The 56,689-nt window shown below is 69.4% G+C and carries 48 protein-coding genes and 1 pseudogene (1 of these 49 cut by a window edge); 31 read left to right on the top strand and 18 right to left on the bottom strand.

The window, feature by feature from the left end; all coding sequences use genetic code 11:
* Both ACOEQ2_RS02960 and dgoD read left to right on the top strand, forming a co-directional pair.
* A protein-coding gene (locus ACOEQ2_RS02960) for a 2-dehydro-3-deoxy-6-phosphogalactonate aldolase (protein ID WP_419729898.1) crosses the window boundary here: on the top strand, positions 1–383 show its 3' portion. It extends 244 nt beyond the left edge of the window; only the last 383 of its 627 coding nucleotides appear in the window; its start codon lies off the left edge, out of view; its stop codon occupies positions 381–383.
* Between the two features lie 18 nt (positions 384–401).
* The gene (dgoD, locus tag ACOEQ2_RS02955) at positions 402–1,550 is read left to right on the top strand and encodes a galactonate dehydratase (protein ID WP_419729897.1); all 1,149 of its coding nucleotides are present in this window, start codon (positions 402–404) and stop codon (positions 1,548–1,550) included.
* 19 nt (positions 1,551–1,569) lie between these two features.
* On the opposite strand, the gene ACOEQ2_RS02950 is transcribed toward dgoD, so the two are convergent.
* The 3 genes from ACOEQ2_RS02950 to ACOEQ2_RS02940 form a co-directional block, all read right to left on the bottom strand.
* A complete protein-coding gene (locus tag ACOEQ2_RS02950) occupies positions 1,570–2,028 on the bottom strand; it encodes a GNAT family N-acetyltransferase (protein ID WP_419729896.1) in 459 nt (152 codons plus the stop codon).
* Positions 2,019–2,798, bottom strand: coding sequence for an SDR family oxidoreductase (locus tag ACOEQ2_RS02945; protein WP_419729895.1), 780 nt, complete (start codon positions 2,796–2,798; stop codon positions 2,019–2,021). Before ACOEQ2_RS02945 ends, ACOEQ2_RS02950 begins: the two co-directional genes overlap by 10 nt.
* 166 nt (positions 2,799–2,964) lie before the next feature.
* Entirely contained in the window at positions 2,965–3,840 is an 876-nt protein-coding gene (locus tag ACOEQ2_RS02940; RefSeq protein WP_419729894.1) for a LysR family transcriptional regulator, read from the bottom strand.
* 97 nt (positions 3,841–3,937) lie between these two features.
* Here ACOEQ2_RS02940 and ACOEQ2_RS02935 point away from each other — a divergent pair, with 97 nt between their 5' ends.
* The gene (locus ACOEQ2_RS02935) at positions 3,938–5,011 is read left to right on the top strand and encodes a YeiH family protein (protein WP_419729893.1); all 1,074 of its coding nucleotides are present in this window, start codon (positions 3,938–3,940) and stop codon (positions 5,009–5,011) included.
* A 24-nt stretch (positions 5,012–5,035) separates the two neighbouring features.
* Here ACOEQ2_RS02935 and ACOEQ2_RS02930 read toward each other — a convergent pair whose 3' ends face one another.
* Entirely contained in the window at positions 5,036–6,991 is a 1,956-nt protein-coding gene (locus tag ACOEQ2_RS02930; protein WP_419729892.1) for a M61 family metallopeptidase, read from the bottom strand.
* 179 nt (positions 6,992–7,170) lie between these two features.
* Between ACOEQ2_RS02930 and ACOEQ2_RS02925 the strand changes: the two genes are divergently transcribed.
* The 8 genes from ACOEQ2_RS02925 (at position 7,171) to ACOEQ2_RS02890 (ending at position 15,706) form a co-directional block, all read left to right on the top strand.
* Positions 7,171–7,884 carry a 2Fe-2S iron-sulfur cluster-binding protein gene (locus ACOEQ2_RS02925; protein ID WP_419729891.1) on the top strand — a complete coding sequence of 238 codons (714 nt, stop codon included), beginning with the start codon at positions 7,171–7,173 and terminating at the stop codon, positions 7,882–7,884.
* Positions 7,881–8,873 carry an FAD binding domain-containing protein gene (locus tag ACOEQ2_RS02920; RefSeq protein ID WP_419729890.1) on the top strand — a complete coding sequence of 331 codons (993 nt, stop codon included), beginning with the start codon at positions 7,881–7,883 and terminating at the stop codon, positions 8,871–8,873. Before ACOEQ2_RS02925 ends, ACOEQ2_RS02920 begins: the two co-directional genes overlap by 4 nt.
* The gene (locus ACOEQ2_RS02915; protein WP_419729889.1) at positions 8,866–11,154 is read left to right on the top strand and encodes a xanthine dehydrogenase family protein molybdopterin-binding subunit; all 2,289 of its coding nucleotides are present in this window, start codon (positions 8,866–8,868) and stop codon (positions 11,152–11,154) included. Before ACOEQ2_RS02920 ends, ACOEQ2_RS02915 begins: the two co-directional genes overlap by 8 nt.
* Before the next feature lie 78 nt (positions 11,155–11,232).
* Positions 11,233–11,850: a hypothetical protein gene (locus ACOEQ2_RS02910; protein WP_419729888.1), complete on the top strand. Its 618-nt coding sequence runs from the start codon at positions 11,233–11,235 to the stop codon at positions 11,848–11,850.
* Between the two features lie 31 nt (positions 11,851–11,881).
* Complete coding sequence (locus tag ACOEQ2_RS02905) at positions 11,882–13,219, top strand: AAA family ATPase (RefSeq protein ID WP_419729887.1); 1,338 nt, start codon at positions 11,882–11,884, stop codon at positions 13,217–13,219.
* A gap of 12 nt (positions 13,220–13,231) precedes the next feature.
* Positions 13,232–14,056 carry a hypothetical protein gene (locus tag ACOEQ2_RS02900; protein WP_419729886.1) on the top strand — a complete coding sequence of 275 codons (825 nt, stop codon included), beginning with the start codon at positions 13,232–13,234 and terminating at the stop codon, positions 14,054–14,056.
* A gap of 2 nt (positions 14,057–14,058) precedes the next feature.
* Positions 14,059–15,297: a M48 family metallopeptidase gene (locus tag ACOEQ2_RS02895; RefSeq protein WP_419729885.1), complete on the top strand. Its 1,239-nt coding sequence runs from the start codon at positions 14,059–14,061 to the stop codon at positions 15,295–15,297.
* A gap of 46 nt (positions 15,298–15,343) precedes the next feature.
* Positions 15,344–15,706: an FKBP-type peptidyl-prolyl cis-trans isomerase gene (locus tag ACOEQ2_RS02890; RefSeq protein ID WP_419729884.1), complete on the top strand. Its 363-nt coding sequence runs from the start codon at positions 15,344–15,346 to the stop codon at positions 15,704–15,706.
* A 9-nt stretch (positions 15,707–15,715) separates the two neighbouring features.
* Here ACOEQ2_RS02890 and ACOEQ2_RS02885 read toward each other — a convergent pair whose 3' ends face one another.
* Both ACOEQ2_RS02885 and ACOEQ2_RS02880 read right to left on the bottom strand, forming a co-directional pair.
* Positions 15,716–19,333: a hydantoinase B/oxoprolinase family protein gene (locus tag ACOEQ2_RS02885; RefSeq protein ID WP_419729883.1), complete on the bottom strand. Its 3,618-nt coding sequence runs from the start codon at positions 19,331–19,333 to the stop codon at positions 15,716–15,718.
* Between the two features lie 121 nt (positions 19,334–19,454).
* On the bottom strand, positions 19,455–20,537 hold the full coding sequence (locus tag ACOEQ2_RS02880) for a glycosyltransferase family 4 protein (protein WP_419729882.1): 1,083 nt from the start codon (positions 20,535–20,537) through the stop codon (positions 19,455–19,457).
* A gap of 165 nt (positions 20,538–20,702) precedes the next feature.
* Between ACOEQ2_RS02880 and ACOEQ2_RS02875 the strand changes: the two genes are divergently transcribed.
* Together ACOEQ2_RS02875 and ACOEQ2_RS02870 are read left to right on the top strand one after the other, a co-directional pair.
* Entirely contained in the window at positions 20,703–22,532 is a 1,830-nt protein-coding gene (locus ACOEQ2_RS02875) for an ABC transporter ATP-binding protein (protein WP_419729881.1), read from the top strand.
* 236 nt (positions 22,533–22,768) lie between these two features.
* The gene (locus ACOEQ2_RS02870; protein WP_419729880.1) at positions 22,769–23,632 is read left to right on the top strand and encodes a GntR family transcriptional regulator; all 864 of its coding nucleotides are present in this window, start codon (positions 22,769–22,771) and stop codon (positions 23,630–23,632) included.
* A gap of 259 nt (positions 23,633–23,891) precedes the next feature.
* Here ACOEQ2_RS02870 and minE read toward each other — a convergent pair.
* The 3 genes and pseudogenes from minE to minC form a co-directional block, all read right to left on the bottom strand.
* Positions 23,892–24,197, bottom strand: a pseudogene (gene minE / locus ACOEQ2_RS02865) (cell division topological specificity factor MinE); the annotation flags it as partial.
* Positions 24,194–25,009 carry a septum site-determining protein MinD gene (gene minD, locus ACOEQ2_RS02860; protein ID WP_419729879.1) on the bottom strand — a complete coding sequence of 272 codons (816 nt, stop codon included), beginning with the start codon at positions 25,007–25,009 and terminating at the stop codon, positions 24,194–24,196. The gene minD and the pseudogene minE, both read right to left, overlap by 4 nt.
* A 57-nt stretch (positions 25,010–25,066) precedes the next feature.
* Positions 25,067–25,717, bottom strand: coding sequence for a septum site-determining protein MinC (gene minC, locus ACOEQ2_RS02855; protein WP_419731121.1), 651 nt, complete (start codon positions 25,715–25,717; stop codon positions 25,067–25,069).
* A gap of 203 nt (positions 25,718–25,920) precedes the next feature.
* Here minC and ACOEQ2_RS02850 point away from each other — a divergent pair, with 203 nt between their 5' ends.
* Both ACOEQ2_RS02850 and ACOEQ2_RS02845 read left to right on the top strand, forming a co-directional pair.
* On the top strand, positions 25,921–26,589 hold the full coding sequence (locus tag ACOEQ2_RS02850; protein WP_419729878.1) for a glutathione S-transferase family protein: 669 nt from the start codon (positions 25,921–25,923) through the stop codon (positions 26,587–26,589).
* Positions 26,590–26,602: 13 nt separating this feature from the next.
* A complete protein-coding gene (locus tag ACOEQ2_RS02845; RefSeq protein WP_419729877.1) occupies positions 26,603–27,829 on the top strand; it encodes an NAD(P)/FAD-dependent oxidoreductase in 1,227 nt (408 codons plus the stop codon).
* A gap of 2 nt (positions 27,830–27,831) precedes the next feature.
* Here the strand turns inward: ACOEQ2_RS02845 and ACOEQ2_RS02840 are convergent, their stop codons facing one another.
* On the bottom strand, positions 27,832–28,761 hold the full coding sequence (locus tag ACOEQ2_RS02840; protein ID WP_419729876.1) for an acyl-CoA thioesterase: 930 nt from the start codon (positions 28,759–28,761) through the stop codon (positions 27,832–27,834).
* A complete protein-coding gene (locus tag ACOEQ2_RS02835; RefSeq protein ID WP_419729875.1) occupies positions 28,758–29,630 on the bottom strand; it encodes a tetratricopeptide repeat protein in 873 nt (290 codons plus the stop codon). The genes ACOEQ2_RS02840 and ACOEQ2_RS02835 overlap by 4 nt, the downstream gene beginning before the upstream one ends.
* Before the next feature lie 119 nt (positions 29,631–29,749).
* On the opposite strand from ACOEQ2_RS02835, the gene ACOEQ2_RS02830 reads away from it, so the two are divergent.
* A complete protein-coding gene (locus tag ACOEQ2_RS02830; protein ID WP_419729874.1) occupies positions 29,750–30,625 on the top strand; it encodes an SDR family NAD(P)-dependent oxidoreductase in 876 nt (291 codons plus the stop codon).
* Between the two features lie 7 nt (positions 30,626–30,632).
* On the opposite strand, the gene ACOEQ2_RS02825 is transcribed toward ACOEQ2_RS02830, so the two are convergent.
* Both ACOEQ2_RS02825 and ACOEQ2_RS02820 read right to left on the bottom strand, forming a co-directional pair.
* Positions 30,633–31,391: an alpha/beta hydrolase gene (locus ACOEQ2_RS02825; protein ID WP_419729873.1), complete on the bottom strand. Its 759-nt coding sequence runs from the start codon at positions 31,389–31,391 to the stop codon at positions 30,633–30,635.
* Between the two features lie 30 nt (positions 31,392–31,421).
* Complete coding sequence (locus ACOEQ2_RS02820; protein ID WP_419729872.1) at positions 31,422–31,934, bottom strand: hypothetical protein; 513 nt, start codon at positions 31,932–31,934, stop codon at positions 31,422–31,424.
* A 137-nt stretch (positions 31,935–32,071) separates the two neighbouring features.
* On the opposite strand from ACOEQ2_RS02820, the gene ACOEQ2_RS02815 reads away from it, so the two are divergent.
* The 8 genes from ACOEQ2_RS02815 to ACOEQ2_RS02780 all read left to right on the top strand — a co-directional run bounded on the left by ACOEQ2_RS02815 (position 32,072) and on the right by ACOEQ2_RS02780 (position 40,525).
* Positions 32,072–33,298, top strand: coding sequence for a glycosyltransferase family 4 protein (locus ACOEQ2_RS02815; protein ID WP_419729871.1), 1,227 nt, complete (start codon positions 32,072–32,074; stop codon positions 33,296–33,298).
* On the top strand, positions 33,295–34,221 hold the full coding sequence (locus tag ACOEQ2_RS02810; RefSeq protein WP_419729870.1) for a glycosyltransferase family 9 protein: 927 nt from the start codon (positions 33,295–33,297) through the stop codon (positions 34,219–34,221). Before ACOEQ2_RS02815 ends, ACOEQ2_RS02810 begins: the two co-directional genes overlap by 4 nt.
* Positions 34,222–34,263: 42 nt before the next feature.
* A complete protein-coding gene (gene thrS, locus ACOEQ2_RS02805) occupies positions 34,264–36,213 on the top strand; it encodes a threonine--tRNA ligase (RefSeq protein WP_419729869.1) in 1,950 nt (649 codons plus the stop codon).
* 199 nt (positions 36,214–36,412) lie between these two features.
* Positions 36,413–36,934 carry a translation initiation factor IF-3 gene (gene infC, locus ACOEQ2_RS02800; RefSeq protein ID WP_419729868.1) on the top strand — a complete coding sequence of 174 codons (522 nt, stop codon included), beginning with the start codon at positions 36,413–36,415 and terminating at the stop codon, positions 36,932–36,934.
* A gap of 186 nt (positions 36,935–37,120) precedes the next feature.
* Positions 37,121–38,188 (top strand): type III polyketide synthase, encoded by a 1,068-nt coding sequence (locus ACOEQ2_RS02795; RefSeq protein WP_419729867.1) that lies wholly within the window; start codon positions 37,121–37,123, stop codon positions 38,186–38,188.
* Positions 38,189–38,923 carry a methyltransferase domain-containing protein gene (locus ACOEQ2_RS02790; protein WP_419729866.1) on the top strand — a complete coding sequence of 245 codons (735 nt, stop codon included), beginning with the start codon at positions 38,189–38,191 and terminating at the stop codon, positions 38,921–38,923.
* Positions 38,920–40,098 carry an NAD(P)/FAD-dependent oxidoreductase gene (locus ACOEQ2_RS02785; RefSeq protein ID WP_419729865.1) on the top strand — a complete coding sequence of 393 codons (1,179 nt, stop codon included), beginning with the start codon at positions 38,920–38,922 and terminating at the stop codon, positions 40,096–40,098. The genes ACOEQ2_RS02790 and ACOEQ2_RS02785 overlap by 4 nt, the downstream gene beginning before the upstream one ends.
* Before the next feature lie 70 nt (positions 40,099–40,168).
* The gene (locus tag ACOEQ2_RS02780; protein WP_419729864.1) at positions 40,169–40,525 is read left to right on the top strand and encodes a response regulator; all 357 of its coding nucleotides are present in this window, start codon (positions 40,169–40,171) and stop codon (positions 40,523–40,525) included.
* Between the two features lie 118 nt (positions 40,526–40,643).
* Here the strand turns inward: ACOEQ2_RS02780 and glyS are convergent, their stop codons facing one another.
* Together glyS and ACOEQ2_RS02770 are read right to left on the bottom strand one after the other, a co-directional pair.
* Positions 40,644–42,722, bottom strand: coding sequence for a glycine--tRNA ligase subunit beta (gene glyS, locus ACOEQ2_RS02775; protein ID WP_419729863.1), 2,079 nt, complete (start codon positions 42,720–42,722; stop codon positions 40,644–40,646).
* A 4-nt stretch (positions 42,723–42,726) separates the two neighbouring features.
* Positions 42,727–43,629 carry a glycine--tRNA ligase subunit alpha gene (locus ACOEQ2_RS02770; protein ID WP_419729862.1) on the bottom strand — a complete coding sequence of 301 codons (903 nt, stop codon included), beginning with the start codon at positions 43,627–43,629 and terminating at the stop codon, positions 42,727–42,729.
* Positions 43,630–43,761: 132 nt separating this feature from the next.
* On the opposite strand from ACOEQ2_RS02770, the gene ACOEQ2_RS02765 reads away from it, so the two are divergent.
* On the top strand, positions 43,762–44,184 hold the full coding sequence (locus tag ACOEQ2_RS02765) for a CoA-binding protein (RefSeq protein WP_419729861.1): 423 nt from the start codon (positions 43,762–43,764) through the stop codon (positions 44,182–44,184).
* A gap of 72 nt (positions 44,185–44,256) precedes the next feature.
* Positions 44,257–45,114 (top strand): DUF2076 domain-containing protein, encoded by an 858-nt coding sequence (locus tag ACOEQ2_RS02760; RefSeq protein ID WP_419729860.1) that lies wholly within the window; start codon positions 44,257–44,259, stop codon positions 45,112–45,114.
* Between the two features lie 23 nt (positions 45,115–45,137).
* On the opposite strand, the gene ACOEQ2_RS02755 is transcribed toward ACOEQ2_RS02760, so the two are convergent.
* Together ACOEQ2_RS02755 and ACOEQ2_RS02750 are read right to left on the bottom strand one after the other, a co-directional pair.
* Entirely contained in the window at positions 45,138–46,028 is an 891-nt protein-coding gene (locus tag ACOEQ2_RS02755; RefSeq protein WP_419729859.1) for an endonuclease/exonuclease/phosphatase family protein, read from the bottom strand.
* A complete protein-coding gene (locus ACOEQ2_RS02750) occupies positions 46,025–46,714 on the bottom strand; it encodes a carbonic anhydrase (protein ID WP_419729858.1) in 690 nt (229 codons plus the stop codon). Before ACOEQ2_RS02750 ends, ACOEQ2_RS02755 begins: the two co-directional genes overlap by 4 nt.
* A gap of 314 nt (positions 46,715–47,028) precedes the next feature.
* Here ACOEQ2_RS02750 and ACOEQ2_RS02745 point away from each other — a divergent pair, with 314 nt between their 5' ends.
* The 5 genes from ACOEQ2_RS02745 to ACOEQ2_RS02725 all read left to right on the top strand — a co-directional run bounded on the left by ACOEQ2_RS02745 (position 47,029) and on the right by ACOEQ2_RS02725 (position 54,680).
* Entirely contained in the window at positions 47,029–49,656 is a 2,628-nt protein-coding gene (locus ACOEQ2_RS02745) for an ATP-binding protein (RefSeq protein ID WP_419729857.1), read from the top strand.
* Complete coding sequence (locus ACOEQ2_RS02740; protein WP_419729856.1) at positions 49,649–50,296, top strand: response regulator; 648 nt, start codon at positions 49,649–49,651, stop codon at positions 50,294–50,296. The genes ACOEQ2_RS02745 and ACOEQ2_RS02740 overlap by 8 nt, the downstream gene beginning before the upstream one ends.
* Positions 50,289–51,542, top strand: a complete 1,254-nt coding sequence (locus ACOEQ2_RS02735) for a sensor histidine kinase (RefSeq protein ID WP_419729855.1) — start codon at positions 50,289–50,291, stop codon at positions 51,540–51,542. The genes ACOEQ2_RS02740 and ACOEQ2_RS02735 overlap by 8 nt, the downstream gene beginning before the upstream one ends.
* An 80-nt stretch (positions 51,543–51,622) precedes the next feature.
* Positions 51,623–52,453, top strand: coding sequence for an NUDIX hydrolase (locus tag ACOEQ2_RS02730; RefSeq protein WP_419731120.1), 831 nt, complete (start codon positions 51,623–51,625; stop codon positions 52,451–52,453).
* A 13-nt stretch (positions 52,454–52,466) separates the two neighbouring features.
* Positions 52,467–54,680 carry a penicillin acylase family protein gene (locus tag ACOEQ2_RS02725; RefSeq protein WP_419729854.1) on the top strand — a complete coding sequence of 738 codons (2,214 nt, stop codon included), beginning with the start codon at positions 52,467–52,469 and terminating at the stop codon, positions 54,678–54,680.
* Positions 54,681–54,683: 3 nt separating this feature from the next.
* On the opposite strand, the gene ACOEQ2_RS02720 is transcribed toward ACOEQ2_RS02725, so the two are convergent.
* Complete coding sequence (locus ACOEQ2_RS02720) at positions 54,684–56,609, bottom strand: prolyl oligopeptidase family serine peptidase (protein WP_419729853.1); 1,926 nt, start codon at positions 56,607–56,609, stop codon at positions 54,684–54,686.
* Positions 56,610–56,689 lie beyond the last annotated feature (80 nt).

The raw sequence follows: 56,689 nt of genomic DNA, 5'->3' as shown, positions 1-56,689 counted from the left end.
ACGCAGGCGGCCGGCTGATCGTGATGCCGCACAGCGATGCCGCGGTGATCCGCGCGGCCAAGGCGGCCGGCCTCGCCTGCACGCCGGGCATCTCGACGCCGACGGAAGGATTTGCCGCGCTGGCCAGCGGTGCGGACGCGCTCAAGCTGTTTCCGGCCGAGGTGATCACCCCCGGGGTGCTGAAGGCGATGCGCAGCGTGTTCCCGACCAGCACGTGTTTCCTGCCGGTCGGCGGCATCACGCCGGACACCATGGAGCCATTCATCAAGGCGGGTGCTGCAGGATTCGGATTGGGCTCGGCCTTGTACACCGCCGGCAAGAGTGCGGCCGATGTCGGCAAGGACGGGCGTGCGTTCGTCGAGGCATGGCACCGCTTTTCCTGATCGCAGAGGATCCTGCCCGTGAAGATCACCAAGCTCACCACCTATGTCGTGCCGCCGCGCTGGCTGTTCCTGAAGATCGAGACCGACGAGGGCGTCGTCGGCTGGGGCGAGCCGGTGGTCGAGGGTCGCGCCGAGACGGTGGCGGCCAACGTCGCCGAGCTCGCGGACTACCTGGTCGGCCGCGATCCCGCCTTCATCGAGGATCATTGGACGGTCATGTATCGCGGCGGTTTCTACCGCGGTGGTGCGGTGCATATGAGCGCCATCGCCGGCATCGACCAGGCGCTGTGGGACATCAAGGGCAAGGTGCTCGGGCAGCCGGTGCATGCGCTGCTGGGCGGCAAGGTGCGTGACCGGATCAGGGTGTATTCGTGGATCGGCGGCGATCGCCCGGCCGACACCGCGCGCGCCGCCCGTGAGGTTGCGGATCGCGGCTTCACGGCGATCAAGATGAACGGCACCGAGGAAATGCAGTTCGTCGACAGCCACGCCAAGGTCGATGCGGTGCTGGCGCGGGTGGCCGCGATCCGCGACGAGATGGGCCCGGATTTCGGCATCGGCGTCGATTTCCACGGCCGCGTCCACAAGCCGATGGCGAAAGTTCTGGTCAAGGAGCTAGAACCGTTCCATTTGATGTTCATCGAGGAGCCGATCCTCAGCGAGAACTACGAATCGTTGCCGGAAATCACCAAGCACGGATCGACGCCGATCGCGCTCGGCGAGCGGCTGTTCTCGCGCTGGGACTTCAAGCGCATCCTCGAGCAGGGCTGCGTCGACATCATCCAGCCGGATCCATCGCATTCGGGCGGCATCACCGAAACGCGCAAGATTGCCGCCATGGCCGAGGCCTACGACGTGGCGTTGGCGCTGCATTGTCCGCTCGGACCGATCGCGCTCGCCGCCAACCTGCAGCTCGACGCGGTGTGCTACAACGCCTTCATCCAGGAGCAGAGCCTGGGCATCCATTACAACAAGGGCAACGACCTGCTGGATTACCTGTCCGACCGTTCGGTGTTCGATTACGAGAACGGCTTCGTGCAGATCCCGAACGGTCCCGGCCTCGGCATCGAGATCAACGAGGCGGCGGTCGAGCGGATGGCGGAAATCGGACATCGCTGGCGCAACCCGGTCTGGCGCCATGCGGATGGTTCGTTCGCCGAATGGTAGGCGCCGGTGCGCCTGGCCGTCACAGCTGCAGGTGCAGGAACTGGTTGAACGGGCTTCGTTCATAGGTCGAGAACGGTTCTCCATCGACGAAGCCACGGCGGCGATACAGCGAAACCGCAGCCTCGAAGCCGGGCCCGCTTCCGGTCTCGAGACTGAGGCGAACAAGGCCCCGTCTGCCGGCTTCGCCGATCAGGTGATCGAGCAGCGACGCCGCGACCCCCCTTCTTGTATGGTCCGGATGGGTCCGCATCGATTTCACCTCGCCGACCCCGTGCCCGAGTTCACGCAACGCGCCCACGCCGACGATCATGTCGCCGTCCCACACCGTCCAGACCGTGATGTCCGTCGTCTGCAGCGCCGAGACGTCGAGCGCGAACACGCTGCCCGGCGGCGAGCTCGCATGCATCCCGGCAAGGTGCAGGGCGAGCAGCGCGCGTGTCGCCTCGCCCGACAGATCATCCTCGCGGATCACGAACATGCCGGCCCCGCAGGAACGGTGAACGCACCCTGGATCCCGCCATCGAGGGGGAACACCGACGCGGTGACGAAACCCGAATCGTCGCTGGCGAGATAGGCGATCGTGCCAGCCAGCTCCTGCAATGTTCCGAACCGGCCGAGCGGCATGTGCTGGTATCGGCGCTCGCGTTCGTCGCTGCCGATCCGGGCGAACATCGCATCGAGTTGGGGCGTGGCGATCGGACCGAGCGCCAGCGCGTTCACGCGAATACCCCGTCGGGCCAACTGCGTGCCGAGGTCGCGGCTCAGTTGCGCGACCGCAGCCTTGGCGGCGTTGTAGGCCATCTGCGCGCTTGCGGACCCCATTCCGGCCAGGAACGAACTGGTGTTGATGATCGAGCCGTTCACCGGCACGGTCTTGAAAATGTACGGGATGGCGTGCTTGCAGCAGAGCCACGTCGTGCGGAAATTCGCCGCGAAGATGAGGTCGAGTGTCTCGCTGCTCGTTTCCAGGGCCGACCGGTCATCCGGCGAGATCAGGCCGGCATTGTTGTACAGCACGTCGATGCGGCCGGTCTGGTCGTGGATGCGTGCGAACACGTCCTGCACCTCCTCCTCGACGCAAAGATCGGCTTTCAGGCTGATGCAGCCGACCGCGTGATTCTGCCGATCAATCCCGATGACCATGCCGCCCTCCTGCTCCAGCCGCGCCGCGACGGCCAGGCCGATCACGCTCGCTGCTCCCGCAATGACGCAGACCTTTCCGTCGAGCCGTTTCTCCATGGATGGCATGCGGATCTCCCTGCCGGTTCTGGTCGCATTCCGCCCGTGTCACGTGAGAAGGCAGCACAATGCCCTGGCATGATCGCATGATATCGATCCAGCCGGCCCGGCTTGGAGAGGCTGCGTCGCCGCTGGAGTTCGCTCTCCTCTCGACAGCATGCGCGACCTACCTGTGTCAGCCCAGTTCCGCCACGAACGCGTCGGCGGCCTTGCTGCGATAGCGTGCTTCGTGACGCAGCAGCCGGAAACTCCGCTCGGGCAGATCGAAACCTGCCCTGGCCAGCCGTCCGGCAGCAAGGGCCGCCACCACCACACTCTCGGACAACGCGGTCGCACCGGCGCCGGCCTCCGCTGCTGCCAGCACCGCCTCGTTGGAGGGCAGCGTCATCGCCACCTGCAGATCTCCCGCGGCCACACCTGCCGCACGCAGAGCTGCCTCCAGGCTCGAGCGCGTCCCCGAGCCACGTTCCCGAAGCACCCAGGTCAGTGCGCGCAACTCCGCCACCGACAGCACGGCTTTTCCCGCCAGCGGATGGTCGGGCGGCAGCAGCAGGAGCAGCCGGTCGACGCCGATCACCGAGCGCTCCAATCCCGGCGCGTCGATCTCGCCCTCGACGAAGCCGAGTTCGGCGGCACCCTCCAGCACCGCTGCGGCTGCCTCGCGGGTGTTGCCGATCGCCACGTCGAGCGCGATGCCGGGATAGCGCAGATGGAACGCCGCCAGCCGACGCGGCAGCCAGTAGCCGGCGATGGTCTGGCTGGCGAAGATCGCGAGCCGCCCGCGTCGCAGCCCGCCCATGTCGGCGAGTGCCGCTTCGGCAGCCTGCGCCCGGGCCAGCACGCCGCGCGCCTCGCCCAGGAAGCTGCGTCCGGTCGCGTTCAGCACGATCCCGCGTCCGACGCGGTCGAACAGTCGCACGGCATGGCGTTCCTCCAGCGCCGCGATCGCGTTGCTGATCGCCGACTGGGTGAGGTTCAGCGCACGCGCAGCCTCGGTCACATGCTCCCGCTCGGCCACCGCGACGAAGATCCGCAACTGCTCGAGCGTCATGACCGATCTCCCTGGCGGATCAATCCCATCATGACAATCCGTTGGAGCCTCGTCGAGAGAAGGCGCAGATCTCGCCGGGTCAGCTCCAGGGTGTCCCATGGCGATCACCGCGTCCGTTCCCGTCCGACCGATCCAGCTCGCCATCATCGACCGCGCGACGCGCCTGTTCCCCGGGATCGCGCTGTGCCTGCTGGTGACGCTGGCCGCCGCGATGCTGCAGGAGATCGAGCGTCGGCTGCTCGGTGCGGCGTGGCTCGAGAGCCTGGTGCTGGCGATCCTGGTCGGCGCCACCATCCGGACCTGCTGGACGCCACACGCGCGCTTCCACGACGGCATCCATTTCAGCGCCCACACCCTGCTCGAGGTCGCGGTGGTGCTGCTCGGCGCCTCGGTGAGTGCCACAACCGTGCTGAAGGCCGGCCCCGGGCTGCTGTTCGGCATCGCCGCGGTGGTGCTGCTGGCGATCGTCGCGAGCTACGGGATCGGCCGGCTGCTACGCCTGTCGCACCGGATGGCGCTGCTGGTGGCGTGCGGCAACTCGATCTGCGGCAACTCGGCGATCGCTGCCGTGGCCCCGATCATCGGCGCGGATGGCAAGGACGTCGCCGCCTCGATTGCCTTCACCGCGGTGTTCGGCGTCATCCTGGTGCTCGGACTGCCGCTGGCGGTTCCGCTGCTGCATCTGAGCGGGCTGCAATACGGCGCGCTGGCCGGGCTCACGGTCTATGCGGTGCCGCAGGTGCTGGCGGCGACGGCACCGATCGGCGCGGTCGCGGTGCAGATCGGCACGCTGGTCAAGCTGGTGCGCGTGCTGATGCTCGGCCCGGTGGTGCTCTGCCTGTCGCTTCTGACCCACCGGCTGGACCGGCCGTTCGGTAACAGCCGGCCGGCGCAGAAGCTCCCGATCCACACGCTGGTGCCGTGGTTCATCCTCGGCTTCCTGGGTCTCGCCGCCGCCCGTTCCTGTGGCCTGGTCCCGACCGCGCTGCTGCATCCGGTGGCGAGCCTGGCCACCATGCTGACGGTGATCTCGATGGCCGCGCTCGGGCTCGGCACCGATCTCCGGCTGGCCGCCCGTGCAGGTGGTCGTGTCACCTGCACGGTCGTGCTGTCGCTGCTGATCCTGGGCGGGATCAGCTACGGTTTGATCCGGCTGCTGGGCCTGACCTGACCCGGCAATTCCGGACGCGTGCGATTACGGTCCGGGCTTCGCGGCCAGGATCGCATCGAGGGTGGCGGGCGTGCTGCCGGTCCGCTGCAGATGCGGGTAGCGCAGGCCGCCATGGTAGTCGACGCTGACGGTCCGGTAGTGGTTGTCCGCCTTCAGCAGCAGCTGCAGCGCATTCTGGTTCGAGGGCGACTCTTTCAGCGTCTGCTTGAACTGGTCGACGTCGTACGCAAGCCCGTCCACCGCGACGATCTGGGTGCCGACGACGATCCCCGCCTTGAAGGCCGGGCTGCCCCAGATCACGTGCCGCACCGTGCCGTCATCCTTCAGCGCGACGCCGAGCGAGAACGAGAAGTCCGCCATCTTGCGGACGGCTTCCACACTCTTGATGAACGGCGTCTCGGTGTCGGTATAGACCAGCTGGTAGCCGCCGCGGCTGAAGCCGTCGAGCGGCGCGTTGCCACCGGTCGCATAGAGCCGCGCCTTGAGCAGCCCGGCCCAGTCGAACGGGACCACGCCGTTCAGCGTCTTCACGACGTCATCGAACACGTAGGTCTGCGTGATGATGCTGCCGTCATCGATGCCGAAAAAGGCGTGCGCGAAATCGTCCAGCGACTTGGTGCCGTGCGAGAGCTCGCGGATCTTGGTGTCGATATCGAGCCAGACCAGCACGCCCTCGTCGTAGTAATCCTCCGAGCGCTGCCAGGTGCTCCACGGGATCGGCCGGCGCGTGGCGATGACCGGATCGTTGGTGGTGTCCTCGAGATCGCGCCAGCTGCGGCCGACACCGTTCGAATACACCGCCGCCATGTAGGCCAGCCCGTCGAGCGAGTCCTGCCGCGGGCTCAGACCCGACCGGGCAGCCAGCACCTTGCCCCAGTATTCGGTCTGGCCCTCATAGACCCAGAGCAGGCTGTCGCGCTCGGGGGTGTTGAAGTTCGGCTGCCAAAGATCGGCCGGGCGGCGGAACTTGCCGTTCCAGCTATGGGTATATTCGTGCGGCAGCAGGTCGTGGTCGGCGACGCCCTTGTCCCATTCGGTGAAATAATCCTGGCCGACGCCATCCTCCGACGAGCTGTGATGCTCGAGCCCGATCTCGCCGAGTTCGTCCGACAGCGACAGCAGGAAGTCGTAATGCGCGTAATGGTGCGACTGGTACAGCCGGCTTGCCTGAGTAATCAGCGCGCGATGGAATGCGAGCTCCTCCGGAGTGATCGCGAGATCCTCGGGCCGGTCGGCGACGATATCGAGATACACCGGCGGGCCGGAATTCGCCCCCGGGTTCGGGTTCAGGTCCTCGCGGCGGAAATACTTGCCGGCGAGCATCGGATTATCGACCAGCGTATTCAGCGGCGTCGGCTTGAAATGGGTGACGGCGCCGGCTGTCGAGGCGACATCGAGGCCGCTGCCGAACTTCCAGCCATCGGGCAGGGTGACGGACGCGTCGACGGTGATGCCGCGCGAGAAATAGCCCGCCGGATACAGCAGCATGTTGTTCCACTGCAGGCTGAGCATCGCCGACGTCATCACCACGCGGCCCTGGCTCTCGGCGGTCGGCGACAGGAACTGGAAGTCGAGGTCGAGCGACGTGGCGCCGCGCGGCACCGGCACGTGGAACGCGTAAACATCGACGGTATCGCGGGTCCAGGCCACCTGCGTGCCGTCGCTATGGATCACCAGGCTGGCGAACTTGTCGAGCTCGCCGGTCGCCGAATGATCGCCGGGCAGCCATTTGGGGAACAGCAGCACCAGGTCGCCGCCATTGGCCGCGAGCGCCTGCGGGACAGGCACGGTTTCGTGACCGGTGAAGATGTGCCGGTCCAGGTCGGTCGCGTTGATCTGCAGCGCGATGCTGCCGGGATAGGCGACGTCCTGCGGCGTCGGGATCGGCGCGACCGGCGGTGCGGGTTGCGGCTGGGCGGGGTCGGCAGCGATCGCCGCATTGCCGAGGAACAGCACCGCGACGCCGAGGACCGCGGGCACATGACGAAGGGTTGAACGTCGGAGACGAGAGGCACGCGTTGGATAGTCGAATACCACGATATGAACCGCCAGACTGTGTTGCGTTATAACGACCTACGAGGCGTCGGTCTTGCAATGCCTGGACCATGCATCACCTGTCCACCGCCAAGCGCCGAGCATCCGACCCGGAGAACCCGAAAATGCCTGACCATCCAGACCAGGGGAAAGCTGCGACGGCGCCGGTTTCGCGCCGTGGCGTGTTGCAGGGTGGTGCCGCGATCGGTGCCGGCCTGGCCGTCGGCCTGCCGAGCGCGGCCGACGCCGGTGCGCCCGAGGCCGTGCCACCCGCTCCGGTGAGCCCGCCCGCGAACACGCTTTCGCCGGTGGTGATGCAGCAGGTGAGCTTCACCATAAACGGCCAGCACCAGACGCTGACGCTGGATGCCCGCACCACGCTGCTCGACATGCTGCGCGAGCATCTGCACCTGACCGGCTCCAAGAAGGGCTGCGATCACGGCCAGTGCGGCGCCTGCACGGTGCTGTCCGACGGCCAACGCATCAATTCCTGCCTCAGCCTGGCGGTGATGCATGACGGCGGCGAGGTCACCACGATCGAGGGGCTGGCGCAGCCTGGTCCGGAGGGCGCGTTGCACCCGATGCAGGCAGCCTTCCTCGAGCATGACGGTTTCCAGTGCGGCTACTGCACGCCCGGGCAGATCTGCTCGGCGATCGGGATGGTCGAGGAGCATCGCAAGGGCTGGCCGAGCTGGGTGACCGCGGACCTCACCGACGCCCATCCGTCGCTCACCGACCTCGAGCTGCGGGAGCGCATGAGCGGCAACATCTGCCGCTGCAGCGCGTACCCGAACATCGTCGCGGCCATTCGTGACGCCGAAGGGAAGATGCCGGCATGAGGAGCTTCACCTACGAACGCGCCATCGACCCTGCGTCGGCGGCACGGGCGGCAAGCGTCGCCGGCGGGAGCTTCATCGCCGGCGGCACCAACCTGCTCGACATGATGAAGCTGGAGGTGGAGACGCCGAGCCACCTGGTGGATCTCGGCCGGCTGCCACCGGGCGGCGTCATCCAGACGGCGGACGGTGGCGTCAGCATCGGTGCCGGGCTGAGCAACAGCGCGCTGGCGGCCGATCCGATCATCCGGGACCGCTATCCGGTGCTGTCGCAGGCGCTGCTGGCCGGCGCCTCGCCGCAGCTCCGCAACAAGGCCACCACCGCGGGCAACCTGCTGCAGCGTACCCGCTGCGTCTATTTCTTCGACACCGCCAAGGCCTGCAACAAGCGCCAGCCCGGTACCGGCTGCGATGCGCTGGCCGGCTACAACCGAATGAATGCCGTGGTCGGCGTCAGCAACGACTGCATCGCCGCCCACCCCTCCGACATGGCGGTGGCGATGATGGTGCTCGACGCCACGATCGAGACGGTATCGCCCGGTGGCGCCACCCGCCGCATCCCGATCGCGCAGTTCTACCGGCTGCCGGGCAACACCCCCCACCTGGACACGGTGCTGGCGCCGGGCGAGCTCATCACCGGAGTGACATTGCCGCCGCCGCCGCCCGGCATCCAGGGCTACCGCAAGATCCGCGACCGTGCGTCGTACGCCTTCGCACTGGTGTCGATCGCCTCGGTGGTCGACGGCTCCGGTGGCCAGGTCCGGCAGGCGCGCTTCGCCTGTGGCGGGATCGGACCGCATCCATGGCGGGTGACCGCAGCCGAGACGGCCCTGACCAACACCCCGGCCAACGCCGCATCCCTCGACCATGCCGCCGACCTGCTGCTGGCAGGGGCTGCCGGCCATGGCGCCAACGATTTCAAGATACCCATGACCCGACGGCTGCTGGCTCAGGTGGTCTCAACCGCCGTCGAGGGGACGAACCATGGCTGATGGCGATCCGAAGGGCCTGCACGAACCCCAACTGGCCCCGATCGGGCCTGGTATCGATCGCGTCGACGGCCGGCTGAAGGTCACCGGGCACGCGACATATGCCTACGAATACGGCAGCGACGAGTATCACGGCCCGGAGCCGCTGGTCGGCTTCATCGTGCCGGCGACCATCGCGCGTGGCCGCATCGTCTCGATCGACAGCCATGCCGCCGAGACCGCACCCGGCGTGCGCCTGGTGCTGACCCACGCCAATGCCCCGCCACAGGCCCCCTGGGGACCGCTCGACGCCGAGGACCGCTTTGCCCGCGCCCAGCCGGTGCTCGGCAACGACCTCGTGCGCGAGTACGGCGATCCGGTGGCGTTCGTCGTGGCCGACACGTTCGAGCAGGCGCGCGCCGCGGCGTTGTCGATCGCGGTGACCTACGACCGCGAGCCGATCGAGGTCGACCTGCCGCCATCGGTCTCCGACGCCAAGCTGCTGGGCAAGATGGATGGCGGCGAGAAGCCGCAGAGCGCGGTGGGCGACGCGGCCGCGGCATTCGCGCGGGCGCCGGTGCGCATCGACGTGCGCTACGACACGCCATACCAGAACCACGCCCAGATGGAGCCGCATGCCAGTCTGGCAGTATGGGACGGCCCGCGTGTCACCATCTGGTGCTCGTCGCAGATGGTCGACAGCCATCGTGCCGGCGTTGCGGCCACGCTGCAGATGTCGAAGAGCAACGTGCGCACGGTCAGCCGCTATATCGGTGGCGGGTTCGGCGGCAAGCTGCCGTACTTCTCCGACCAGATCCTGGCCGCACTTGCCGCGAAGCAGCTCGGCAAGCCCGTGAAGGTGGCGCTGACCCGGCAGCAGATGTTCCACCTCACCACGCACCGCACGCAGACCTTCCAGCATCTGCAGGTCGGTGCCGCCCGGGACGGCGCGCTGCAGTCGCTGTCGCACGACGCCTTCGTGCAGACCGCGCGCTACGACAACTTCGTCGAGAACGTCGCCCAGCCGACCCGCGGGCTGTACGCGTGCCCCAACATCTCGACCCTGCACAAGGTGGTGAAGCTCGATCTGCCGCGCTCGGACTCGATGCGCGCACCGGGCGATGCGGTCGGCTCGATTGGCCTGGAATGCGCCCTGGACGAGCTGGCCGCCGCGATCGACATGGATCCGGTCAAGTTGCGGTTGCGCAACGACACCATGGTCGATCCGACCCGCCACGAGCCCTACACCAGCCGCAAGCTGGCCGAGTGCCTGACCGAGGGCGCCGCCCGCTTCGGCTGGGACAAGCGCCCGACCCGGCCCGGCACCTTGCGCGAGGGCGAGTGGCTGACCGGCTACGGCATGGCCTCGGCGTTCCGCGGCAACATGCTGCGCAACGCGTCGGCGCAGATCACGCTGGCGCCGGACGGCCACCTGACCGTGCGCCTGGCGATGACCGATATCGGCACCGGCAGCTACACCATCCTGACGCAGATCGCCGCCGAGAGCATGGGCGTGGACCCCTCCCAGGTGACCGTATTGATGGGCGACACCGACTTCCCGCCGACCGCGGGCTCCGGTGGCTCGTTCGGTGCCGAGACGTCGGGTTCGGCTGTGTTCCGGGCATGTGAGTCGCTGCGTGCGGCGCTGGCCCAGGCAGCGGTCGCGGACAGCGCGTCACCTCTGCACGGGGCCGCGATCGAGACGATCTCGTTCGAGGGTGGCCGCATCGTTGCCGGCGGGCAGGGCGAGATGCTGGGCGCGCTGGCCGGTCGGATGTCGCCGGGTGGCGTGGTCGCGAAGGGCCAGGTCAGCAAGACCGAGGCGCCCAAGGGCAAGACCGAGGCGTCGTTCGGCGCGCACTTCGCCGAGGTGGCGGTCAACGCGATCACCGGCGAGGTCAGGATGCGTCGCATGCTGGGGGTGTTCGCGGTCGGCCGGGTGTTGAACGCCAAGACCCTCTCGTCGCAGCTGATGGGCGGCATGATCTGGGGCCTGTCGAGTGCGCTCACGGAAGAGAACGTCGTCGATACCCGCTTCGGTGACTTCGCCAACCACGACCTGGCGAACTACCACGTGCCGATCCAGGCCGATGTCGGCAGCGTCGAGGTGCATTTCCTGCAGGAGCAGGACCCGGAGGTGAACCCGATCGGCGTCAAGGGCGGCGGCGAATTGGGGATCTGCGGCTCGGCGGCCGCGATCGGCAACGCGGTGTACAACGCGACCGGGATCCGCGTCCGCAGCTTCCCGATCAGCCCGGACAAGCTGCTGCCGCATCTGCCGGCGCTGTCGTTTGTGCGGGTTTGACCAACCTGGACAACACTTTACCCTTCGAGACGCATTCCGGCGTTGCAGCGACAGGGGTGGTCTGGTCTGACTGACGGCATGGACAGGCTGAGCCCGATCGCCGCTTCCGGAGAGGCCCTCCCGCAATCGTCGGGCTCGAGCCTCCTGCGCAACACCGCCTATACGCTGCTGGCGGTGATGCTCGCAGCCGGTGGCTGGGTCAGGTTCAACGACCAGATCGCCCGCGTCGCGCCATCGATCGCGGCGCCCGCAGCGGGTGTCGCGCAGACGCATCGGGCAGCTGCCACCGGTGGCGTGCTGGGCCTGGTCGAGCTGGAGCTGCTGCCGCGTTCCGACTCCGCGCAGGCGGTGGCGGCGATGGGATTGCCGAGCAAGCAGGAAGGCGCACTGCTCGCCGACATCCGACGCGACCGGCTTCGGCTGGTGCGGATGCCGCTGTTCGATGCAGGCCCGGCAGCGACCGACGGGATAGCCGGTGCTTCCGTCATGGTGAGCTCCGGAGGCTACAGCCGGATGGTCCGGCTCGGGCGCCAGCCGACGCTGGTGACGCTGCCGATCGACAGGGTCGGCACGGTCGCGTTCCGGGTCGCCGGTGGTGATCCGGTCGGCATCGGTGCGCTGACGATCTCCGGCCCGGTCTCGCTGCCGCCACTCGCCTCCGGCCAGGAGCTGGATGTCGGGGTGGTGGCACAGTGACGGGATCCCACGGCATGAAGGTCTCGGTGCGATGAAGGGCCTGCTGCCGATGGCGACGCGGCTGATGCCGCTGATGATGCTGGCGTTCCTGACGCTGGCGATCACGCAGATCGTCATGCAGCTGCATCTGTCGCCGACCCACATGCTGCAGGTCGTGCTAGCCTGGCTGACCGAGATCGGACCGATCTATGTCACGGCGGCGGCCTTGTGCTGGACGCTGGTGATCGGTGGCATCGGCTATGAGTGGCGTGCCGGCATTGCCGATCGTCGCTCGCGGGAGGCTGGGCGGACTGTGCGGATCGACGCGATGACGCGCCGCCGGAAACAGGGCCGCAAACGGGGATGGATGATGGATGTTCTGGCCCGGCTGACCAACCGCACCGCCCTCGAGGAGATGCTCTCGAAGCAGGAGAAGGCGATCGTCATCGATGCGGTGGCCCTGTCATCGACGCTCCGCCAGCAGGTCATCGGCCAGGACCAGGTCTGCGAGGACATCGCCCAGCAGCTTCGCCGACGCCTGGCCCTGCAGGTGCGTGGCAAGCCGGTCGGCATCTTCCTGTTGGCGGGTCCTCCCGGCACCGGCAAGACCTACCTCGCCAAGCGCCTGGCTGCGGCACTCAACCGCAAGCTGCTGCATTTCGACATGACGCAGATGAGCAGCCCGCACGCGGCGACGCAGCTGTTCGGTTCGCCAAAGGGCTATGTCGGCTCCGACAGCTACGGCAAGCTGACCGGCGGCCTGAAGGACACCCCGGACAGCGTCGTGCTGCTCGACGAGATCGAGAAGGCGCATCCCGACGTTTTCAAGAAGTTCCTGAGCGCCTGGAACGACGGCCACGTCACCGAAGCGTCGGTCGGCACCCAGGTCTCCACCACCCGCGCGATCTTCGTGCTGACCTCGAACATCGCAACCGAGGTGCTGGGCGAGATCGCCGACCGCTACGCCGAGGATCCGGAGGCGATGCGGCAGGCCTCGGTGGATGCACTCCGCTCGGCCGGGTTCGCGCCCGAGGTGCTGAACCGGCTCGACCGCATCTTCGTGTTCCGTTCACTGAACGGCCTGGACGTGGCCCGCGTCGCCGCCCTCGAGATCGAGGCGATGATCGCCAGCTACGGGCTCGACATCGCAGCCGGCGGCATCGATCCGGCGCTGCTGTTCGAGGTGATGCAGAAGCAGGACCGGCTGGGGCAGGGCGCCAGTGCCCGCGACCTGGTGCGCTCGATCGAGGAGATGGTCAGCGACGGGCTGATCGAGGCGCGGCAGCAGGGTGCGCACCGCGTCACCCTGGAGAAGGGCGAGAATGGCATCATCACCCGCATCGCCGACCTGAAGGCGCCGGCCCCGGAGGTGACCCTTGCACGCCCCTGATCCGGGCCGCCGATGCCGGTGATCGGTCCGCTCTGGCGTCGGGCACCCGCCTGGCGGCTGTGCCTCGTGAGTGCCGTGGCCTTCACCGGGCTCGCCGCGATGTTCCCGCCGGCGATCCCGCACTGGCAGTTCCTGCACCAAGGCGCCCGCACCACCGACCCCAGCGCGCACTACGCGGCGTTGCCCGCACGTGCGACGGGCGATACCGGAATGTTGCGGCTGCCGCCAATGGATGCAGGTCGCCAGGGTATCGTTCCGGCAGCCGGTCGGTTGCTGCCGTTGCCGACCGGGACCTGGCATGAGCTGGCACTTGCCCGGGAGCCGGGTCCGGAAACCGTCCAGATCACGGTCCTGGACCGGATCGACGGCAACCACCTGACCGGCCTCATCATCAGCACCGCGCCGATCCCGCAGAGCCCGAGCGCCGGCTTGGTGGGCGAGCCGCCGTCGTGCAGCAACCCCGACCGGATCGCCGGCCACATCATGCAGGCCCAGCCCGGCGACAGCCCGCTGACGCATGAATGCTGGAGCCTGACGCTTGCCGACATGCACCGGCTGGCGAACGACAAGCGGGCCAGCGAGCTGACTCAGGCTGTCGTCAGCCAGTTGGGCTCGATGAACATCGCCATGCCCGTCAACATGCTGGTGGTGGCCACCATGAGCTCCGACGATAATGGCTGGATGCTGAACCGGATCTTCCTGCCCTCCGAGCGCCCCGGTGCCGCCAAGCGCGTGCAGGACTGGGCGGTGAAGTTCTTCCCGGCGATCCAGAAGGGGTTCGCGCGCACCCTGACCGCCGCCGACCTGCCACCCTCCGTGACGCGGGACCCGGCCTGATCATGACACCGCTGCCGAACCTGCTGCTGGCCTACCTCGCCTGGACGATCGCCTGGCAAGGCTTCGAGCTGTATCTGGCCCGTCGCCAGGCAGCCTCGGTGCGCGACCATCGGAGCGCCGTCCCGCCCGCCTTCGCCGACAGCGTGACCCTGGACGACCATCGCAAGGCTGCCGATTACAGCCTCGCGCGGCTGCGGTTCGGCGAATTCGCGGGTGCCGTCGATTTCGGCGTGGCGCTGCTCGCCCTGCTCTGGGGTTTCGGCTTCGTGGCCAGGTTGGCATCCGGCTGGATGGCGCCGTCGATCGGCCGCAGCCTGCTCATCCTCGGCGTGCTGTGGTTCTGCGGCTTCCTGGTCGGGCTGCCGTTGAAGGCCTGGCGGGACCTGGTGCTGGAGCAGCGCCACGGCTTCAACCGCAAGAGCCCGGCGCTGTTCGCCCGCGACACCCTGACCGGGCTGGCCCTGACCGCGGCGATCGGTGGGCCGCTGGTCGCCGGCATCCTGTGGGCGATGCGCGACCTCGACAGCTTCTGGTGGGTGTGGGTGTGGGCCGCCCTCACGCTGGTGATGTTCGCCGCACCCACGATCCATGTCCGGCTGGTGGCGCCGATGTTCAACCGCTTCACGCCGCTGCAGGGCGAGTTGGCGACGCGGATCGAGGCGCTGCTCGACCGCTGCGGCTTCCGCTCCGGCGGCCTGTTCGAGATGGATGCCTCGAAGCGCTCCAGCCGCGGCAATGCCTATTTCATCGGGTTCGGCCCGACCAAGCGCATCGTGCTGTTCGACACGCTGCTGCAGAATCACGGGCCCGACGAGATCGAGGCGGTGGTGGCGCACGAGCTCGGCCATTTCCGTCACCACCACACCGTGTTCGGCATGGTGCGCGGCGTCGTCGGGCTGTTCGTGATGCTGGGCGTGGTGGGCTGGCTCGCACGGCAGCCCTGGTTGCTGCCCGGCTTCGACATCCACCAGGCCGACCCGGCGCTCTCGCTCCTGCTGGCGGTGCTGCTGGCCTCCGCGGTGTCGCCGCTACTCGGGCTGGCCGGCAACGCTCTGTCCCGCCGGCACGAGTTCCAGGCCGACGATTTCGCCCGCCGCACCGTCGGCGCCGCGCCGATGGTGTCGGCGCTGACCCGCCTGGCCCGCGACAATGCCAGCACGCTGACCCCGGACCGGCTGTTCTCGCTGGTCCATGACAGCCATCCGCCGGTACCTGTGCGCGTGGCGCGTCTGGTGGCTTGAACGCTCGCTGCGCTATGGTCGCCGCCGCACATCCGGAGCCCCGTCCATGGAAGCCGACTACACCACCCTGCCGTCCGGCATACGCTACCGCGACGAGCTCATCGGGGACGGCGCGCAGCCGGCCCAGGGCCAGACCGTTACCGTCCACTACACCGGCTGGCTCGACAAGGACGGCACCCAGGGCAAGAAGTTCGACAGCTCGCGCGATCGGGGCACGCCGTTCCGCTTCACGCTGGGCGTGCAGGAAGTGATTTCCGGATGGGACATCGGCGTGGCGACGATGCGCGTCGGCGGCCGTCGCACCCTGCTGCTGCCGCCCGAGCACGGTTACGGCGCGCGCGGAGCCGGCGGCGCGATCCCGCCGAACGCCACGCTGATCTTCGACGTGGAGCTGCTCGGCGTCGGCTGAACCTGCCAGCTACCGGGGCGGCGGTCCGTAGCCGCCGCCGCCGGGCGTGGCGATCACCAGCACATCGCCTGCTGCCACGCTCGCTTGCGCCACGCCCGCGAGCACCTCGCGGGTGCCGTCGGCGCGTTCGATCCACTGCTCCCCGACGGCGCCGGGCGCACCTCCGGCCAGGCCGAACGGGGCCACCGATCGGCGCGACGACACCAGCATGACGGTCATCGGCTGCAGGAATCGCAGCCGGCGCACCAGCCCGTCGCCACCACGATGCGCCCCCGCACCTCCGGATCCGGCGCGGACCCCGAACTCCTCCACCCGGACCGGATGGCGCAGCTCCAGCACCTCCGGGTCGGTCATCCGGGTGTTGGTCATGTGGCTCTGCACGCCGTCCGCGCCGTCGAATGCCGGACCGGCGCCGGTGCCGCCGCCGATGGTCTCGTAGTACTGCCGGCCGGCATCGCCAAAAGTCAGGTTGTTCATCGTGCCTTGCGCCGATGCGCATGCGCCGAGTGCTCCGAGCAGCGCATTCGCCACCGCCTGCGACAGCTCGGTATTGCCTGAAACCACCGCCGCACCCGGATGCGGATCGAGAAAGCTGCCGGACGGCACGATGATCTCGATCGGCCGCAGGCAGCCGTCATTGAGCGGGATGTCGTCATCGACCAGGCAGCGCAGCACGTACAGGATCGAGGCGCGCACCACCGCCGGCGGCGCGTTGAAGTTGCCGGGCCGCTGCGTGTCGGTGCCGGTGAAGTCGATGCGCGCCGTGCGGGAAGCGTGGTCCACCGTAACTGCCAGCCTGAGCACCGCACCATCATCGAGCGGATAATCGCGTGCGCCGTCGCCCAGCCGGTCCAGCAGGCGGCGTACCGACCGCTCGGCATTATCCATGACATGGCCTGCGTAATCATGGATCACGCGCCAGCCGTGCCGTGCCGCAACGCGCGCGAGGCCGGCGGCTCCGGCTGCGTTGGCGGCGATCTGCGCCTTGATGTCGGCGACGTTCATGTCCGGATTGCGGGCCGGGTACCTGGCTCCGGCCAGTAGCTCGCGGAACGCCTGCTCGCGGAATACGCCAGCCTCCAGCAGGAGGAAGTCGTCGATCACCACGCCCTCCTGCTCCAGCGTGGTCGAGAACGGCGGCACCGAACCCGGCGTGATGCCGCCGATATCGGCATGATGCCCACGGCTGCCGACGAACAGCAGCGGGCCGACACCGTCTGCGTCGAACACCGGCGTGATCAGCGTGATGTCGGGAAGATGCGTGCCGCCGGCATACGGATCGTTGAGCGCCACCGCATCACCCGGCCGCAGCGTCGTGCCCCGCGACGCGATCACCCGCCGCACGCTCTCGCCCATGGCGCCAAGATGCACCGGCACGTGCGGCGCATTGGCGATCAGCCGGCCGGCGTAGTCGAAAACCGCGCAGGAGAAATCCAGCCGTTCGCGGATGTTGACGCTGAGGGCGGTGCCGGCGAGCACGGTGCCCATCTGCTCGGCGACGCTCATGAAGATGTTGTTGAACAGTGCCAGCCGGATCGGATCCGGGCGTGCACTGTCCCGGGCGGGCGTATCTCGCGTGACCGCCCGTGCCGCGTGACGCTGCAGCACCAGCGCCTGCACCGTCGCTTCCGCCTGCCAGCCTGCATCGACCAGGATCGTGGCGTTGGCCTCGACGATCAGCGCCGGGCCGCTGATCCGGTCACCCGGCCGCAGCGCCGCCCCGACAAACACCGGCGTCGCACGCATGTCGCCACCGATCCAGACCGGCGCGTGCCGCTCGGGGGTCGGGTTGCCCGCACGCGCTGCAGGCTCGGGCACAACAAGCTCTGGCACAACAAGCTCTGGCACAACAAGCTCGGGCACAACAGGCTCGGGCAGCCCGGCTAGCGGCTCGCCGGGCGCGATCGCCTCGGCCTCGATCGCCTGCACGATCAGCGTCCGCTCCGGCGTCGCGAAGCCGAAGCGGGTGCGGTGCGCGTCGGTGAAGGTGCGGGTCATCTGCTCGAAGCTGCCGAGCGGCACCGACAGCCAGCTTTCGGTCGCGTCGTAGCGCAGCCGGACCGTGTGCCGGACGACGATCCGCCCGGCCAGGTTGCCGTCATCGACCAGCGCCTGCACCGCCGCCTGCGCGAGCCGGTCCGCCAGCCGCTGCAGCTCCGGCATCGTCGGCGCGGCGAGCGGAGCTTCAACCGCCTGTTCGCGCAGGCTCGACTGGTCCGCCAGCCCCATGCCGTAGGCCGACAGCAGGCCGGATTTCGCGTGGATGAAGATCCGCTCCAGGCCGAGCTCGTCCGCCACCTGGCAGGCATGCTGGCCACCGGCGCCGCCGAAACACACCAGGGTGAACCCGGCGAGATCGCGGCCGCGCTCGAGCGAGATGCGCCGGATCGCGCCGGCCATCTGCTGCACGGCGATCTCGATGGCGCCGGCGGCGATCTCGTGCGGCGACAGGGCGATCCCGGCCTCGTCGAGCCTTTCCGCCAGCTCCGCGAAACCCGCTTGCACGGCACCGGTGTCGAGCGGTTGCGTGCCGTCCGGTCCGAACAGATGAGGGAACCGCTCCGGCCTGATCCGGCCCAGCAGGATGTTGGCGTCGGTGATGGTCAGCGGGCCGCCGCGGCGATACGCAGCCGGTCCGGGATCGGCGCCGGCACTTTCCGGCCCGACCCGAAGCCGCTCGCCATCGAACCGGACGACCGAGCCACCGCCCGCGGCGACCGTATGGATCGCCAGCATCGGCGCCCGGATCGCAACCCCCGCGACCACCGCCTCGTCCATCCGCTCGACCTGCGCGCCCCCGCTCTCATGCCCCCCGCCGTCATGAAGCGAGACGTCGGTCGAGGTCCCGCCCATGTCGAACCCGACGATGCGATCGAACCCGGACGCCTGCGCCGTGCGGATCGCGCCGACCACGCCGCCGGCCGGTCCGGACAGGATCGCGTCCTTGGCCATGAACTGCGCCGCACCCACCAGGCCACCGTGGCTCTGCATGAAATGCAGCCGCACGCCCGGCAGTGCCCGGGCAAGTCGCTCGACATGGCGCGCGAGCACCGGCCCGAGATAGGCATCGACCACGGTGGTGCCGGCGCGCGGCACCAGCCTCAGGCTCGGATCGATGCGGTGACCGAGGCTGACATGGGTGAAGCCGGCCTCGGTGGCGAGCACGCCCAGGCGCCGCTCATGCGCAGGATGCGCCCAGCCATGGATCAGGGCGATGGCGCAACTCTCGAGCCCGTCGCGCCGTGCCTGCTGCAGCGCCGCACGCGCTGCCGGCTCGTCGAGCGGCTCGATCTCTGCGCCGTCCGCTGCCAACCGGCCGCCGATGGCCGCAACACGCTCGGCGAGCGGTGGCGTCCGTCGCACGTCGAGTGCGAAGAGGTGCGGGCGGGACTGGTTGCCGATGGTCAGCAGGTCGGCGAAACCGTGCGTCACCAGCAGCAGCGTTCGCGCACCACGCCGCTCGAGCAGCGCATTGGTGGCGACCGTCGTGCCCATCCGCACGATCTCGATGACACCGGGTGGGGGCGTCTCGTCCGCGCGAAGCCCAAGGAAGCCGAGTATGCCGGCGAGGGCGGCGTCCTCATAGACGGACGGGTTGTCGCTCAGCAGCTTGGTGTCGAGCAGCACCCCGTCAGGACGCCGCGCGACGATATCGGTAAAGGTGCCGCCGCGGTCGATCCAGAACTGCCAGCCGGGCTGGATCGCTCCAGTCCCAACCGACGTCGTGATCGCCCGCGGCGGCAGACGCTCAGGCCCGGACCGGCTTATCGCCCGAGATCAGCCGCAGCGACGGATGGTGCAGCGTGTCGAGCTGGCGGTAGATCGACAGGTAGTCCTCGGCCATCCGGCGTGCGGTGAAGCGGGTCTCGAAGCGGCGACGGATCGCTTGCGGCTTCAACGTGTCGAGGCGGGCGATGGCGCCGATTGCGCTGGTCTCGTCCTCGACGATCAGCCCGGTCAGGCCGTCCTCGATCACTTCCGGCACCGAGCCACGGTTGAACGCGATCACCGGCGTGCCGCAGGCCATGGCCTCGATCATCACCAGGCCGAACGGCTCCGGCCAGTCGATCGGCATCAGCAGGCCGCGGGCACCGGACAGGAATCCGGCCTTCTGGCTGTCGTTGATCTCGCCGATCAGCTCGACGCCGTTGCCCAGCATCGGCCGGATGACGTGCTCGAAATACTCGACATCGACCTTGTCGACCTTCGCCGCGATCTTCAGCGGGATGCCGACCGCGCGCGCCACCCGGATCGCCTTGTCGACGCCCTTCTCCGGGCAGATGCGCCCGAGGAACGCGAGATAGCTGCGGTCGCTGCCATCCGGATTGCCCTGCGGCGTCAGCAGCTTCTCGGGTAGGCCGTGATGCACCGTGCGCACGAAGTTGGCCTGCGGCAGCGGCCGGCGCTGGCTGTCCGAGATTGAGACCACCGGCGCCTTGGAGAAGCAGTCGAACACCGGCTGCAGCTCGGGCAGGTCGAGGCGTCCGTGCATGGTGGTGACGAACGGGATCGACTGGCGGCTGAAATGGGTGAACGGCCAGTAGTCCATGTGGAAGTGCAGCACGTCGAACTGGTCGAGCCGCTGGGCGACATGCTCCATCATCAGCATGTGCGGCGCGATCGGATCGCGGATCGCCGGATCCAGGCGCAGCGCGCGCGGCCAGGACGGGTGCAGGTTCGCGGAGGTGACGCTGTCGCCGCTGGCAAACAGCGTGACCTCGTGGCCGAGATTGACCAGCTCCTCGGTCAGGAACGATACCACCCGCTCGGTTCCGCCATACAGCTTGGGCGGTACAGCCTCGTGGAGTGGGGCAATCTGGGCAATACGCATGAAAGCTCCTACCTGGCGTCTCGGTGTCCATCAACACGACGAACGAGGCGATTTGTTGGCAATGGGCGCTTATTGTCGGATGGAAGAGAGCAATGCCTGCCGACCGGCGGCAAGATCCAGGATCGCCGCTACCATGTCCGTCATCCCCGGCCGAGAAGGTTTCGCATGAGGTCGACGGAACGCCGCCCGCGTCATAACGCCTCGGACGAGGCTGTGACCATCACCGACGATGATTTGATCAGGCTGGCCCCGAAGCCGCTTGCCTTCATGTTCCGCTACGTCCTGCATCACAAGGTGCAGCACCTGCTGATCCTGGGCTCGGTGGTGCTGGCGGTGGCGGCGGTGGTCGGCTCGTCGTACGCCGTGCATTTCCTGGTCGACACCCTGACCGGCTACCAGGGCGGCTCGATGAACCAGGTCTGGTTCGCCGTCGCCCTGCTCGGCATCCTGATCGCCATCGACAACCTGGCCTGGCGCATCGGCGGGTGGTTCTCGACCTATGCCTTCGTGCGGGTGACCGGCGACCTGCGGCGCGACCTGTTCCGCCACCTGACCGGCCACGCACCCTCGTACTTTGCCGACCGCATGCCCGGCACGCTCGCCGGCCGCATCACCGCCACCTCCAACGCCATGTTCACGCTGGAGAATCTCGCCACCTGGAACGTTTTGCCGCCGATCCTGAACGTCGCCTTCTCGATCGTGCTGATGATCACCGTGAGCCCGCTGATGGCGCTGGTGCTGGTGCTGCTGGCGGCGGTGATCTCGATGCTGATGTTCCGCCTCGCCGCCGGTGGCAGGCCGCTGCACCACCGCTACGCCGCCGACGCCGCACGGGTGGACGGCGAACTGCTCGACATCATCAACAACATGCCGCTGGTGCGCGCCTTCGGGGCCACCAGGCGGGAGCGGGTGCGGTTCAGCCAGCGCATGGAGGGCGAGATGTCGTCGCGCAGCCGGTCGCTGCGCTACCTGGAGAAGCTGCGGCTGATCCATGCCGTGCTGACCGCGATCCTGACCGGCGGCCTGCTGGTCTGGGCGGTGCTGCTCTGGCACCACCACATGGCCAGCGTCGGCGACGTCGTGATGGTGGTGACGCTCGGCTTCATGATCCTGCACGGCACCCGTGATCTTGCCGTGGCGCTGGTCGAAACCATCCAGCACGTCGCCCGGCTGGCGGAGGCCTTGTCGACGCTGCTGCTGCCGCACGACATGCCGGACGCCGCCGACGCCGGTGGTTTCCACGGCCAGCCGAAGGGCGAGATCGTGTTCGACCACGTGACCTACGCCTATCCCGGCGGCGGCCCGGTGCTCATCGACTTCAACCTGCGCGTCAATGCCGGCACCCGCATCGGCCTCGTCGGTCGTTCCGGTTCCGGCAAGACCACGGTGCTCGCCCTCTTGCAGCGCATGCGGTACGTGCAGAGCGGCCGCATCCTGATCGATGGCAAGGAGCTGCTCAGCCTCACCGACGAGGCGCTGCGCTCGGTGATGTCGGTGGTGCCGCAGGACGTTTCGCTGTTCCACCGCTCGGTGCTCGAGAACATCCGCTACGGCAAGCCGGAGGCTACCGACGAGGAGGTCCGCGCCGCCGCCGAAGCTGCCGGTTGCCGCGAGTTCATCGAGGCGATGCCGGAGGGCTTCAAGACCGAAGTCGGCGACCGCGGCGTCAAGCTGTCCGGCGGCCAGCGGCAGCGCCTGGCGATCGCGCGTGCGTTCCTGCGCAACACGCCGATATTGCTGCTCGACGAAGCCACCAGCGCGCTCGACAGCGAGAGCGAGCAGAAGGTGCAGGAAGCGCTCGACCGGCTGATGGTCGGACGCACCGTCGTTGCGGTGGCGCACCGGCTTTCGACGCTGCGCGACTTCGACCGGATCGTGGTGATGCAGTCGGGTGCAGTGCTGCAGGATGGCGCGCCGTCGGATCTGGAACGCAGCGAGGGCGCGTATCGCGACCTGCTGTCTCGGCAGGCGATGAGCATGGAGGAGATTGTCTGACGCGGCGTTTACCGATGCGCGACGGGGCGCATGACACACGCCATCGTTACGGCAACCGGACGTGCGGCTCGGCACAAATTGTTGCTAGCGTGACAAACGTGATGAGCCACGTGGCACCGTAGCGTTTGCCATGGTGGTATCCAGGGTGCGAGTTGAACGCGGGATGTCGTTGCATTCCTGCATGGCGTGGCAGAAGGGGTCGGCGGTAACTTCAAATGACGGATATCTCACCGCACATGGCTCTGCTCGAGCAGCAGCCCGCGAGCCCGATAGCCACTCCGGCACCCGTCGTGCCGCAGCGTCATGACGCCGGGCAGTCACTCACCGCCGCCCGCGTGGTGGCGCCCGACATCGTGTACGAGGCGGCGACGCACAGCGCCTCAGAACCGCTGCACGACACCATCAGCGACCTTCCGCCCCCGCTGGTCGGCGAGCTCACGCTGGAGACCGACCAGTTCCGCGGCAGCCTGTGCCAGCGCGCGTATGTGCAGATCCGCAAGTCGCTGATCACGAGCACGATCCGGCCCGGCCACAAGCTGATCCTGCGGCCGCTGGCAGCCGAGCTCGGGCTGAGCCCAACGCCGGTCCGCGAGGCGCTGCTCCGCCTGGTCTCGGAACACGCGCTGGAACTCGACGAGCGCGGCTCCGCGGTGGTCCCGGTGATGACGCTGAGCGGCTTCCGCGAGCTCATCGAGATCCGCGGCGACCTCGAGGCGCGCGCTGCCGAACGGGCGGTGCAGCATGCGAGCATGGAGCAGATCGACCAGCTCGAACGCATCAACGATCGCTGCGTCGACTTCTACGAGCGTAACGATCATGCCGACATGCTCGACGCCAATGCCTCCTTCCATCGCGGCATCTGCAAGGCCGCCGACGCGCCGCTGCTGTTGCGCATGCTCGAGGGGCTGTGGACGCGGATCGGACCGCTCTATGCGATGGGCTTCGACAAGAAACTGCCGCCGCTCGGACCGGCCGGGCATCCGCACAGGGGGCTGATCGACGCGCTGCGCCGCCGTGACGTCGAGGCCGCCCGGCAGGCCGCCCTGGTCGATGTCGAGTACGGCAACCAGATCCTGGAAGCTACGCTGCTCCGGAGCTGACGCCGCCGCGGAACCAGGCCGGTCCCGGGCAGCGTCGGAGCCATCAGGGACCGGTCGGCAGCGACCGGGTGCCGCTTGCCGGATCGAGCTTGGCGTCACCAGCCTTGGTGTTGCCGGCCTTGGTGTCAGCCGGCTTCGCATCGGCCGGCCTGATGTCGCCGGATTTCGATTCGCCAACTTTCGGATCGCCAGCCTTCGGATCGCCAGCCTTCGGATCACCGGCCTTGGTGGCGCCGACCTTTTCGCTGGCGAGGTTCTTCGCCCCCGGGCTGTCCGTGCCGTTGCGTGACGCCTTGTCCTTGAGCGCCTGCTCCTTGAGGCCGGGCACCTCGATGTCGATCTCCAGCGTCGAGACGGCGGCGCCGCGATCGAGCTTGATCTGCACCTTGTCGCGGTCGATCGGCACATGCCGGGCGATCACCTCGAGGATCTCCTCGCGAAGCTTGGCGATCAGCTCGGAATGGCCTTCGCCACCGGAGCGCTCGTGCGCCAGCAGGATCTGCAGCCGGTCGCGGGCGATCGGCGCCGAGCTGCGCTTGGCAAAGAACTGGGCGAGAAAGCTCATGCCGCCCTCCATTTGAACCACTTGCCGAGCAGGCTCTTGCGGTCGCTCGGCACGCTCATCTCGAGGCTCTCGCCCTGCAGCCGGCGAACGGCGTCCATGTAGGCCCGCGCCGGCGCGCTTTCCGGATTGCTCAGGGTCACCGGCGAGCCGAGGTTCGACGCCCGCAGCACGTCCTCGCTCTCGGGGATGATGCCGATCAGCGGGATGCGCAGGATCTCCAGCACGTCCTCGGTGCGCAGCATCTCGCCGCGGGCGGCGCGCGCCTGGTCGTAGCGTGTCAGCAGCAGGTGCTTGACGATCTTCTCGCCCGCCTTCGCCTTCGCCGTCGTGCTGTCCAGCATGCCGATGATACGGTCGCTGTCGCGCACCGACGACACTTCCGGGTTGGTCACGACCACCGCCTCGTCGGCATGGTACATCGCCAGCTGGGCGCCCTTCTCGATGCCGGCGGGGCTGTCGCAGATCACCCAGTCGAACTTCTCGCGCAGCTCGTCGATCACCCGTGCGACACCGTCCGGGGTGAGGGCGTCCTTGTCGCGGGTCTGGCTGGCGGGGAGGATCGACAGCGTCTCGACGCGACGGTCGCGGATCAGCGCCTGGCTCAGCTTGGCGTCGCCCTGCACCACGTTGATCAGGTCGAACACGACGCGCCGCTCGGCCCCCATCACCAGGTCGAGGTTGCGCAGGCCGACATCGAAATCGACCACCACCACGTTCTGTCCGGTCTGCGCGAGGGCAGCGCCGAGTGCGGCGGTCGACGTCGTCTTGCCTACGCCACCCTTGCCTGACGTGACGACCAGCACTTTCGCCATGGGCGGGAAACCTTCCTTGCAGAGAGAATCGAGAGGCGAACTGCCGACTGCTCTACATCAATCGATCGGCAACAGCACCAGCGACTCGCCATCGAGTCTGGCCTGGGTCGAGTGTCCCACACGCTCTGCCGGCATGTCGTCGGCGGTCATGTAGAAGCCGTCGATGGCGATCAGCTCGGCACACATCCGCCGGCACATGATGCGCGCCGCACGGTTGCCGCCGACCCCCGCCAGCGCCCGACCGCGCAGCGTTCCGTACACGTGGATCGAGCCGCCCGCCGACACTTCCGCACCGGACGCCACCGAGCCCATGATGATCACGTCGCCATCCGCGAACGACACCGCCTGCCCGGACCGCACCGGCTCGTCGACCACCAGCGAGGCGAGGGACGGATCCGGCGGTGGTGGCGGGGCCTCCTCGGGGATCTCCACCGCACCGATCGCGCGGCCGCCCGAGAAGCCGCGCGGCCACGTCCAGTCCGCAGTGGCCGGCCACTCCGGATCCGCACCCTCGATCTCGATCAGCCGGATGCCGCGATCGAGCAGCGCCGGCACCAGCTCGGCCAGGCCGTGCTCGTCCTCGGTCAGCAGGCCGCAATCGAGCACCACGGGCTTGGCGTCGAAGAACGCGGCCGACTTGGCGATCTGCGCGTCGAGGGCCGCCATCCAGTCGCCAAGCGGCGGTTCCGGCGACAGCACCAGCGCCATGAACGACCGGCCGCGCGCCCTGATCTGCGGCAGGGGGGAGGCCGACCGGCTGGAATCGTCTTGAGAGTTCGGATCGGACAAGTCGGGCAAGCCTCGGGGAACGGGATCGTTGTCAGCATGCACGGCCAGGGCGGCTTCATCAAACCGGCCGGGCCCTCGGCAAGGCTGGCAAGCGCCCGGCGGATGAAATACGGTCCGCCGTCATGCGAATCCTGCACCACATTCCGCTCTCGCCCTACTCGCGCAAGGTCCGCCTGGTGCTGTCCGAGAAGCGGCTGCCGTTCGAGCTGAAAATCGAGAAGGTCTGGGAGCGGCGGCCGGAGTTTCTCGACCTGAACCCTGCCGGCACGGTGCCGATGCTGGTCGAGGAGAACGGCCTCTCGATCCCGGACAGCACGGTGATCTGCGAGTATCTGGAGGAGGCCTATCCGGACACCCCGCTGCTCGGCCGCACGCTCGCCGAACGGGTCGAGGTGCGCCGGCTTGCCGCCTGGTTCGACGGCAAGTTCCACCAGGAAGTCACGCGCAACCTGCTCGGCGAGAAATACATGAAGCGTCTGGTCGGGCGCGGCAATCCGGACGCCACCGCGCTCCGCGCCGGCTACGCCAACATCCGCTACCACCTGGACTATATCGGCTGGCTGGCGGAGACGCGGAAATGGCTGGCCGGGCCCAACCTGTCGCTGGCCGACTTCGCCGCCGCCGCCCAGCTCTCCTCGCTGGATTATATCGGCGACCTCGATTGGAGCCTCAGCCCGCCCACCAAGGACTGGTACGCCCGCGTCAAGTCGCGCCCCTGCTTCCGCGCGGTGCTGAACGACCGCGTCACCGGCATGAACCCGCCCGAGCATTACGGCGACCTCGATTTCTGACCGCGTGCATGCCGTGAGCGCGTTCGACGTCTGCGTCCTGGGTGCTGGTGCTGCGGGGCTGATGGCGGCGATCGCGGCCGGGCGGCGCGGACGCAGCGTGCTGGTGCTCGACCACGCGTCCGAGCCCGGTGCCAAGATCGTGATTTCCGGCGGTGGCCGCTGCAACTTCACCAACCGCGACTGCCGTCCGGATCGTTTCCTGTCGCAGAACCCTGCCTTCTGCCGCTCGGCACTTGCCCGCTACACCGCCGCCGACTTCCTGCAGCTGGTCGAGTCGCACGGTATCGCCTGGCACGAAAAAACCCTCGGCCAGCTGTTCTGCGACGGCTCCGCACGCCAGATCGTCGCCATGCTGCTGGCCGAATGCGACCGCCACGGGGTCGTGCTGCGGCTGGGCCAGCGCATCACCGGGCTGTCCCGCGCCGACCGCTTCGACATCCAGACCGACCAGGCTGCCTTCACCGCCGAGAGCCTGATCGTCGCCACCGGCGGCCTGTCGATCCCGAAGCTCGGCGCCACCGGCTTCGCCTACGAGATCGCCCGCAGCTTCGGCGTCCCGGTCATTCCCACCGGGCCGGCACTGGTGCCGTTCACCTTCAGCGATACGGCAATCGGCGGCCAGTCCGCGATGCGGGTCCTGGCCGGCATCTCGCTCGACGTGCTGGCGCAGGCGGCTTCCGGGGCCGGCCATGCGCTGGGCACGCGCGCAGCACGGGCGCCGGCGTCGTTCCGGGAGGCGATGCTGTTCACCCATCGCGGCCTGTCCGGTCCGGCGCTGCTGCAGGTCTCGTCGTACTGGCACGAGGGCGAGGAGATCCGCATCGACCTCCTGCCGGACCATGACCTGCCGGCGCTGTTCCGGCAGCGGCGCCAGACCCGCGGCAAGGCCGAGCTCGGCACCATCCTCGGCGAACTGATGCCGCAGCGGCTGGCCCACGCGGTGGCGCTCGAGGCCGGTGCTGCGGGTCCGTTCGGCGGCCTCGACCAGGCGACGCTGAACGTGGTCATCGACCGGCTGAAGAACTGGCGGCTGAACCCGTCCGGCACCGAGGGCTACGCCAAGGCCGAGGTGACGCGCGGCGGCATCGACACCGACGCGCTGTCCTCGAAGACCATGGCGGTGAAGGCGGTCCCGGGCCTGTTCTTCATCGGCGAGGCGGTCGACGTGACCGGCTGGCTCGGCGGCTACAACTTCCAGTGGGCCTGGTCGAGCGGGTGGGCCGCGGGCAGCGCCGCCTGAACTCAGCCGCTCCGGCCGACGATCTGCCGCTGCAGGGACTCCTGCGATACGGTGGCCACCAGCCGTCCGGCGCGGTCGTGGATCAGCCCGCGGGAGAGGCCGATGGCGCCCGACGCCGACGGGCTTTCGGTCTCGAACAGCAGCCATTCGTCGGTGCGCACTGGCCGGTGGAACCACATCGCATGGTCGATGCTCGCGAGCTGGACGTGCGGGCCGGCGAGGGGAGTCGTGTGCATCACCAGCGCCGCTCCGCTGATCGAGAAGTCCGACATCCACGCCAGGATCCGCAGATGCAGCGCCGGATCGTCGTGGCCGCTCGCACTTGGCACCCGGAACCAGGCTCGGCGCCGGCTCTGCGGCTGCTGCAGGTAAGCCTCCCCGGCCGCGATCGGCCGCGTCTGCACCGACTGCCAGGCAGCAATCCGCCGGATCACGTCTGGATCGAGTGCCGGCCGGGCCGCCCGCAGCACATCCACGAGGTCCGGCAGGTCCTCGGGCGCGGGCACGTCGGGCATCGGCGCCTGGTGCTCCCAACCCGGCTCCTCGGCGTGGAACGAGCATTCCATCTGGAAGATCGTCTCCCGCCTGAGCGTGCCCGACCGGCTGTCCGATTGCGTGCCGATCACCCGTCGCGTGGTGAAGGAGCGGCCGTCGCGGGTGCGCTCCACCGCATATTCGACCGGCACGTCGGGCGCGCCCGGGCGCAGGAAATAGCCGTGCATCGAGTGCAGTGCGCGGCGCTCGACGGTGGCGGCGGCCGCGGCGAGGGATTGTCCGAGCACCTGGCCACCGAACAGGCTGCGGTAGAAATTGGCCTGGTTGAAGCAACCGACGAAGCGGTCCGGGGCGGTGCGCACGACCGTCAGCAGGGCAGCGACGTCGATCCCGTCCCAGTCGCCGACACGAGCCGCCGCATCATCGGAGCCGGTCAACGCGCTTCCGGTCCGGCCTCGAGCAGGGCGAGGTCCTGCTGCGCGAGGTCGGCTTCGTGGGTGTCCGGCGAGATCGCCAGGATGCGGTCCCAGTCCGCGCGGGCGCCATCCGCGTCGCCGGTGCGCTCGCGCAGGATGCCGCGCTCCAGCAGCGCCGACGGCTCGTCCGGTTCGATCTGGCATGCGGTGTCGATGTCGGCCCTGGCAGCATCCAGCCGTTCCTGGCGTCGATAGGCGGCCGCCCGCGCGACCAACGCCTCGGTGTTGTTGGGATGCACCGCAAGCGCATGTGACAGATCCGCCACGGCATCGGCGGCGTCACCGGCTGCCACCGCCGCGCGACCGCGATCGACCAGCAGGTCCTCATCAGCCGGATCGAGGGCCACGGCATGTCTGGCCGAGGCCAGCGCAGCATCCGGCCGGCCGGCAAGCAGCCACGCCTGCACCGCCTGGTCGGCGAACAGGGCACGGCGCTGCTCGGCTGTGGTCCGGTGCTGCGAGAGGGCGTCGAGCGATGCGGCGCCGGCGGCCGGGTCACCGAGCGCCACGTCCGCCAACGCTCCGCATTGTGCCGCATCGTCGCCGCCGCCATGTTTCGACCACTCCACCGCATCGTCGGATGCCGCTTGCGGATCGGAGGCCAGCAGGGCCAGGCAGGCGTTCGACCCCGCAGCCAGAACCGCATCATGGGCGTGTCGGTCGGCGGGAGCCTCGAGCTTGGCCAGGCGTTGCAGCCTGGCGGCGGGTCGTGCCGGATCGGGTGTTGCCGCGCGACACGAGGATGCGCCGGCCCAGCACGAGCCCGCGACAATCAGGCCCGCGATCGCGAGGATGGGCAGGAGACGGAGCCGGCGATGGAGTCTTGTCATGTCGATACCGGCATTCTGCCGCATCCCGAGGCCGGTCGGTCAAGCCAAACCGTAGCGCCCACCGTGATGGTGAAACCAATGCGGCCGGAACGCGCCTCCGCAACGGCGGCGGTCATGGCATGACCGCAGCCGGCGAGCCGCATCTCCTGATATTCGGGCTGGGCTATTCGGCCCTGGCGCTGGCCGGATTGGCGGTGGCGCAAGGCTACCGCGTCACCGGAACGACACGTCGCGCCGATCTGCAGCCGCCGCCGAGGGTGAGCCTGTTGGCGCCCGAGGCCGCGCGCCCGCTGCTGCACGAGGTCACCCACGTGCTGGCCGGTGCACCGCCCGGCGAGGCCGGCGATCCGATGCTGGCGCTGATCGGCAACGAACTGGCCGAAGCGCGTCCGCAATGGATCGGCTACTTCTCCACGACCGGGGTGTATGGCGATCGCCGGGGTGGCTGGGTCGACGAGACCACGGAGCCGGCACCCACCGGTCCGCGCGGCACCCGTCGCCTGCACGCCGAGCAGCAATGGCGGACGGTGGCGCAGGCAACCGGCAGCCGGCTCGACCTGCTGCGGATCGCCGGCATCTATGGCCCTGGCCGCAGCGCCCTCGACACGATCCGGGCCGGTGACGGCAGGCGCGTCCTGGCACCCGGGCACCAGTTCGGCCGCATCCACCGCGACGACATCGCGGGCGCCACCCTGGCCGCGATGAATTCCGCCACCGCCACGGATCCGACTGCGCCGCGCGTTCTCAACCTCAGCGACGACCTGCCGGCGGAAAGTGCCGTCGTGCTGGAGGAGGCCGCTAGGTTGCTCGGCATGGAGCCACCGCCGGCAGTACCGCTCGAGCAGGCGATGGCCGCGATGAGCCCGATGGGCCGCAGCTTCTGGGCAGAGAACCGCCGTGTCTCGAGCCGGCGGACGCAGGTCGTGCTGGGTCGGCAATGGCTCTATCCCACCTATCGCGAAGGTCTCGCTGCCATCCTGCAGGCCGGTGGTTAAGTTAGCGTTAGCGGTCCAGGAGCCCCGCCACCGTCGCCTGCAGCAGCACGAGATCCTGCGGCCGTGACAGCCGGTGGTCGCCGTCCTTGACGAGCACCACCTGGCAGTCGGGCGACGCGACGCCCTCGGCGATGCGCAGCGCGGTCATCCAAGGCACCACGTCGTCGCGCTGGCCGTGCAGCAACCTGACCGGGCAGGTGATCGCGATCGGGCCGTCCAGCACGCTGCAGGCCTCGCCATCCTCGATCGCGCGGGCGGTCAGCACCAGTGGATCCGGCTCGGCCGGCAGCACGACCCTGCCGTCCCGCTGCAACGCCGCGCGCGCATCCGCGGACAGGCCGCTTAAAAACGCGCGCGTGAAGTCGGGTGCCGCTGCGATCCCAACCAGGCCGTGCAAGCGCCCACGCGATGCCGCGTCGAGCATCCGGGCGATCATCAGGCCGATCCAGCCGCCCATCGACGAGCCCACCAGCACCAGCGGGCCCGGTGCCAGCGCCTCGATGATGGCGATTGCGTCATCCCGCCAGACGGCGATGCTGCCCTCGTCGAAACGGCCGCCGCTGGCGCCATGCCCCGAGTAGTCCAGCCGCAGCATCGCCTGACCGCGGGTGCGGGCGAACCTGACCAGCGCCTCCGCCTTGTCGCCGTTCATGTCGCTGCGCAGCCCGGGCAGGAACACGATCGTTGGGCTGCGGCCGGGCAGGTGGCGGGCCTGCAGGCGGGTGCCATCGGCGCGGGTGATCTGGTGCTCGGTCTCGTCGGTCATGCGGGCGACGCTACACGGGCCGCGGCTGCGTCACGAGAGGGCGGCGACCAGCGCGTCCTTCTTCATGCGCGAGCGCCCCTTGATCTGCCGCTCACCAGCCCGCTCGAGCAGCTCCTGCCGGGTGAGTGCAGCCAGCTCCGTCCTGCCGCCCGACCGGTGCCTGGCGGTCTTTGCCGCGACATCCGCGGGCTGGGCCGAGTATTGCCGGCCCTTGCGGGTATCGGCCCGCTTCTTCGCGGTCGTCCGGTCGTATTCCGTCTTGTCCAGCGACTTGCGGGCCTGCTTCGGCAGGTAGCGCTCGCCGGTGTCACCCGATTTGGCGCCCGATTTCGTGTCCCACTCCTCCCGGGTCCATTGCGCCAGGTGGTTGTCCGTACTCTTGCCGCCGGAATAACCACCGCCGTGCTTCTTGTACTCCGCCACCGCCAATTGCGCCTTGCGCGCCGACCACTGCCCCGGATGGCCGCCCTTGTCGCCCGCGGTCACCTCCGCCTTGACCTTCTCCCAGAGCTTCGGGTCGGTCTTCTTCGCCGTCGCTGCCACCTCTGTCGCTCCACGTCCGCTTACGGTCCCGCAACGACGCCGCCGATCCGGCTGTTGCATGAACTCCGCGTGCGCCGCGCCTGATCAGCACCTGCGGCTGGTGTGTCCGCGCCGGATCTCATGCTATGGCCGCGCCGATGGTCGTTGATCCTCGTCCCCCCGTGATCCTGCAGGTGCTGCCGGCGCTGCAGGCGGGCGGGGTCGAGCGCGGCACCATCGAGATCGCCCGCGCGATCGTGCAGGCCGGCGGCACCGCCCTCGTGGCCAGCGCCGGCGGACGCATGGTGCCGATCCTGGAGCGCGCCGGCGCCATCCACATCACCCTCGACCTGATGACCAAGGATCCGCTCTCGATCTGGCTCAACGCCGGCCGCCTGGCGCGGCTGATCCGCAGCCACCGGGTCGATCTGGTGCATGCGAGGTCGCGCGGTCCGGCCTGGTCGGCCAAATGGGCCGCACGCCGCACCGGCACGCCGTTCGTGACCACCTGGCACGGCGTCTATGGCGAGAACGTCCCGTTCAAGCGCCGCTACAATGCGGTGATGGCGTCGGGCGCGCGGGTGATCGCGATCAGCCGCTTCGTCGCCGAGCGCATCGCCGGCCCGTACGGCGTCGGGCCCGACCGTCTGCGCATCATCCCGCGCGGCGCCGACACCGCGAGCTTCGACCCGCAGGCGGTGCGCGGCGACCGCATCCACGCCCTGGCGCGGGAATGGGCGCTGCCGGACGGCGCCCAGGTGATCATGCTGCCCGGCCGCCTGACCGCCTGGAAAGGCCACGCGCTGCTGCTCGAGGCGCTGGGACGGCTCGAATCGGCAGGCCATGCACGCGACTGGGTGTGTGTCATGGTCGGCCCGGCGAAATCCGGCGACGACCGCTTCGCCCGCGCGCTCATCGCCCAGGCTGACCGGCTCGGCGTCAGGTCCCGGCTGCGCTTCGCCGGTCACTGCGCCGACATGCCGGCCGCCCTGGCGCTGGCGGATGTGGTGGTCGTGCCGTCGCTGAAGCCGGAGCCGTTCGGCCGGACCGTGGTGGAGGCGCAGGCGATGCAGCGTGTCGTGCTGGTCGCCGCGCATGGCGCCGCGCTGGAGACCGTCGAGCCTGGCGTCACCGGGTTCGATTTCCCACCGGGCGACGCGCAGGCCCTGGCGGAAACGCTGCGGGACGCCATGGCCCTGCAGCCCGACCATCGGGAGTGGCTCACCCGACAGGCCCGTACGACGGTACTGGCACACTACACCATGCAGGCGATGCAGCAGGCGACGCTCGACGTGTACGAGGAGCTGCTCCCACGGCCGTTCCCCGAACGACCGCTGCCGGCTCGCGAGCACGAGCTCCAGCATGATGAGCTGGCCGCATCTTGAAGCGCATCCTGGTCATCAAGCTGGGCGCGCTCGGCGACTTCGTGCTGGCATTCGCGCCGTTCGCGGCGATCCGTGCGCATCATCCGCACGACCACATCACCCTGCTGACCACCGCCCCGTTCGTCGGGCTGGCGACCGCGAGCCCCTGGTTCGACGCCGTCGCGATCGATGCCAGGCCGTCCTGGTGGGACCTGCCGGCACTGGCGCGGCTGCGGGGGATCCTGCGCGGGCAGGGTTTCATCTACGACCTGCAGACCTCCGGTCGCTCGTCACGGTATTTCCACCTGACCGTCGGAACCGGCGGCCCGGCACGTCCGGGCTGGTCCGGCATCGCTGTGGGCGCATCTCATCCCGACAGCGATCCCGCCCGTGACCGCCTGCACACCCGCACGCGCCAGACCGGCCAGCTCGCCCGCGCCGGGATCGCCGTGGTGCCCGACCCGGATCTCGCCTGGCTGGCACGGGCTGAGTCGCCGCTGCCAGGATCCGATCGGATCGCGCTCCTGGTTCCGGGCGCGGCGATGCACCGTCCGGGCAAGCGCTGGCCGGTGGCCCGGTTCGCGGCACTCGCGGCGGTCCTGGCGGAAGGTGGACTGCAGCCGGTGGTGGTGGGTGGTGCCCCCGATGCCGACGCGGCCGCCGCGATCGCCGCGCACTGCCCAGGCGCGATCGACCTCACCGGCCGCACCAGCCTGCTCCAGCTCGGCGCCCTCGCGGCTCGTGCGGAGGTGGCGATCGGCAACGATACCGGCCCGATGCACCTGGCGGCGGCGATGGGCTGCCGCTCGATCGTGCTGTTCGGCCCGGAGAGCGATCCGGCGCTCACCGCTCCGATCGGGCGCACTCCCGGCCAGGTCAGCGTGGTCCGGGTGCCGGATCTGGCGGGTCTCCCGGTCGACAGGGTTGCAGCCCTGCTGGCCTGACGCCATACCGCCTGCCTGCCTCGCAACCCCGGAGCGCGTGCCATGCCCGCCATCACCCTGCCCGACGGATCCGTCCGCCACTTCGATGGCCCCGTCACCGGCACCACGGTGGCGGCCGCGATCGGTCCGGGCCTTGCCAAGGCGGCGCTGGCGATGGAGCTCGACGGCGCCCTGGTCGACCTCTCGCGCGAGATCGCCGATGACGCCGCGGTCCGCTTCGTCACCCGCAAGGACCCCCAGGCGCTGGAGATGATCCGCCACGACGCGGCGCATGTGCTGGCGGAAGCGGTGCAGTCGCTGCATCCGGGCACCCAGGTCACCATCGGGCCGCCGATCGAGAACGGCTTCTATTACGACTTCGCCCGCAACGAGCCGTTCACGCCGGAGGATTTTCCGGCGATCGAGGCCCGGATGCGCGAGATCGTCGCCGCCAACGCCGGTTTCGTGCGCGAGGAATGGCCGCGGCAGGTGGCGATCGACTTCTTCGAGGCCCGCGGCGAGCGCTACAAGGCCGAGCTGATCCGCGACCTGCCCGAGGACGTGCCGATCTCGATCTACCGCCAGGGCGAGTGGCTGGACCTCTGCCGCGGCCCGCACATGCGCGGCACCGGCGACGTGGGGACCGCCTTCAAGCTGATGAAGGTGGCGGGGGCGTACTGGCGCGGCGACCATCGCAACCCGATGCTGACCCGCATCTACGCGACCGCCTGGCGCGACCAGAAGGAGCTCGACGCGCACCTGCTGCAGCTCGAGGAGGCCGAGCGCCGCGACCATCGCCGCATCGGCCGCGAGATGGACCTGTTCCACATCCAGGAGGAGGCCACCGGCCAGGTGTTCTGGCACCCCAAGGGCTGGCGGCTGTACTCGGCGCTGCAGGATTACATGCGCCGCGCCCAGAACCGGTGCGGCTACCAGGAGGTGCGCACCCCGCAGCTGGTCGACCGCGCGCTGTGGGAGGCATCCGGGCACTGGGAGAACTACCGCGAGCACATGTTCATCGCGACGGTGGAGGAGGCCGGCAAGGCCGAGCACAAGCACCTCGCGCTGAAGCCGATGAACTGCCCCTGCCACGTGCAGATCTTCCGCCACGGCCTGCGCTCGTACCGGGAGCTGCCGTTGCGCATGGCCGAGTTCGGCGCCTGTCACCGCTACGAGCCGTCCGGCGCGCTGCACGGGATCATGCGGGTGCGCGGCTTCGTGCAGGACGACGCGCACATCTTCTGCACCGAGGAACAGATCGCGCCCGAGACCGCGCGCTTCGTGGCCATGCTGGCGGAGGTGTATCGCGATCTCGGCTTCGACAGCTTCCGGGTGAAGTTCGCCGACCGCCCCGACAACCGCGCCGGCGACGATGCCGGGTGGGATCGCGCGGAAGCCGCCCTGGTCGAGGCCTGCGCGTTGGCCGGCGTCGAGTACGAGCTGAACCCGGGCGAGGGGGCGTTCTACGGACCCAAGCTCGAATTCGTGCTGCGCGACGCGATCGGCCGCGACTGGCAGTGCGGCACGCTGCAGGTCGACACCGTGCTGCCCGAGCGGCTCGATGCCAGCTATATCGGAGAGGACAGCGCGCGGCACCGGCCGGTCATGCTGCACCGGGCGATCCTGGGCAGCTTCGAGCGCTTCCTCGGCATCCTGATCGAGCAGTTCGCCGGCAGGTTCCCGCTCTGGCTGGCGCCGGTGCAGGTGGTGGTGGCCTCGATCGTCAGCGACGCCGAGCCGTACGCGCTGGAGGTGGCGGGAGCACTCACGGCGGCCGGGCTGTCGGTGGTGGCGGACACCGCGAACGAGAAGATCAACGCCAAGATCCGCACCCACAGCCTGGCCCGCGTGCCGGTGATCCTGGTGGTCGGGCGCAAGGAGGCGGAAGCCCGCACGGTGGCGATGCGCCGGCTGGGTGGCTCGGATCAGGAACTCCTGGGCCTCGATGCGGCGGTGGCGGCTCTTGCACTGGAGGCGACGCCACCCGACCTCAAGCGCAGTCGCGACGCCTGAGACAGGGCTCACCCTCCGGCAAATCCCGGCCCGCCCGATTGGCGTAGCTGGGTTGCAACGGCAGGTGGGCCTTGACACCGGTGGCGTGCTAGCCTCAGAGCCCCGTTGCGCGCCGGGTGAGCGCGCTCCGCCCACTCGATCGCCAGACGTAACGAGCCGTTTCAACAGCTACAGGAGCAGTCCAATAGCCAGACCCCCGATGCCCGCGCCGCCGACTCGCGAGGGCCCCCGCGTCAACGAGGAAATCCGAGTTCCGTCCGTTCGCCTGATCGACGAGGAAGGCGAAATGCAGGGCGTGATGACGACCCGTGATGCAATGGCGCGTGCCTTCTCGGTCGGTCTCGATCTGCTCGAGATCAGCCCGAATGCCGAACCGCCGGTCGTGAAGATCCTCGATTACGGCAAGTTCAAGTACGAGCAGCAGAAGAAGAAGAACGAGGCGCGCAAGAAGCAGAAGGTCATCGAGATCAAGGAGGTCAAGGTTCGTCCGAACATCGACGAGAATGACTACCAGGTCAAAATGCGCGCCATGAAGTCCTTCATCGAGGAGGGCGACAAGGTGAAGGTCACGCTCCGCTTCCGTGGCCGCGAGATGGCGCATCAGGATCTCGGCGTGAAGGTGCTCGAGCGCATCCGCGGCGACATGGACGAGCGTGCCAAGGTCGAGCAGATGCCGCGCATGGAGAACCGCCAGATGATCATGGTGCTCTCGCCGCGCTGACCGACGCTTCCCGGTCCTGACGACGATCCAGCCCGGCCGCCCACGCAGCCGGGCTTTTTCGTGTGCAGCCGCCAGGCGGTCGCGGCGATGCCGATCCTCCGGAATTGGAAATTGTTCCATCGCATGTACACTCGGGCGGGTGCGCCGGCTGTCGAGTCTGCCGTGTGACGCAGGAACGGATGGCCGATGACCGATGTGTATCTGAACCGGATCGGCACCAGCGTTCCGCCGCATGACGTGCACGACGCCTTCGTGCGGTTCGCGGCCACCCTGCTGCCCGATGAACGGATGCAGCGGCTGTTCCAGCGGATGGGTGACCGCTGCGGCATCGAGCATCGCTACTCGACCGTCGAGCCGCTCGCCGACCTCGCCGGGTTCAAGCTGGACCAGGACAATTTCTACCGCCGCGGCAAGTTCCCGAGCTCCGCCGGCCGGATGTCGCGCTACGAGCAATCCGCCCTGCCGCTGGCGCTCGAGGCGGTGGCCAGGCTCGAGATCGCGGATCGGCTGGACGAGATCAGCCACGTCATCGTCACCTCCTGCACCGGCTTCTATGCGCCCGGCCTCGACCTGCAGCTGGTCCAGGCGCTGGGCTTGCGCTCCTCGGTCGAGCGCACGGTGATCGGCTTCATGGGCTGCTACGCCGCGTTCAATGCGTTGAAGGCCGCTCGCCACATCGTCCGCTCGGAGCCGGCGTCGCGCGTGCTGCTGGTCAATCTCGAACTCTGCACGCTGCACCTGCAGGAGACCGTCGAGCTCGAGCAGATGCTGTCGTTCCTGGTGTTCGCCGATGGCTGTGCGGCGTCGCTGGTGAGCGCCGAACCGACCGGCCTGCGGCTGGACAGCTTCCACGCCGAATTCCTGCCCGAGACTGCCGAGCTGATCACCTGGCGGATCGGCGACAACGGCTTCGACATGGTGCTGTCCGGCGCGGTGCCGGGTGCGGTGGGCGCCGGGCTGACCCAGGCCGCGCCCCGGATCCTGGATCGCGGCACCACCGATGGGGTCGATCTGTGGGCGGTACATCCGGGCGGCAGGTCGGTGCTGGACGCGGTGCAGAACGCGCTGAAGCTGCCGGAGGACGCACTTGCCCATTCGCGCGCGGTGCTGCGCAGCTACGGCAACATGTCCTCGGCGACGATCCTGTTCGTGCTCGCCCGGATGATGCGGGCCGGGCAGTCCGGGGCCGCCGGCGTGGCGATGAGCTTCGGCCCCGGGCTGGTGGCCGAGACGATGCGCTTTCGGGTCGCCTGAATGCCCGGGTCGGGTAGATTCTCCCGGCGGGTGCTGCTGCCCGAGCTGATGGATGATCCGAGCTGCGGTCCCGACGAGTTCCGGCGCTGCCTGGTCGATCTGGCGACGGTCAACCGGCTGACCCAGGCGACCCGTCCGACGCTGGCGTTCCTGCGCCGGGCGGTCCGGCGGCTGCCTGCGGGCGAGACCTTGCGGATCCTCGATGTCGGTGGCGGCTACGGCGATGCGCTGCGTGAGATCGACCGCTGGGCCGCTCGCCGGGGGATCGCGCTCGACATGACCAGCGTCGATCTGTCGCCCTGGGCGCGCATCGCCGGCGAGGCTGAACCCGCCACCCGCCAGCCGATCCGCTGGGTGACCGCCGACATCTTCGACTATCGCCCGGAGCAGCCGCCGCATGTGGTGCTGTCGTCGCTGTTCACCCACCACCTGGACGATGCCGGGGTGGTGCGCTTCCTGGCCTGGATGGACGGCCATGCGACGCTCGGCTGGTTCGTGAGCGACCTGCAGCGGCACTGGCTGCCCTATCACGGCTTCCGGCTTTGGTCGCGTGCGGCCGGCTGGCACCGCTTCGTGCAGCATGACGGGCCGGTCTCGTTCGGCCGTGCCTTCACCCGCGCGGACTGGCGGCGGCTGCTGGCTGAGGCAGGCCTGCCCGACCAGGCCGCACGCGTTGCATGGTGGATGCCGTTCCGCCTCTGCGTCACCCGCTGGAAAGGCGCTGCCGCGTCATGACGGTCGACGTCGCGATCATCGGCGGCGGCCTGGCCGGAGCCTCGCTGGCGGCGCAGACCGCGGCGCAGGGCAGGCGGGTGGTGCTGATCGAGCGTGAGGCCGGGCCGCACGACAAGGTGTGCGGTGAGTTCCTGTCGCACGAGGCGCAGCAATACCTGCAGGCACTCGGGATCGATCCGCTGGCCCTGGGGGGCTCACCGATCGATCGGGTTCGGCTGGCGGCCGGTGGCGGGGTTGCCGAGATCATGCTGCCGTTCAAGGGCGTCGGCCTGACCCGCCGCACCCTGGACGAGGTCCTGTTGGCGCGTGCGGCCGATGCCGGCGCCACGGTGCTGCGTGGCCGGGCGGCGAGCACCCTGACCGCCAGGCCGGGCGGCCAGCGCATCCAGCTCCAGGGCGGCGAGGTGATCGATGCCGGGCAGGCGGTACTGGCGACCGGCAAGCACGAGATGCGCGGCTGGAAGCGTGGCCGCGGCCGGCAGAACGACCTGGTCGGCTTCAAGCAGCACTTCCGTTTGGCGCCCGGCGAGGCCGATGCGCTCGAGGGTGCCGTCGAGCTGATGCTGTTCCGCGGTGGCTATGCCGGGCTGCAACTGGTCGAGGGACGCCAGGCCACCTTGTGCCTGCTGGTCCGCTGCAGCGTGCTGGCCCGGCTGGCCCAACCTGCCAGCCAGCCTGGCGCCCAGTGGCCGGCGGTGCTGGCGGCGGCGGCGCGCGGCTCGGCGCTGTTCCGCCGGCGCCTGCAGGACGCGGCACCGGTGCAGCCGCGTCCGCTCAGCATTGCCGGGATCCCGTATGGCTATGTCGCGCCGGACGTCGATCCGGGTGCGGAGGAGGGCGGCGTGTGGCGGCTCGGCGACCAGTCTGCGGTGATCCCCTCCTTCACCGGTGACGGCATGTCGATCGCATTGCACAGCGCAGCGCTGGCGGCCGGACTGCTGCAGGCGGGCGGTGGGCCGGAGATGCTGCAGGCGGCGATGCGCCGTGACGTCGGCCGCCAGGTCGCCGGCGCCTCGGTGTTGTCGCTGACCGCCGTTCACCGCCTGCTGCAACGCCCGTTCGTCAGCCTGGCGCGGTCGCTGCCGATGCTGGCCGCCGCGATCGCCGCCGGCACGCGGATCCCGGACCATAAGGTGCAGCGTGCCCTCCGATCGGCGCCGCAAACGATTTGTTAGGAGTTCAGGCTGCATGGTCCGACACTGCCTCGATGTACGGGGTGGAGTGGAGCCTCCGAGGATGCAGGGGATGCGGCTGTTGCTGGTCGATGACGATCCCGACGTGCGGATGTTGCTGTGTGCGACGCTGCGCGCCGCCGGCTGCGTGGTCACCGAGGCGGCGAGCGCCCCGGATGCACTTGCGGCACTCGCCGGCGGCCTGGTCGCGGATGCGATCATCACCGATTTCGCGATGAGTGGCATCGATGGGCTGGAGCTGGTCGACCGGGTCCGCCAGCACCAGCCCGGGATGCCGGCGATCATCATCACCGGTCTCGCCGAGGAGCCCCGCCTGCAGTCGCTGCCGCCGGACATCCGTCTGCTCGCCAAGCCGTTCCGGCGCGCCGCCCTTCTCGCCGAACTGGCAGCTTTGCAGGGGGCTTCATGACCGCGGCGGCGTTCGTCCAGAGCATCACCCGAGCGATCTTGCTTATCGATCGGCCAAGGCTGCTCGGCAAAACAACGAACCAGGGTTTTCTTCCGATCCCTCTGGATCGGAAAAAGCTCTAGAGGGCCGTGAAGTCGGCGATGCGGGTCAGCGTGTCGCGGGTCCGGGCGAGCAGCCGGAGGCGGTTCCGGCGCACCGCCGGCTCGTCGGCATTCACCGTGACCTTGTCGAAGAACAGGTCGAGCGGCACGCGCAGGCTGGCCATCGCCGTCATGGCGTCGACGTAGTCTTCCGCGGCGAGCGCCGTCTCGATCGCCGGCAACGCCCGGTTCAGCGCCGCATCCAGGTCCCGCTCCTCGGCCAGTGTCATCAGGCCGGGATCGGGCTCGCCGCCATGAGGGCCATCCTTGCGGTCCTCGATACGCAGGATGTTGGCGGCGCGCTTGGCAGCGGCCAGCAGGTTGTGGCCATCGTCGGTGTCGAGCAGGGCCGTCACCGCGTCGGTGCGCGCGAGCAGCCGGGTCAGGTCGGGATCGTGGCCGGTCGCCGACACCGCAGCCAGCACGTCGTGGCGGGCACCCTCGGCACGCAGCTGCACGCGCAGCCGTTCGGCGATGAAGCCCGGCAACAGCGCCAGCTCCCCCGACGTCGCCAGCTCCTGCGGGTAGAGGCCGGCGGCCGCGTGGAACAGCGCGTCGAGATCGAGCCGCAGCCGGTGCTCGCGGATGATGCGGATCACGCCCAGGGCCGCGCGGCGCAGCGCGTACGGGTCGCCGGAGCCGCCGGGCTTCTCGCCGATCGCGAAGAAGCCGGCCAGCGTGTCGATCTTGTCGGCCAGCGCCACCGCCACGGAGACGGGCCCGGCCGGCGGCGCGTCGCCCGGACCGCGCGGCTGGTAGTGCGTGCCGATCGCCGTGGCAGCGGCCTCGGGCTCGCCGTCGTGGCGGGCGTAGTAGGCACCCATGACCCCCTGCAGCTCCGGAAACTCGCCGACCATGCCGGTGGTGAGGTCGGCCTTGGCGAGCAGCCCGGCGCGCGCAGCCGCCACCGGATCGGCGCCGATCGCGGTCGCGACGTGGGCGGCCAGCACCTGCAACCGCAAGGCCCGGGCGCCCTGGGTGCCGAGCTTCGCGTGGAACGTCACGCCGTCGAGGGCGGCCACGCGATCGGCCAGCTTCGTGGCCCGGTCAAGGTCCCAGAAATGCCGGGCATCGGCGAAGCGGGCCGCAAGCACGCGCTCGTTGCCGGCGACGATGATGGCGCCGCCATCCCGGGGGATCGTGTTGGCGATGAAGCCGAAGCGTGCGGCCGCATGGCCGTCGCTGGTGCGGAGTGCGAAGTAGCGCTGGTTCACCCGCATCGAGACCTGCATCACCTCCGGCGGCAGGTCCATGAAGCGCTCGCCGATGCTGCCGATCAGCGGCACCGGCCACTCGACCAGCCCGGCCACCTCGTCGAGCAGCCCGGCATCGGCCACCACGGTCAGGCCCTCCTGCGCTGCAAGCGCCGCCAGTCCGGACTCCACCAGGCGGCGACGCTCCTGCGCGTCCGCCACCACATGGCGCGCGGCGAGAGCGCCCTGCCAGTCCGCCACGCCCTCGACCGCAACCGGCCCGGGTGACAGGAAGCGGTGCCCCTCGGTCAGGTTCGAGCTCGCCAGGCCGTGGCCGTCATCCTCGCCCTCGGCCAGATCGAAGGGCACCACGACGCCGTCGAGCAGGCAGACGATGCGGGTCAGCGGGCGCACCCAGGTGAAGCTGCTGCCGGCGCCCCAGCGCATCGATTTCGGCCACGGGAACCGGCGCAGCAGACCGGGCAGCGCGGTGGCGACCAGGCCTGCGGCGGCAAGTGCCGGCGCCTGCTTCGCCAGCACCCAGAAGCCGTTCTCCAGGGTGAGTGAGGCGCGATCGGCCTGGTGCTTGCGCAGGAACCCGTCGAGCGCCTGCGCGGGCGCGCTCTCCCGCGGGCCCCGCTCGGTGGTGGTGCTGGCGGCAACCGATCCGGCGACCTCAAGCGCCAGCGCGATCCGGCGCGGACCGGAGAACAGGCGCGGTTCGGCGGGCGAGAGCGGTGCCAGCGCCTCGGTCACCAGGCGGGACAGGTCCTCGGCCGCGCGGGCCTGCATCCGTGCCGGGATTTCCTCGGAGAGCAGCTCGAGGAACAGTTCGCAGGTCGGGGTTTCGGTGGGGTTCGCCATGATCCTAGACCTCGCCCCGCAGCCATTCCTCGGCGCAGGCGCGGGCCAGGTTGCGCACCCTGCCGATATAGGATGCGCGCTCCGCCACCGAGATCACGCCGCGCGCATCCAGCAGGTTGAACAGGTGGCTCGCCTTCAGGCACTGGTCGTAGGCCGGCTGGGCAACCCCATGCCGGACCAGGGAGGCGCTCTCCCGTTCGGCGTCGGCGAAGTGGCGCAGCAGCATGTCGGTATCGGCGAGCTCGAAATTATGCCGCGAGTAGTCGCGCTCGGCGCGCAGGAACACGTCTCCGTAGGAGAGCCCGCACCCGTTGAAATCGAGGTCGTACACGCTGTCGACGCCCTGCACGTACATCGCCAGCCGCTCCAGCCCGTAGGTCAGCTCGGTCGAGGGCAGCACCGTCGGGATGCCTCCGACCTGCTGGAAATAGGTGAACTGGGTCACCTCCATGCCGTCGCACCAGACCTCCCAGCCGAGCCCCCAGGCGCCGATGGTCGGGTTCTCCCAATCGTCCTCGACGAAGCGGATGTCGTGCTCGAGCGGGTCGATGCCGATGGCGCGGTAGCTGTCGAGCAGCAGGGCCTGGCTGTCGGCAGGGGTCGGCTTCAGCAGCACCTGGTACTGGTAGTAGTGCTGCAGCCGGTTGGGGTTCTCACCGTACCGTCCGTCGGACGGCCGGCGGCAGGGCTGCACATAGGCGGCGCGCCACGGCCGGGGACCGAGGGCGCGCAGGCTGGTGGCCGGATGCAGCGTGCCGGCGCCGATTTCGGTATCGTAGGGCTGCAGGATCGCGCAGCCCTGGTCGGACCAGAACCGGTGCAGCCGCAGGATCAGTTCCTGGAACGAGGGTGCTGCGGCGTTGCGACGCACCGGATCGGCGGAAGTGGGCGCCAGCGCCGTGGACATGCCGGTCGTCTCCAGAAGCTGGACGGAAAGAAAGCCTCCGGCCATCGACCGGTGAGCGGAGGGGCGGCACCATACGGTTGGCCTCTCCATGCGACAAGGAAGCGGCCGGCCCGGACGCCGCAAGGATGCAGGATGATCGACGGTCTCGACGATGCGAAGGTGGCGGAAATCCTCGGCGCGACCCGGCGGGTGGCGCTGGTGGGAGCCTCGGACAAGCCGCGCCGGCCGTCCAACGGGGTGATGCGCTTCCTGCTCGATCACGGCTACGACGTGGTGCCGGTCAATCCGGTGCTGGCCGGGCAGCAGATCCATGGCCGCACCGTGGTGGCGACGCTGGAGGAGGCAGCACCCCTGGAGATGGTCGACATCTTCCGTGTGACCGAGCAGGTGCCGCCGGTGGTGGACGAGGCGATCCGGCTCGGCGCGCGTTGCGTCTGGATGCAGCTGGGCATCGCCGAGCCGGTCTCGGCGGAGCGCGCACGGGCGGCGGGGCTGGATGTGGTCATGGATCGCTGCCCGGCGATCGAATGGCCGCGGCTCGGGCTGCGCCGATGAGAGGCGCCCCTCCTTGACCAAGAGCCCGGGCACGCCGACTTTCCAGCCAACCATCAACCGGATGAACCAGCCATGACCAACGAAGAACGCGAACTCATCGAGCGCTTCATCGCCCGCGTCGGCGGCAGTCCCCAGGCCTCAGCCTTCGGCAGCGTGCCGGCGACGACGCAGCAATCGTCGAACCTGCCGCCGCTCGACCCCGAGGCCGACCGCACCATCCACGACAATTTCCAGCGTTTCCCCGAGGCGCCCTACCGCATCACCCAGATGGCAGTTGTGCAGGAAGCGGCGCTGGCCGAGACCCAGAACCGCATCAAGCAGCTCGAGTGGGAGCTGCAGCAGGCGCAGGCACAGCTGCAGACCGCCCAGCAGCCGCAGCAGCGCAGCGGCGGCTTCTTCGGAGGCCTGTTCGGCGGTGGCCAGCAGAACCAGAACCAGGCGCCGCCGCCGCGCTGGGGCGGCCAGCAGGGTCAGCAGGGCTATGCGGGCCAGCAGGGCTACCAGGGCCAGCCGGGCTACCAGGGCCAGCAGCCGGGGCAGGGCTATCCGGGCGGTCCGCCGCAGCCGAGCTATCCGCCGGGCTACCAGCCGGGCATGTTCCAGCGTCAGGGTTCGGGCTTCCTCGGCTCGGCGCTGACCACCGCGGCCGGTGTCGCCGGCGGCATGGTTGCCGGCAACGTGCTGATGGACATGTTCACCGGCCACGGTCTCGGCGGTGGCCTGGGTGGTGGTGGCCTGGGCGGCGGCATGGGCGGCGAGACCATCGTGAACAATTACGGCGACGCTGCCGGAGGCGCGCCCGGCGGTGATGCGTTCGGCAACGCCGGCGGCGATGTCGATCCGAACTTCGATGCCGGCGGAGGCGATGCCGATTTCGGCGGTGGCGGCGGCGGCGATGGCGGCAGCTGGGGCGGCGACGACGGCTTCTGACGCAACACCCGCCGGCTGGATTTTCAGCCGGCGGGGATCCTGAACCGCACCGACACCGGACAGTGGTCCGAGATCCGCTCCTTCATGGCCGGATCGGTCTCGCGATAGACCAGCACGCGCAGGCTGTCAGGCTCCATCCATGACTGCGCCGGCCCGCCCGCGAGCACCTGATCGATGAAATCCTCGCCGCCCCAGCACGGGCTGGCATGGCCTGCGGTTGCCGAGGCGAGAGGCTCGTCCCGGCGCAACCCGGCCAGGAACACGTCGTCCGCTTTCAGGCGCCGGTTGAAATCCCCCAGCACCAGGAACGCCACCCCCTCCGACCGGCGCGCCGCGATCCAGTCCTGCAGCACCGGAAGCTGCTCGGCCAGCGCGGCACAGGCGTGGCGTTTCGGATCCGGCAGCACGCCTTCCCAGCAGCCGCTCTTCAGGTGCACCGCCAGTACCCGGAGCGTCGTCGCGCCGAATGTCAGGGTGGCATCGAGCCCGCTGCGCAGGTGGAACTGGCCGGGCAGGGCCACGTCGAGGGCCTGCAGGTCGGGGTTCTGCGTCACGCCCACGCCTTGCCTGACTGCCAGCGCCACCCGCTGCACCACATGGTCGCCGGTGAACAGCACCCGGTAGCGGTCCGGCGGGAAGATGCGGGCGACCAGCGCCGGGTCATCGACCTCCTCGAGCGCCACCACCGACGCATCCAGCTGGAGCGCGTAGCCTGCGAGCGTGGCGACATCGACATCACGTTTCGGCAGCGCATCCTCCGGCAGCGACGGATCGCCGGCCGGCCGGCTGGTGAGCCACTCCATGTTCCAGGTGGCGATCTTGACGTCGTCCGGGCCTGCCGCCTGGACCGCCATCGGCCAGGCAAGGCCGAGACCGACCAGCAGTCGCGCGATCGCCGCCCGGGCTCGCGTCACGGGATGTCGCGATCCCGCAGCGTATCCAGCACCGCATCCACCGTCTGCACCGACCGGGTCTGGCTGTCGAACACGCCGATGCGGCCGGTGGCGATGTCGTACAGCCAGCCCTGCAGCAGCAGGCGGCCCTCGGCGATGCGTGCGGCGACCGACGGATGGGTGCGCAGGTGGTCGAGCTGCAGCAGCACGTTCTGCTCCGACAACGCTGCGACCGCCTGCGCGCCCCGCGCCTCCGGATGGATCGCGGCCGTCACCGCTCGCGCGGTCTCGGCATTGCGCAGCCAGCTGGCGACCGTCGGCATGCCGTCCAGCCCATGCGCCTCGGGATCCAGCAGCGCCTTCATCGCACCGCAATCCGAGTGGCCGCAGACGATGATGTGCCTAACGTCCAGCGCCAGCACCGCATACTCGATCGCCGCCGACACGCCGCCCAGCATCTCGCCGTAAGCCGGCACGATGTTGCCGATGTTGCGCAACACGAACATCGCGCCCGGCTGCTGCTGGGTGATCATCTCGGGACTGACCCGGCTATCGGCACAGGTGATGAACAGGGTGTGCGGCGATTGTCCGCTCGCCAGGTCGGAGAACAGGTCCTGCTTTTCCGGGAACACCCGGATGTTGAAGTCCTGCACGCCGCGCAGCAGGTCGATGATGGAACGGGTGTCATGCGGCGAGACATTGGACATGGATGCTTCCTCGGCGTGCGTCCTCGGCACGTTGTATCGGCGCGTTTCTTGCGGGCGGCGGACTGTTCCGGTGCCGGCCCGGCGCGTAAGCTGTCGTGACCAGCCCGTCCTTCCCCAAGCCGGATATCGCGCCGCATCATGCTCAAAGATCCTGTCGCCCGGGAAGCCCGCGCTTGAAGCCGAATTCCCGGGACACCACGGACGCGGCGGAGGCAGGTGCTGATCGCGCCGGTGACTTCGGAAACGGTGACTTCGAGACCCCGGACGTCGTGAGCCGAGACGTCGCGACCCGGCACGTCGAGAGCGGAGGCTTCGTGAGCCAGGACGTCGCGAGCCAGGACGTCGTGGGCCCGGACGTCGCGAGCCCGGACGTCGAGACCCGGCCCGTCGAGACCCGGGACGTCGATGACGGGCGCGTCGCCGACGAGACGCCGTGCGACCGCGAGCCGGTGCATCTGCCCGGCACCGTCCAGCCGCACGGCATGCTGTTCGTGTTGCAGCCGGGCGCCGATGCGGTCGACCGCCTGGTGGCCGCGAGCAGCAACGCGTTCGACGGTCCCGCCGACCCCGCCGACGCCCGGCCTGTCCCGGTGTCCCGGCTCGACGATCTGCTGGCTGCCGACGCGCTGGTCCGGCTCGAACGCGTGCTGGATGAGCTCCATGCCGAGGATGGCGTGGTCCTGGAGCAGCTCGCGACGCGCGACGGGCGCCATTGGACCGGGCTGATCCACAAGGGCGCGTCTCAGGTCCTGCTGGAACTCGAGCCCGAGCAGGTGCCGGATCCGTCCGCCACCCGCCGCATCCTGCTCAGCCTGAACCAGGCGATCGAGGCCCTCCGGCATGCGCCGGATGCCGCGTCGGTCTGCGGGATCGCCGCGCGGCACCTGCGCGAGATCACCGGCTTCGACCGCGTCATGGCCTATCGCTTCATGCCCGACTGGAGCGGCGAGGTGCTGGCGGAGGCAGCGGGGCCGGGGGTCGGCTCCTATCTCGGACTGGTGTTCCCGGCCTCCGACATTCCGGCGGCGGCGAGGGCGCTCTATGCCAGCAACCGGCTGCGGCTGATCCCGGACGCCCGCGCCCGGCAGGTGCCGCTGCAGGCGATCGGCGACGGTCCGGCCGCCGGAACGATCGATCTCGCCCGGGCGGTGCTGCGCGGCGTGGCGCCGGTGCATCTGGAATATCTCGGCAACATGAATGTCCACGCCTCGATGTCGGTGGCGATCTCGATCGGGGCCGAGCCGACCTCCACGCCCGCCGGGATCGGCCGTGCGGAGCCGTCCGCCATGGCCGGCCGACTCTGGGGCCTGCTGGCATGCCATCACCAGCATGGTCCGTTGGCCGTCGACCACATGCAGCGACAGGCGGCCGAGACCATCGCGCAGGCGTTGTCCTGGCGGCTGGGCGAGCTTGCCGAGGCGGAGGCCGGCCGACGCGTGGCGGCCGTTCAACTGGCGCAGCCGGAGATCCTTGCCGTGCTGGGGCTGCCGGACGCGACGACCGACCGGGTCCCCGCGTCCGGCGGGACGGCAGGCAGCACGGCCGAGATCGATCACGGCACCATGCACGGCGCGGCTGCCACGGCACTGCTCGATGCCTGCGGGGCAAGCGGGCTGGCCGTATTGGGCTCGCGCGACGGCGACCTGCTGCATGATTGCCTCCGCGTCGGCGCGGTGCCGCCCGCGGAGGCGCTGCGGCGTCTGGTCGTGTGGCTCGACGATGCCCGCGGAACCCAGTCCCTGGTCACCGACCGGCTGGAGAGCCTGCTACCGGCCGACCTCGTGCAGGCGCTGGGCCCCGACCATCCCTGCGGCCTGATGGCAAATCCCCTCGCCGAAGCGTCCGGCCGTGACGTGGTTCCCGGTCATGCCGCAGGCCAGGCTCCGAGCGGCGGCTGGGTGCTGTGGTTCAGGCCGGAGCTGCGCCGCCAGGTAAGCTGGGCCGGCTACAAGTCGCTGACCCCGGACGCGTCGGGCCGGCTGCATCCGCGGGCGTCGTTCGCCGCCTGGCGCGAGGAGGTGGCCGGACGGTCGGCGGTCTGGAGCGAGGATTGCGTGGCGGCGGCCCGGCAATTCCGCGATGCGGTGGTCGCCAGCCTGCTGCGGCGGGGCGCCCTGGTGGCGCAGGAGGCGGCGCTGCTTCGCCGTCGCAACGAGGCCATCAGCTTCTTCGCCGATGCGGCGACGCACGACCTGCGCGAGCCGCTCTGGCAGGTGCAGGTGCTGAGCGGGCTGATCCGCGACGGGCTGCAGGAGCTGTTCGGCAGCGCCGTGGACCCGACCGCACCAGCCGATCCGATCCGGCAGGGGATTGCCAGGGAGGCCGCGGATCTCGAGCTCGAGACGATGGCCGGCCTGGTGGTGACGTCGGCCGGGCGGATGCGCACGATGATCGACGACCTCGCCCGCTTCGCCGTCGCCGGCCGGGACCTCGACCGGCTCGCCACGGTGCCGCTGCGGCGGCTGGTCGAGGAGGCGCTGGAGGATGTGGGTGCCGCGCTGCGCGAGGTGCCGGACGCCGTGCTGTCGCTTGACGGGCTCGGCGAGGAGTGCGTGGCGTGCGACCCGACCCAGTTCCGCCGGGTGTTCCAGAACCTGATCTCGAACTCTATCAAGTATCGCGATGCCGCGCGGCCGTTGCGTGTCGAGGTGACGGCACGCCGCAGCGGGCGGATGGTGCAGGTCGATTTCGACGATAACGGGATCGGTTTCGAGCCCGCCGACTGCGAGGCCATCTTCGAGCCGTTCCGCCGGCTCGGCCGGTCCGCGCTCAATACGGAGGAGGGCCTGGGGCTCGGACTGGCGATCTGCCAGCGCATCGTCGAGGCGCATGGCGGCACGATCGACGCGACGCCGCTGGTTCCGGGTGCACGATTCAGCTTCGTCCTGCATGATCGGGATAGTCCGTCACTGGCACACCCGGAGGAGCATGCCGATGCATGAGACCAGCGGCGACGCCGGGGCGACGCAGCCCGGCCCGACCATCCTGATCGCCGAGAACGAGAGCGACCACCGGTTCGTGCTGAAGCGCGTGTTCCGCACCGTCGGGCTCGACGTGCGGTTGCGCTTCGTCAATGACGGCGAGGAGATGCTCGACTACCTGGAACGCAGCGGCGCCTATGCCGACCCGGAGGCGTCGCCCTGGCCCGACATCGTGCTGATCGACCTGCACATGCCGCGTCGCGACGGCATCAGCACACTGCAGGAGATCCGCAGCCGCAAGACGCTGCGCTCGGTTCCGGCGATCATCTTCTCCTCGTCGGATCAGCCGCATCATATCGACCGGGCCTACGCGTCCGGCGCCAACGCCTACCTGGTGAAGGTCGGCGATTTCGAGCAGCTGGTGACGCATCTGCAGGGCATGGTGGCATTCTGGCTGCACGCCGCCCGGTTGCCGCGTCCGCCGGGCCGGCACGCCCTGGGTGGTGCCGCCAAGTCGGAGGCTGCCGCTCCGCTGCCGGAGGCTGCCGCTGCCCTGCCGGGGGCTGCCGCTGCCCTGCCGGGGGCTGCCGATGCCCGGCCGGAGGCTGCCGATGCCCGGCCGGAGGCTGCCGATGCCAGGCCGGAGGCTGCCGATGAGTGAGCGGGCCGACGAGCAGCCGCCGCTGCGGTTGCTGATGATCGACGACAGCGTCGAGGCGTTCGCGACGCTGCGGGCGATGCTCGCGCCGCGCCGCACCGGGCGACGCTCGTACGTGCTCGCGCACACCAACGACACCGCTGCCGGGCTCCTGGCGATGACCGCCGGCACGCACGACGCCTACATGGTGGATTACCGGCTACGCTCGGAAAGCGGGCTGGAGCTGGTCCGGGCCGCGCGTGCCGCCGGCGTCACCCGGCCGATCATCATGCTGACCGCATCCGGCATGGTGGACCAGGAGGCGGTCGAGGCCGGCGCCAACGACTTCCTGGTGAAGGGCGCCTTCGACCTGGCGACGCTGGAGCGCACGATCCGCTATGCCATCGGCAATGCCGACAGCGTGCGCCGGCTGGCCGAGCTGAATGCCCGGCTCGAGGCGCTGGTGGAGGAGCGTACCCGGCAATATGCCGAGGCCAACGAGCGCCTGATCGACCAGATTGCCGCCCGCGAGATGGCCGAGAACGCGCTCATGCGGGCGGAGCGGCTGCAGGCGCTCGGTCGCATGACCGGCAGCGTCGCGCATGATTTCAACAACATCCTGACCGCGCTGTTCGGGAGCCTGGAGACGCTGAAGCGTCGCCTCGGCGACGGTATCGACGCGCGGATCGCGGGACCGCTGAACACCGCGACCGAGGCGGCGAGGGTCGGCGAGCGGATGGTCGAGGGGCTGCTCGCCTTCGCCCGCCGGCAGCCGGTGGCGCCACGCCTGCTGCAGGTGAACGGGGTGATCCGCGAGACCGAGCCGCTGCTGCGGCTGACCGTCGGCAGTGAGGTCCGGCTGGCCTTCGATCTCGCCGAGGGTCTGGCCCACGTGCTGGTCGATCGCGAACAGCTCGAGCGGGCGCTGCTCAACCTGGCCTCGAATGCGCGCGATGCGATGGCCGGCCAGCGCGACGCGCAGCTCAGCATCGGCACGCATCCGGACGGCCCGGAACGGATCGTCCTGCGGGTTTGCGACAATGGGCCGGGGATGACCCAGGAAACGCTCGACCACGCCTTCGAGCCGTTCTTCAGCACCAAGGAGCCAGGTGCCGGCACCGGGCTCGGCCTGGCACAGGTGTACGGCTTTGCGGTGCAGTCGGGCGGGATCGCCGCGATCGACAGCCAGCCGGGCGAGGGGGTGTGCGTCAGGCTGGTGGTTCCGGCGGCCGCGGGCGCGGAGCCGGGAGCCATGACCGGGGCGCCGTGAGCCCGGGTTCGGGCAACACCGACGCCGAGATCGGCTTCCAGGCCGATCTGATCGCCGTTCTGGTGGCGATCAAGGACCGCATGCCGAACGTGCTGACGCTGGACGACACCGACGCGTTGCCCTCCGGTCCGCTCGAGCCCGAGCACCGCTCGCTGCAATCGGGGATGCGGTCATGGGTCGAGCGTACTGCCCGGCACCCTTTGAATCACGTCGAGCAGCTCTACACCTTTGCCGATCGCGACCGGGCCGAGGGCACCATGCGGTCGATCTCGATCAGCTATCTGGCGCTGACCCGGCTGATCCCGGACGAGACCGGATGGTCGAGCTGGTATCGCTATTTCCCGTGGGAGGACCAGCGCGACGAGGCCGGCCGGCGGTCCACCGCCCATCTGGTCGAGCTGCTGTCCGCCTGGTGCCTGCAGGCGCCCACGAGAGTGCGATCGCAGGAGCGGCAGCAGCGGCTGCGGATCAATTTCGGCCTGGATCGCTGGGACGAGGAGCTCGTGCTGCAGCGCTACGAGCTGCTCTACGAGGCAGGCCAGGTGGCGGAGGCGGGCGGTGTTCCGGCGGCCGGCACCGGACATCCGATGCCGCGCGACCACAGGCGGATCCTGGCGACCGGAATTGCCAGGCTGCGGGCAAAGATCAAGTACCGGCCGGTGTTCTTCGAGTTGATGCCGGACAGTTTCACGCTGCTGCAGCTGCAGCTGACGGTGGAGGCGCTTGCCGGCGTGCGCCTGCACAAGCAGAATTTCCGCCGGCTGATCGAGCAGCAGGACCTGGTCGAGGAAACCGGCGCGATCACCACCAGCGGCCCCGGCCGGCCTGCGAAGATATTCCGCTTCCGCCGCGAGGTTCTCGCAGCCCGGCAGGTGGCGGGCTCGAAGCTGCCGCTGATGCGGGCCATCTGAATCCGGGAGACCAATGCCTGTGCAGACGATCGGATCTTTGCCGGCCCTGGCTCTTGCCCTCAGCTGGGGCCTGGTCCTGGCGACGCCTGCCCTGGCCGCCGACAAGCTGGCAAATGTGGCAGCGCACGTCACTATCGTTCGCGACGATTGGGGGATTGCCCACATTCATGGCCACACCGACGCGGATGCGGTGTTCGGGATGGCCTACGCGCAGGCCGAGGATGATTTCAATCGCATCGAGATGAACTCCCTGACGTCGCTTGGGCGGATGGCCGAGGCGGAGGGCAGTGGCGCGTTGGCGCAGGATCTGCGGGCGAGGCTTTATGTCGATCCGGCTGATCTAAATGCGCGTTACAGGCAGTCGCCCGCCTGGCTGCAGGCGCTGATGACCGGATGGGCCGGCGGGCTGAACTGGTATCTGGCAACGCACCCTGCGGTCCATCCCAGGGTGATCGCGCATTTCGAGCCCTGGATGGCACTGGCCTTTACCGAAGGCAGCATTGGCGGCGACATCGAGGATATCCCCCTGCCGGAGCTGGCCCGCTTCTACGATGTGCCGAAACTCGCGGTGCTGACACCGCCTGCGTCAGGTGCTGCCGGCGATCCCACCGGGTCGAACGGCATTGCCGTGGCGCCGTCGAACACCCGCGACCATCACGCGCTGCTGCTGATCAATCCGCACACCTCGTTCTATTTCCGCTCCGAGCTGCAGATGACCAGCGACGAGGGGCTGAACGCGTATGGCGCCGTTACCTGGGGCCAGTTCTTCATCTACCAGGGCTTCAACGATCGTGTCGGCTGGATGCACACCTCCAGCCATTCCGACGCCGTCGACCAGTTTCTCGAAACCGTCATGCGCAAGGACGGCCGCCCGTTCACACGATACGGGGATGAATTGCGGCCGGTGACGGCGTCGACCGTGACGCTGTCGTATCGCAATTCGACGGGTGGCCAGGCCCGGAAAAGCTTCGTCGTCTATCGCACGACGCACGGACCGGTCGTCGGACAGGCGGCGGATGGGCGCTGGATCGCCGAGGCGATGATGTTCGAGCCGGTCGCGGCACTCGAGCAGTCCTATGAACTGACGCGCGCGCGCAATTTCAGCGCCTACATGAAGGTGATGCAGCTCAAGGCGAATACCTCCAACAACACGGTCTATGCCGATGCAGACGGCAACATCGCCTATCTGCATCCGCAATTCATCCCGCGCCGCGATGACCGGTTCGACTACACGCGTCCGGTCGATGGCGCCGATCCGCGTACCGACTGGCACGGCCTGCATGCGCTCGACGAGGCGCCGCACCTGCTCGATCCCGCCACCGGCTGGATCCAGAACACCAATGACGGCCCGTACACCGCCGCCGGGCCGGCGAGCCCGAACGCCCGGGATTTCCCGCGCTACATGGACACCTACGGCGAGAACGTGCGCGGCCTGCATGCGGTGGCGCTGCTGCAAGGCCGCACCGACTTCACCCTGCAATCGCTGATGGCTGCGGCGTACGATCCCGGCCAGCCCGGCTTCGACATCCTGATCCCCCACTTGCTCGACGCGTACGACCATGCGGCCGCCTCGGACCCGCTGCGGGCGCGGCTGGCCGAGCAGATCGCGATGCTGCGCGCGTGGAACCGGCGCTGGTCGGCGGACTCCGTGCCGACCTCGCTCGCGGTCACCTGGGGCGAGGCGCTCTGGCGTGCGGCCGGGGAGCCCGGGCACGACAACAGCGTGGCCGACTACGATCATGTGCTGGCCGCCACCACACCCGCGCAGCGTCTGCAGGCGCTGGCCACGGCGACCGATCGGCTGACGCAGGATTTCGGCACGTGGCGGATGCCATGGGGCCAGATCAACCGGTTCCAACGGCTCTCCGACGATCTGCTGCCGCGTTTCTCCGACAGCCAGCCGAGCCTGCCGGTCGGCTTCACCTCGGCGCAGTGGGGCTCGCTCGCCTCGATCACCGGACCGCAGCCGGACGGGGTGAAACGACGCTACGGCAACAGCGGCAACAGCTTCGTGGCGGTGGTGGAATTCGGGCCGCGGGTGCGTGCGGTCGCGGTCACCGCCGGTGGCGAAAGCGGTGATTCGCACTCGCCGCATTTCGACGACCAGGCGCTGCGCTACAGCACCGGTGCACTCCGCCCGGTGTATTTCTACCCGGACGATCTCGCCGGCCATACCGCGCGCCGCTATCACCCGGGCAGCGGCGACCTGCCTCTGCCCGGCAGGTGACGCCTACCGCGGCTTGCCGAACCAGGTGCCGAACCAGGCGATGGTGCGGCGATTGAGGTCGTCGCGATCCGCCTGCTTGTTCAGCCCGTGGCCTTCGCCCGGATACACCACCATGTCGGTCGGCACGCCCAGCGCCTGCATCGCGGTGTAGTATTCCTGGCTCTGCGGCATCGGACATTCGACGTCGCGCTCACCCACCGCAATCAGCACCGGCGTGTTGACGCCGCGCATGTGCATGATCGGCGACGCCTTCAGATAGGGCGCCGCATTATCGTAAACCGAGCCACCGAAATTCACCTGGTCGGAGCCGGCCTGCGGGGCCTCGCCCTCGATCGACAGCCAGTCCGATACGCCCGCATCCGACACGCCGGCGCGGAAGCGGTGGGTCTGCGTCACCGCCCACATCGTCATGTAGCCGCCGTACGAACCGCCGGTGATGCCGAGCCGCGCGTCGTCGATCGGCGCCGCGTGCTCGGCTGCATCGACGCCCGTCAGCACGTCGCGCCAGTCGCCACCGCCGAGATCCTGGATGCTGGCGCTGGCGAACGCCTCGCCCTGGCCGTAGCTGCCGCGATAGTTCGGCTCCAGCACGTCCCAGCCCTGCGCCAGCATCGCCGCGACCGTGCCGCGGGGCTGCGGGAACCTCGGGGATGCCGCCGCTTCCGGACCGCCATGCACCAGCACGATCATCGGCCGGCGGGTGTCGGGCGCGCCATTGTTCGGCTGCAGCAGCCAGCCCTGCACGGTCTGGCCGTCATTCGTCCAGGTGAGCGAGCGCGCGGTGAGGGGCGCCGTCGTGCCGTCATTGACGCGGGTGATCGGACGCCATTGTCCGATCGGGCCGGCGACGATTTCCGGCGGGCTGGTGAAGCTCTGCGATACCGCCGCAACGCCATGCGGACCGCAGGACAGCGACATGCTCTCACCATCGGCGCTCAGCGACTGCGAGCCGGACCAGAGCGCGCGGCCGGCCTGGTCCAGCCTGGTCACCGCGACCTGATCCGCCGACAGCGTCACCCCGGTCAGCCCGGGGCCGCAATGCCAGTCGATCGACGTGACGGTGCTGTGCGATTGCGGCGTGAGATCCACCGGTGTCGCGGAACGGCCCAGCTTCAGCAGATACGCGTCGCCGCCGGTGGAGCCGAAATCGCTCATCCAGCCGCCGATGAAGGCGACGCTGGCACCGTCCGGCGAGACCACCGGCGAGGCCATCTGCTCGCGCGGGCTCGGCGTGAACAGCACGCGGGACGCGCCGTCATTGTCGAAGCCGTACAGCCGGGCGACCCACCAGTTCGCGTCGCCGTCGCCGTGTGCCGCGGTGCCGACGAAGCCGCCATCCGGCCGCCAGTCGAACTCGTACACATACAGGTCCGCCGGCGAGATGAAGCGGAGGCGGTCGCCTTCCACCACGGCGATGCGCTGCTCGTCGATCTCGTTGCCGGCATCGCCCTGGATCACCGCCGCCGCCTGGGTCCGGCCGACGCGCTTGTGCGGGCTCGCCGTCGCCAGCACCGCGAGCCGGTCGCCGGGGCCGTAGCGCAGGCCGTCGAGCGGCCCGTCGAACGACACCAGGCGCTGCGGCGTGCCGCCGGTCGCGGGCACGGTGTCGATCTCGCCCGCCAGGCCCTGGTTGTGCTGGATCACGAAGGCGAGGCGGCTGCCATCGGCGTTCCAGACCGGCGATCCGACCTTGCAGTCCGCCGACGGCGCGCATGGCAACGCCACCGTCGCGGCGCCCCCCGCCATGTCGTGGATCACCAGGGTGGCGGGTGGCTCGCCGTCGACCGGCACGTCGTCGTTCTCGATCGCGGCGACGTGCTGCCCGTCCGGCGAGATCACCACGGTGTGGAACAGATGCAGCGGCGCCGCGGTGGCGGCGAAGGGGACCGCCAGGGCGGTGGCGAAGAGGAGGTGGGCGGTCAGGCGCATGGGGATCCCGGGGCGGTTCACGGCCGGGTAATCCGGCGGAACTGCATACGGTGCGAACCGCCGCCGGTCGAGGGGTGCCG

This window comes from Lichenicola sp. (assembly GCF_965198575.1).
Taxonomy (GTDB): domain Bacteria; phylum Pseudomonadota; class Alphaproteobacteria; order Acetobacterales; family Acetobacteraceae; genus Lichenicola.
Note: the sequence above shows the minus strand (reverse complement) of the source record. Positions and strands in the feature narration are given on the sequence as shown.

What these genes read in the sequence shown, in the direction of transcription:
- ACOEQ2_RS02770 (WP_419729862.1), bottom strand. Translation starts at nt 43,629, where the DNA reads ATGTCCACGGCGCTGGCGCCCACTTCCGCCGATCCGGTGCGTCGCAAC.
- ACOEQ2_RS02935 (WP_419729893.1), top strand. Translation starts at nt 3,938, where the DNA reads ATGGCGATCACCGCGTCCGTTCCCGTCCGACCGATCCAGCTCGCCATC.
- ACOEQ2_RS02895 (WP_419729885.1), top strand. Translation starts at nt 14,059, where the DNA reads ATGACACCGCTGCCGAACCTGCTGCTGGCCTACCTCGCCTGGACGATC.
- minD (WP_419729879.1), bottom strand. Translation starts at nt 25,009, where the DNA reads ATGGCGAAAGTGCTGGTCGTCACGTCAGGCAAGGGTGGCGTAGGCAAG.
- ACOEQ2_RS02870 (WP_419729880.1), top strand. Translation starts at nt 22,769, where the DNA reads ATGGCTCTGCTCGAGCAGCAGCCCGCGAGCCCGATAGCCACTCCGGCA.
- minC (WP_419731121.1), bottom strand. Translation starts at nt 25,717, where the DNA reads ATGGCGCTGGTGCTGTCGCCGGAACCGCCGCTTGGCGACTGGATGGCG.
- ACOEQ2_RS02940 (WP_419729894.1), bottom strand. Translation starts at nt 3,840, where the DNA reads ATGACGCTCGAGCAGTTGCGGATCTTCGTCGCGGTGGCCGAGCGGGAG.
- ACOEQ2_RS02880 (WP_419729882.1), bottom strand. Translation starts at nt 20,537, where the DNA reads ATGCGTATTGCCCAGATTGCCCCACTCCACGAGGCTGTACCGCCCAAG.
- ACOEQ2_RS02850 (WP_419729878.1), top strand. Translation starts at nt 25,921, where the DNA reads ATGCGAATCCTGCACCACATTCCGCTCTCGCCCTACTCGCGCAAGGTC.
- ACOEQ2_RS02950 (WP_419729896.1), bottom strand. Translation starts at nt 2,028, where the DNA reads ATGTTCGTGATCCGCGAGGATGATCTGTCGGGCGAGGCGACACGCGCG.
- ACOEQ2_RS02740 (WP_419729856.1), top strand. Translation starts at nt 49,649, where the DNA reads ATGCATGAGACCAGCGGCGACGCCGGGGCGACGCAGCCCGGCCCGACC.
- ACOEQ2_RS02735 (WP_419729855.1), top strand. Translation starts at nt 50,289, where the DNA reads ATGAGTGAGCGGGCCGACGAGCAGCCGCCGCTGCGGTTGCTGATGATC.
- ACOEQ2_RS02830 (WP_419729874.1), top strand. Translation starts at nt 29,750, where the DNA reads ATGACCGCAGCCGGCGAGCCGCATCTCCTGATATTCGGGCTGGGCTAT.
- ACOEQ2_RS02925 (WP_419729891.1), top strand. Translation starts at nt 7,171, where the DNA reads ATGCCTGACCATCCAGACCAGGGGAAAGCTGCGACGGCGCCGGTTTCG.
- ACOEQ2_RS02780 (WP_419729864.1), top strand. Translation starts at nt 40,169, where the DNA reads ATGCGGCTGTTGCTGGTCGATGACGATCCCGACGTGCGGATGTTGCTG.
- ACOEQ2_RS02910 (WP_419729888.1), top strand. Translation starts at nt 11,233, where the DNA reads ATGGACAGGCTGAGCCCGATCGCCGCTTCCGGAGAGGCCCTCCCGCAA.
- ACOEQ2_RS02815 (WP_419729871.1), top strand. Translation starts at nt 32,072, where the DNA reads ATGGTCGTTGATCCTCGTCCCCCCGTGATCCTGCAGGTGCTGCCGGCG.
- ACOEQ2_RS02825 (WP_419729873.1), bottom strand. Translation starts at nt 31,391, where the DNA reads ATGACCGACGAGACCGAGCACCAGATCACCCGCGCCGATGGCACCCGC.
- ACOEQ2_RS02875 (WP_419729881.1), top strand. Translation starts at nt 20,703, where the DNA reads ATGAGGTCGACGGAACGCCGCCCGCGTCATAACGCCTCGGACGAGGCT.
- infC (WP_419729868.1), top strand. Translation starts at nt 36,413, where the DNA reads ATGCCCGCGCCGCCGACTCGCGAGGGCCCCCGCGTCAACGAGGAAATC.
- ACOEQ2_RS02900 (WP_419729886.1), top strand. Translation starts at nt 13,232, where the DNA reads ATGCCGGTGATCGGTCCGCTCTGGCGTCGGGCACCCGCCTGGCGGCTG.
- ACOEQ2_RS02915 (WP_419729889.1), top strand. Translation starts at nt 8,866, where the DNA reads ATGGCTGATGGCGATCCGAAGGGCCTGCACGAACCCCAACTGGCCCCG.
- ACOEQ2_RS02765 (WP_419729861.1), top strand. Translation starts at nt 43,762, where the DNA reads ATGATCGACGGTCTCGACGATGCGAAGGTGGCGGAAATCCTCGGCGCG.
- ACOEQ2_RS02730 (WP_419731120.1), top strand. Translation starts at nt 51,623, where the DNA reads ATGCCGAACGTGCTGACGCTGGACGACACCGACGCGTTGCCCTCCGGT.
- ACOEQ2_RS02890 (WP_419729884.1), top strand. Translation starts at nt 15,344, where the DNA reads ATGGAAGCCGACTACACCACCCTGCCGTCCGGCATACGCTACCGCGAC.
- ACOEQ2_RS02835 (WP_419729875.1), bottom strand. Translation starts at nt 29,630, where the DNA reads ATGACAAGACTCCATCGCCGGCTCCGTCTCCTGCCCATCCTCGCGATC.
- ACOEQ2_RS02720 (WP_419729853.1), bottom strand. Translation starts at nt 56,609, where the DNA reads ATGCGCCTGACCGCCCACCTCCTCTTCGCCACCGCCCTGGCGGTCCCC.
- ACOEQ2_RS02790 (WP_419729866.1), top strand. Translation starts at nt 38,189, where the DNA reads ATGCCCGGGTCGGGTAGATTCTCCCGGCGGGTGCTGCTGCCCGAGCTG.
- ACOEQ2_RS02785 (WP_419729865.1), top strand. Translation starts at nt 38,920, where the DNA reads ATGACGGTCGACGTCGCGATCATCGGCGGCGGCCTGGCCGGAGCCTCG.
- ACOEQ2_RS02945 (WP_419729895.1), bottom strand. Translation starts at nt 2,798, where the DNA reads ATGCCATCCATGGAGAAACGGCTCGACGGAAAGGTCTGCGTCATTGCG.
- ACOEQ2_RS02725 (WP_419729854.1), top strand. Translation starts at nt 52,467, where the DNA reads ATGCCTGTGCAGACGATCGGATCTTTGCCGGCCCTGGCTCTTGCCCTC.
- ACOEQ2_RS02920 (WP_419729890.1), top strand. Translation starts at nt 7,881, where the DNA reads ATGAGGAGCTTCACCTACGAACGCGCCATCGACCCTGCGTCGGCGGCA.
- glyS (WP_419729863.1), bottom strand. Translation starts at nt 42,722, where the DNA reads ATGGCGAACCCCACCGAAACCCCGACCTGCGAACTGTTCCTCGAGCTG.
- ACOEQ2_RS02760 (WP_419729860.1), top strand. Translation starts at nt 44,257, where the DNA reads ATGACCAACGAAGAACGCGAACTCATCGAGCGCTTCATCGCCCGCGTC.
- ACOEQ2_RS02795 (WP_419729867.1), top strand. Translation starts at nt 37,121, where the DNA reads ATGACCGATGTGTATCTGAACCGGATCGGCACCAGCGTTCCGCCGCAT.
- ACOEQ2_RS02750 (WP_419729858.1), bottom strand. Translation starts at nt 46,714, where the DNA reads ATGTCCAATGTCTCGCCGCATGACACCCGTTCCATCATCGACCTGCTG.
- thrS (WP_419729869.1), top strand. Translation starts at nt 34,264, where the DNA reads ATGCCCGCCATCACCCTGCCCGACGGATCCGTCCGCCACTTCGATGGC.
- ACOEQ2_RS02905 (WP_419729887.1), top strand. Translation starts at nt 11,882, where the DNA reads ATGAAGGGCCTGCTGCCGATGGCGACGCGGCTGATGCCGCTGATGATG.